This window comes from Pantoea sp. SGAir0180, assembly GCF_043546245.1.
Map to the genome: position 1 here is coordinate 2,530,449 of NZ_CP028071.1, position 56,523 is coordinate 2,586,971.

Here is a 56,523-nt window from a genome sequence, read left to right on the forward strand (position 1 = left end):
GCGCGCGACCGTTATGCGTGAAACCTGCCATGAAGTGCTGAACGAACTGGGCATGAAAGACGATCTGCTGGAAGTGGCGCTGGAACTGGAACACATTGCGCTGAACGACCCGTACTTCATCGAGCGCAAACTCTATCCAAACGTGGATTTCTACTCCGGTATCATCCTGAAAGCCATGGGCATCCCTTCGTCCATGTTTACCGTGATTTTCGCCATGGCGCGTACCGTTGGCTGGATCGCGCACTGGAAAGAAATGCACGACGAAGGCATGAAAATTGCCCGTCCGCGTCAGCTGTATACCGGTTACACCGAACGCGAGTTCAGCTCGAAGCTGGATAAATAAGCTGTCCGGCAACGGGCGGTAAGGCGAAAAGCGGTGGTGTCCTTACGGGCACCGCCGCTTTTTTTTACTGACGCCGCCGGTCAGCGTGAGCGAATCTTAGTGAGAGGATGAACGGCGGACGTTTGAGATGCCCGAAAGGCCTGCCATTCTTCTCGCGTCACTTCCCATAATTGCGAGTCATGTGTGCCTGAAACGTACTGTTTTTTCTCTGTGCGGATACAGCGCATCCCACTGTTGACCGAAATATTCACAGATCGCTGATTCAGTGCCGCTTTTGGCGTTCTCAGCAGCGGTTTTTTCAGATCGGTAAACCAGTAATCCGTCACGGCCAGGCAGGCTTCTGTCATATAGCCCTGCCCCTGCCACTCCGGTACCAACCAGAAGCCCCGGTTATTATCCGGCGTCTCCATCAGGCAAATAACGCCAATCAGTTGCTGTTCCGCCGCTTTAGGCCGCAATGTCCAGTACCAGCCCGTCCCGGCCGCGACCGCCGGTAAGGCGACATTGGCAATATAGTCTCGTGCCCCGCCCTCGGGATAAGGCCAGGGCACCGAATCGATCAGGTAGCGTACAATTTCCCAGCGCGGAAACGCGATCTGCATGGCATCGGCATCCTTCAGCGACAGGGGTTTTAAGCGCAGCCTTTCCGTCACAATCTCAGGTGTCATGATGATTCCTTATGCTGTGAAGAAAACCGGGTGACGATATCCTTCGTTGACGAGTGACATTGCCCGCGTGCAACGGCGGGACAGGCCAGCGTTTTTATCTCTGACAGCCAGGGCACCAGTAAAACGGTCGGGCGGACAGGACGCCCTTTTCGATTACTTCACCGCAGCGGCGACATGTCTTGCCCTGGCGGTGGAACACTTCAAACCGAAATGCCGCTTCGCTGTGGTATTTTTTCATGGTGCCGCGCATGCGATAGGCATGACGCGGCACGGACAACAGCGCTTCGCAGAAAGCCGTCAGTTGCGCCTCACTCAGCGACTGTGCGTTATGCCGGGGAAGCAACTGGGCCAGCCAGAGGATCTCAGCACGTAAATAGTTGCCCAGTCCGGCCAGAAAAGCCTGATCCAGTAACAGTCCGCTGAACCGGCGGCGACAGAAACGCGGCGAGCACAGCCGTTCCCTGACCGCCTCTACGGTCAACTCCGCATTCAGTACATCCGGCCCAATGCGGTTGAGAAACGGATGACGGGCAAGCGTTTCCGCATTCAGGAGTTCAATATCCGACGCGCTGTAAAGCAATATCGCCTGATTGGCCGTCGCGAGACGCACACGTAACTGCCGTTTTGTCTCGGGCTGCATGTCTGGCGGGACGATGCGCCAGACGCCGTACAGCTGATTGTGCGAATACAGCGTCAGGCCGTTACTGAAATGGGTCAGCAACGCTTTACCGCGCGTCTCTATCGACGCCACCTGTTCTCCCAGCAATGCGGGCTCATAGGTTTTTAATTCGGGAAACGCAAACCAGACGTCGGTCAGGGGCTGGCCGACGATGGCCACTTCAAGCTGATCCGCCACGCGGCGAATCTCCGGTCCTTCAGGCATCACTCGTCCTCTTAATGCGTTGCGCCACCCACTTCCTTCACATCCTGAGCGGTGGTCAGGGTCGTTTGTACGGCAATTTTCAGCGCCTCAATAACGGTTGCGGCGGGCATACTGGGTGCACCCGGGTGATGCACCGCCTGTTCAGGCAGGTAGGGAATATGAATGAAACCGCCCCGTGCCGGGCTGCCGTTGCTTTCAAGCCAGTGCAACAGGCCATACATTGCCCGGTTACAGGTAAAAGTTCCTGCGGTTTGCGACACCGATGCCGGAATGCCCGCTTCCCGCACCGCGGCCACAATGGCTTTGATCGGCAGGCGTGAAAAATATCCGGCCGGGCCATCCTGAACGATGGGTTCGTCCACGGGTTGCCTGCCCGCATTATCCGGAATGCGCGCATCATCCACATTAATACCAATTCGCTCTACCGTGATATCGCTGCGACCGCCTGCCTGCCCGACAGCGATAACGGCATCGGGCCTGATCGTTTCCAGCGCCTGATACAGCACGTCCAGCACCTCGCTGAATACGACGGGCAACTGGCGCGTCACGATGCGTGCGCCGGCAATAGTCTGGCCTTCAAGGGCACTGACCGCCTGCCAGGAGGGATTAATGGATTCGCCGCCAAAGGGCTCAAATGCCGTCATTAATACCGTTTTCATGCTGCCTCACAAAAACATCAGGAAGTAGAGTAAGAAAATGTTAACAATTAACAGTAGCACACCGGTTGGCACCTGAGCTTTGATGACCGCGTTGCGATCCGGTAACTCCAGCAAGGCAGCAGGCACAATGTTGAAGTTTGCTGCCATCGGCGTCATTAACGTACCGCAGTAGCCGGAAAACATCCCGATTGCCGCCATGACCGCCGGGTTACCGCCATGCTGTAACACCAGAATGGGAATGCCGATGCCCGCGGTAATAATCGGGAACGCCGCGAATGCATTCCCCATCACCATGGTGAGCAGTGCCATCCCTGCCGCGTAAACCGTGACCGCAATGAAGCGGTTATCCACGGCAAGATAATGTTCGGTGAGATGGGAGATCGCGCCACCGACGCCCGCGGCCGTAAACAGTAGCCCCAGGGTTGCCAGGATTTGCGGCAGGAGAAACGCCCAGCCGATGCAGTCCAGCAAACGTCGGGTTTCCTGCATCGACTGCACTGGGGTTTCACGCGTCATTTTCATGGCGATCAGCCAGCCCAGCAGACAGCCTGTGGCCATGGAGAACAGCGTAATCAGGGTGGAATGGTTGCCCGCGCCGAACACCCACGTTTGCAGACCGGGAAGGTTATTAAACGCTAACACACCGATCACTGTCACGACGGGGATCGCCAGGGCTGGCAGGAAAAGTTTGTTGCCCAGACGCTGGGCACTGGCCTGTTTTTCCGCCTCACTGCGCTGGTGATAGCGGCCCATTCTTACCCCACCACAACCGGCAAGGATCCCCATGATAACCACCGCTACGCCCACGCTAATTTGCAACATACGTGTGCCGCTTTCGGCAGAGCCCATCAGTTGGGTCATCAGGGCGGTTGTCCAGTCACCCACCAGAAAAATCAGGCCATACAGTCCCCAAAATAAGCCAGTGGTGAAACGGCGCGGATTTGCGCTGTCGCGCCAGGATAAAACCGCGACAACCAGCAGAATCAGGCCAGCCAGCCACATCAGATACTGTTGCTGAATCATGACGGCTCTCCTTTGGCTTTCATGGCCTTGCTGTTGATAACGCGCAGTTCTCGTGCCAGCTGGCGGTCCAGCCTGATCAGGCGGGCGGAATGAATCAGAAAGGCTGAGAGCGCCGTGGGAATGCCCCACAGGGCAATATGCAATGGCTCAGTCTGGATACCGGCGGACTCCTGCATAAAGTTATGCATAAAAATAATGGCGCCAAAGGCGACAAAGATATCCTCACCAAAGAACAGCCCGACGTTGTCGGTGGCAGCGGACATGGCACGCAGGCGATGACGGACCTCGGGCGGTAGTGCCCCGTAGCGGTTTTCGCTGGCCCCCTCGGCCATCGGCGCAAGTAGCGGGCGCACCATTTGCGGATGGCCGCCGAGACTGGTCAGCCCGAGGGCCGCAGTCACCTCACGCACAAACAGATAGACAATGAGCAACCGTCCCGCCGTCGCCGTTTTGATCCGGGCAATCCACGCCTGCGCACGCTGTTTCAGACCATGGCGTTCCAGTAAGCCAATAACCGCCAGCGGCAGCAGCAGGATCAACGGCAGGTTGCGGGTATTCAGAAATCCCTCACCCAGCTTTTGTAAAATATCGCCCAGCGGCATCAGGGCAGCGATCCCGGTGACGAAGCCTGAAACAATGACCACCAGCACCGGATTAAAACGCAAAACGAAGCCAACGACGATGGCAGCAATGCCCAGCAGCGGCCAGAGATTTACTACGCTGTCCATACTTTTCCCCTCGTGAAATAGTAAGCCTGAGACGTTCAGGCTGGTTATGCCGTTTTTTTATTGACTGGTGACGGTGATAGCATGGCTGGCAAAGCTGGCACGCAGACGTTGCGCAAACGTCAGTGCATGCGCCCCGTCACCATGCAGGCAGACGGTTTCTGCGTTCACCTGAACCGCCTCACCGGTCACACTGATGACCTGCCCCTGTCGCACCATCATCAGGGTTTGCTGAATCGCCTGGTCTTCCTCTTCAATCAATGCGCCGGGCTGGCCACGGGGCACCAGCGCGCCGCTGCTGAGATAGCCGCGATCGGCAAACACCTCCTCCCGGGTTTTCAGGCCGTGATGGGCCGCCGCGCGAATCAACTCACTGTTAGCCAGCCCCACCATGATCAGCCGGGCATCGACGGCTTTGACGGCTCGCGCAATCGCCTCGGCCAGCGTGGCATCCGCCGCCGCCTGGTTATACAACATACCGTGAGGTTTAACGTGAACAAGCGACTGCCCTTCGCTCTCAGCCAGACTTTTGAGCGCACCAACCTGATAGATGATTTGCGCATAGACAGTTTCCGGCGGCAGTTGCATCGCACTGCGGCCAAAGTTTTCACGATCGGGAAAGCTGGGATGCGCGCCAATCGCCACGCCAAATTCGCTGGCCCAGCGAATGGCCTGCAACATCATCTGCGCGTCGCCTGCGTGAAAGCCGCAGGCGATGTTGGCGGAACTCACCAGCTGCAACAGCGCACGATCGCTGCTGCTCCCCTCGCCCAGATCGGCGTTTAAATCAATTTTCATTTGCCAGTCCCCAGGCCATTTGCCCCAATACATGCTGCTGCTGTCGCGTTGCCGCCAGCGCCTCTTCGGGCGTACAGGGCATAAAATGAATCGGCTCGCCCAGACGAATCTGCGCCAGATGATAAAGATCGCATTCAATGACGCAGGCGATACGTGGATAGCCGCCGGTGGTCTGTGCATCCGCCAGCAGAACGATAGGCTGACCGTTTCCAGGCACCTGAATGACGCCGGGCACCAGACCATGCGATAACAACTCGCGCGGCACGTCGCGTTGCAAAGCAGGCCCCTGCAAACGGTAGCCCATGCGATTACTTTGAGGGTTCAGCTTCCAGGCTGCTCGCCAGAACGCCTGTTGTGACGCTTTGCTGAATTCGTGGTATTCCGGTCCGGGTAACGCACGAATACGGTTACCCCAGAGCAACTGGCGCACGCCTTTTTTGCTCGTGAAGTGCTGTTGCGGTTTGCCCAGCGGAATGACGTCGCCGTCCTGCAGCGTTCGCCCCTCAAAGCCGCCAAAACCGGCCTTGATGTCGGTGCTGCATGAGCCCAGGAACGGCGGAATCGCGAAACCACCGTGCACAGCCAGGTAGCTGCGCATGCCGTGAATCGGTTTCTTCAACACCAGGACCTGCCCTTTTTTTACCGGTAAACGCCAGCCTGTCCAGACAGGCTTGCCATCCAGTTCGGCCTGACAACCCGCTCCCGTTAGTGCAAACCATCCATCCCGACGGAATTCCGCTTTGAACTGTCCGAGGACAATTTCCAGCACGGCGCTGCCCGGCGGATTGCCTGCCAGCAGATTGGCTGTGATCATGGCGGGCTGATCCAGGACACCACTGACGCCTATGCCATACTGTCGCCAGTGATAGCGTCCGAAATCCTGAATGCTGGTTGCCAGACCCGCGCGAAGAATGTTTAACATATCCCTTCCTTTTGCGGCACAAACCGGACATTGTCACCCGGACGTAGTAAGGTTGGCGGCTGCTGGCTGGGTGTGAAAAGCGCGACCTGCGTCCTGCCAATCAACTGCCAGCCGCCTGGTGAGACCAGCGGATAAACACCGGTCTGGCTGCCGCCGATGCCGACCGATCCAGCCGGAACCGCAACGCGCGGTTCGGCGCGGCGCGGCATATGCAGGCGCGCATCCAGGCCGGCCAGGTAAGGAAAGCCGGGCTGAAAACCAATAAAGAAAACCGCGTAATCCGTGCTGCTGTGTAACGCGACGAGCTGCTTTTCCGTCATGCCGGCGTGGTCGGCCACCTGACGCAAATCCGGCCCCGCCTCGCCCCCATAGATGACCGGTATGGTCACAAGGCGCGACTCTGTGTCCTGCACCTCACTTTCCTGCCACCACTGTTCAAGTTGCGCCGTCGCCTGTCGGGCATCTCTGGGCGGCTCCCGTAACAGCAGCGTCAGGTTGTTCATGCCGGGAATCACTTCCCGGGTCGCGTCGTGTGACTGCAAACGCTGGCACAGATGCCAGATTCGCTGCTGACTGGCCAGCGAAACGGGCGGAGACAACTCCAGTACCACCGCGCGCTCGCCCAGCATATAGCATCGTGTTTTTTGCAACACGTACCTCCTGGTAAACAGCTTTGCGGCGCTCAGACAGGATTCTGGCGCGCAAAAGCCAAATGTGTTTTACAACCCAGGAAGGTAGTTATGCGAAAGTGACGGTAATGTGTCAACAGGTTTGGGTTCTGCGCAGATGGCAGAACCCAGGGGGATCAGGCGGGATTGGGAATATCAATAAACGTGACATCCAGGCCATGATGCTCCGCCAGCCATTCACCCAACGCCCGAATACCCGCGCGTTCGGTGGCATGGTGGCCTGCGGCGAAAAAGTGCAGGCCTTGTTCACGGGCGCTGTGAATGGTTTGCTCAGAGACCTCGCCCGTAATAAAGGCATCTACGCCAAAGGCGGCCGCATTATCAATAAATCCCTGACCGCCGCCACTGCACCAGGCAACACGACGGATCGCTGCTGGCGCATTATCACCACAATGAAGCGGCTCCCGTCCCAGCACCTCAGTAATACGCTGTGCCAACGCATGGCCGCTCACAGGCTGAGTCAGTTCGCCCCAGGGCACCAGCGGCATAATCTCGCCCATCACGTTAATACCCAGCAGCTTAGCCAACTGCGCGTTATTACCCAGCTCAGGGTGCGCATCCAGCGGCAGGTGCCAGCCGTAGAGGTTAATATCGTTTGCCAGTAGCGTGCGCAGACGCTGGCGTTTCATGCCTTTAATCACCGCCGGTTCACTTTTCCAGAAATAACCGTGATGTACCAGCACCGCATCGGCTTTGCGCGCCACCGCTTCATCCAGCAGCGCCTGGCAAGCGGTCACGCCGGTAACGATCGTTTTCACTTCAGGTCGGCCTTCGACCTGTAGCCCGTTTGGCGCATAATCGCTGAAGGTATGGGTTGCCAGCTGATCGTTAACGATTTTTTCTAACGCATAGTGATTCATTTCTGCTCCTTGCCACCTCAGGCCACATTTTTTGCGCGCTCGAAGGCGTCGAGTGTCTTTTTACGTGCGTCCTTATGTTCCACGATCGGTGTTGGATAATCGAGTGTCTTGTTGTTTTTCCGCGCCCATTCGTGCGGCTGATGAATCGCACTGTCCGGCACGTCTTTCAGTTCGGGAAGGTAGTGACGAATAAAATCACCCTGTTCATCGAAACGCTCACTTTGCGTAGTAGGGTTAAAAATGCGGAAATACGGCGCGGCATCGGTCCCCGTGGACGCCGCCCACTGCCAGCCGCCGTTATTGGCGGCCAGGTCGCCATCGATAAGCTGCTGCATGAAATAGCGCTCGCCTTGGCGCCAGTCGATTAACAGATCCTTTACCAGAAAACTGGCCGTGATCATGCGAAGCCGGTTATGCATCCAGCCGGTCTGCAACATCTGTCGCATGGCGGCATCGACGATGGGATAACCGGTTTTCCCGGCTTTCCAGGCGTCAAAATGCGCCTCGTTTCGTTGCCACGCGACATGACGCGTCCAGTGGACAAAAGGCTGATGCTTACACAGTCGGGGAAACGCAACGATGAGATGGCGATAGAACTCACGCCAGATGAGTTCATTGATCCAGACAGCCGCCGGGCTGCCTTCCAGCGCCCCGGGATGTTCATGCAACACCCGATGCAGACACTGGCGCGGTGAAAGCACGCCGATGGTCAGGTAAGCCGATAACCGGCTGGTGCTGTCGCGCGCAGGCAGGTCACGCTGCTTTGGGTAATCCAGCACGGCATGTTGCGCAAACGCACGTAGCCGCTTAATCGCCGCCTGTTCACCGGCCGGAAACAGCGCATCATCAACCTCAGCATGGTCGTAATCAAACGGCGAAATCGCTTTTGGTGTGTTCAGGGGCGCGCCAGCCCGGGCTTTAGGCGCCGGGACACACTCAGGCAACCCCTGCTGCAGGCGACGAATAAAGGCTTTGCTGAACGGGGTAAACACTTTGTACATCTCACCATCGCCGGTCTGGATACTGCCGGGCGACAAAAGTACGCTGTCATCAAACCCCTGACAGATCACGTCCGCTTCATCTAACCGCTTTTCCGCCTGCGCATCGCGCTGACGTTCGTTAAATTCGTACTGGTAGTTATAAAACAGTTGATCAACGTTTTGCTGTTCACAAAACGTGACGAGAAAATCCACGCTGGCAGCGAAATCATTACACTGATGAACATGCAGCGGGATGCCTTTTTCGGCCAGTGATGCCTGCAGGCTGCAGAGATTCTGGTGAATAAACGCGGCCTGGCGGGGGGCCATATCGTGTTGCTGCCACTGTCCCGGCGTGGCAATAAACAGTGCTATGACACGGGCATCTGACTTGCTGCAGGCGGCATGCAGCGCAAGGTTATCATTGATGCGCAGGTCATTACGGAACCAGACAAGATGGGTCGTCATCATGCTCCCGACTCATTGTCCGTAGCGCAGGCGCAGCGCTTCCGGGTAAGGATCGAAGTAGCGCTGCTGCGTCAGCCACGGATGAGGATATTCAGCCATGTAGTGCTTAAGAATCGTAATCGGCGCCAGTAACGGTTGCGTGCCCTGACGGTAACAATCAATCAGTGACGTCAGTTCTCTGCGTTGCGGCGAACTCAGTTGACTGCGGAAATAACCCTGAACATGCATCAACACATTGGTGTGGTTAGTGCGCGAGGCCGGTTGTGACATCAGATCCATAAGGCGGTTGCGGTACTCGAAGGCAAACGCCTCCAGCGACTCCCACTGGTTCATCGAGGCAACAAAGGGGCCCAGTTCACGGTATTTTTTTTGCGAATGCGCCAGCAGTAACAATTTATACTGGCTGTGGAAGGCAATCAGGCCATGACGGGTCAGCCCCTTTTTCCACATTTCATGAAACTCGTGCAGCGCGCAAATCCGGCCGATAAAGTTTTCACGTAATGTCGGATCGTTCAGACGCCCGTCTTCTTCGAGCGGTAACCAGGGCATTTCACGTTGCAGAAAACGGGTAAATATACCGGTTCCCGCTTTACGGTTATTATTGGTGGCGGGCTCGTAGATACGCACGCGCTCCATCCCGCAACTGGGTGATTTTGCACACAGTATGTAGCCGCACAGGTGATGCAGCGATTTCACGCGTTTTTCGGACCAGTCGCGCATCTTATCGGTGATGTCATCGCCGCCCTCTTTGCTGAAGCAAAGGTGCAGTTCATCGTCGTCGCTCTGCTTAACTAAGCGCAGCGCCGGGCGCGGCGTGGGCAGCCCAATCGCCATTTCAGGGCAAACGGGTTCGAAACGAACAAAAGGCGTCAGTTGCTCAGTGGCGAACGCGAGCCGCTTGTGGCCGCCATCAAATCTGACGCTCTCACCAAGCAGGCAAGCGCTGATCCCAACGGGAATTTTTTCGCTCATACTTGTACAACCTCCGAAAACTTGTAGAGGTTTAAGTGTAGCGTAAAACGACCGGGATGGTACAGATTCTGTGTAGCAAAAGTGAACGCCGCGAAGCCTTTCAGATGACCAGCCCGTGGTCTTTTTTAACGGTTTATTCTCCCACTGCCACGCTGACCAGCCAGCGCCGAATCACCTTTTCATCCTCAGGCGTGACACCCGAAAGCAGGCTGGCCTCAACCAACTGAACCGCTACTTTGCACTGCGCGAGAACGTCACGCCCGGCGTCAGCAATCTCAATCACCTGAATTCTGCCGTGCACCGCATGCGGACGACGACAAATCATTCCGGCCCGCTCCAGATTCGCCACAATGACGCTCATCGTCTGTGGCGTCAGCAGCGACAGACGCGCAAGGTCGGCACCCGATGCGCCGGGATAGGCCGCAAGCATGGTCAGCACCGAAAATTGCGGCAACGTGACGCCTTTATCCTTCAGCGCATTTTCCATTCTGATTTTATGAGCCGCATGGGCCTGCCGCAGCAGATAACCAATATGGCCTGACTCACCGCGTTTTCCTTCACCGGGTTCGGGGATGGCGGTGCTCTGCAGATCTGACTTGCGCATAATATAAGAGTTCGTATATTGTTATTCGAACTCTTATATTAGCAGATGAGGTATATCGTGACATCGCTTAATCACCGTCGCAGCGACTGGTCTTCGTTCGAACATACCGCACCCGATGTGGTGGCAGCCTTAGCGATGCTGGGCAAAGCCGTTGACGATTCCGGGCTGGAAAAATCGCTCACTGAGCTGATCAAACTGCTCGCTTCACAGCTGAATGCGTGCGCTTTTTGCCTCCAGTACCATCTCAATCTGGCGCGTAAGACCGATTTGAGCCCGGTAAAAATGGATCTGGTCGCCGTATGGCGCGAAGCCGGTATCTATTCGGAGCGGGAATGTGCGGCGCTGGCCTGGACAGAGGCCCTGACCTTAATGGTGCAGCAGCCGGTTTCTGATGCGGTTTATGCTGAGGTCAGCCGCGTCTTCGATAAACAGGAGATCGCGTTTCTTACCTCGGCTGTTGCCGCGATCAATGCCTGGAACCGTATCGCAGGCGCGCTGCAGTTTGCCCCGCCGGTGCCTAAACGCTAAGAAGCGCGTAAAGTGCGGTGCCCGTCGGGCCGCCATGTCGGGGCTACGGGCCAGATAACAAGGAAGGGCTGCCCGTGAACGGGTACTGGCGAACGGGGCGGCTTGCCCGGACACTGGGAAGGTTTCCTGCGTCACTGGCGCAAAGCTAAGGCGCAACTAAGCTGCGTGACGGAATGAACAGGGAAAAAAGAGGCGCTGTGTCGACCTTAACACCGGGCCACAGCACACTGCAGGTGAAAACAGATAAGCACGTCTGAAAACGCTGGCAATCCCCTCTGTAGGGATGTGTCCCCAGGCCTGTGCGGCGTAAAATCAAGCGCACAGCAGGGACTTACCAGAAAATACCCGCCGCTGCTTCAGACTGCGCCAGCCAGACCGGTTTGGCGCTGGTTTTGCACCACATCCGATGCAGGTAGCTGTAGAAGCGCGCCCGATCCTGGCGAAACAGCATAACTGGCAGAGCGAGCAGACCTGACAGGATGACCAGCGTTCGGCGCAAAATAATTTTGTGAAGTGGATAGGTGCGGTACATAGCAGCCTCCTGAGTAAAAAAACGTCATAAATGTGATCTGTGTCTAATATTACGCCGGGTTGGATGATTTTACTACTCATCTGACCACTAAATTTGCGTCTTTTTTGTTCTGCACGGGTAAGTTTACCTGGCCGTTATACCCAGGTTAATTATGAGTTACAGAGGTGATCCTTCAACGGATTTCATGGCAACACGGACGAACGCCAGAAAAGTTGATACAGTGTGTTTTCCCTTTTCAGGCAATGGCAGGATTGGTGTGACCACGGTTTTAATCATTGAAGATGAGAAAGAAATTCGCCGCTTCGTGCGCCTCGCGCTGGAAAGTGAAGGCCTGAAGGTTTTCGATGCTGAGACGCTGCAACGTGGGCTGATCGAAGCCGCCACGCGAAAGCCCGATTTAGTCATCCTTGATCTGGGTTTACCTGATGGCGACGGCAAGACGTTTATTGGTGAACTCCGCCAGTGGAGCACGCTGCCAGTTATTGTTCTCTCTGCCCGTACTGACGAGCAGGACAAAATTGACGCACTGGATGCTGGTGCCGATGATTACCTGACTAAACCTTTTGGGATTGGTGAACTGCTGGCGCGTGTTCGGGTCGCCCTGCGGCGTCATGCCGGGAAGCACCCGGATCCGAAGGTCAGCTTCGCCGACGTGGTCGTCGATATTGCCGCACGCCGCGTGCTGCGCGCGGGCGAAGAGGTTCACCTTACGCCCATCGAGTTTCGTTTGCTGACCACATTACTGAATAACGCGGGGAAAGTTCTGACGCAGCGTCAGCTGCTGAATCAGGTCTGGGGACCCAATGCTGTCGAACACAGCCATTATCTGCGCATTTATATGGGCCATCTGCGTCAAAAGCTTGAAGCCAATCCGACACAACCCGTTCACCTGCTGACGGAAACCGGTATCGGCTACCGGTTCATGCCATAAAAAAAGCGCCAGCGGCGCTTTTTTTATTTAACAGATTTATCAGGCGTTTTTCAGCACTTCACTGACAATCTCGACGGCTTCTTTCTCGATCTGCGCACGGTGCTCTGCGCCCAGGAAGCTTTCACAGTAGATCTTATACGCGTCTTCGGTGCCCGATGGACGCGCAGCGAACCAGCCGTTTTCCGTCATGACTTTCAGTCCACCGATAGACGCGCCGTTACCGGGAGCGGCCGTTAAGCGCGCGGTAATCGGATCGCCCGCCAGCGTATCTGCACTGACCATTTCAGGTGACAGCTTCGACAATGCGGCTTTCTGCGCTGATGTTGCTGGTGCCTGCAGACGGTTGTAGCTTGGCGCACCGAAGCGTGCAGCCAGTTCATCATAGTGTTGCTGCGGGTTCTTGCCCGTTACGGCCGTAATTTCTGCCGCCAGCAGACACAGGATGATCCCGTCTTTGTCGGTTGACCAGGGTGTGCCGTCGAAGCGCAGGAATGACGCGCCCGCACTTTCTTCGCCGCCAAAACCAAAGCTGCCATCAAACAGGCCATCCACGAACCATTTAAAGCCCACCGGAACTTCTACCAGCTTGCGGCCAATATCGTCCACGACCCGGTCAATCATCGCACTGGACACGAGGGTTTTACCCACGGCAACATCCTGACCCCACTGCGGACGGTGCTGGAACAAATAGTTGATCGCAACGGCCAGATAATGGTTTGGATTCATGAGCCCGGCAGGGGTAACAATGCCGTGACGGTCATAATCTGGATCGTTTCCGAAGGCCAGATCGAATTTGTCTTTGTAGGCCAGCAGCCCCGCCATGGCGCATTCGGACGAACAGTCCATGCGCACCACACCATCTTTATCCAGGTGCATAAAGCGGAAAGTCTGGTCGACAGCGTCATTCACCAGCGTCAGATCCAGCTTGTAGTGCTCAGCGATACGCTGCCAGTAAGCGATCCCGGAACCGCCAAGCGGATCGACACCAATCTTCAGGCCCGCTTTCTGAATCGCAGGAATGTCGATGATCTGTGACAGACCTTCCACGTAAGGCTGAATCAGATCTTTTTCATGGATGTGGCCGCTGGCCCAGGCCTGATCCAGTGACAGACGTTTAACGTCTTTAAGGCCGTCTTTCAACAGCTGATTCGCGCGGTCTTCCACCACTTTGGTAACGTTGGTATCTGCCGGCCCACCGTTTGGCGGATTGTATTTAATGCCGCCATCTTCCGGGGGATTGTGCGACGGCGTAATCACAATGCCATCCGCCAGTGGGCCGCCGGATTTGTTGTGTTCAAGGATAGCGTTCGAAATCGCAGGCGTTGGCGTATAACCGTTATCCTGCTGAACGATCACATCAACCCCGTTTGCGGTCAGCACGGACAGCACGGACAGCAGCGCGGGCTCAGACAGCGCGTGCGTATCTTTACCCACATAGCACGGGCCGGTAATACCGTTCTTTTTACGCTCTTCCGCAATCGCCTGCGCAATCGCCAGAATGTGCTTTTCGTTAAAGCTGTGACGTCCTGCGCTACCGCGATGGCCTGATGTGCCAAATTTCACCGCATGTTCTGGATTCGCCACATCGGGCTGCAGGACATAATATTGTGAAGTTAATTGTGCAACGTTAATCAAATCGCTCTGCTGGGCAGGCTGCCCGGCACGGGGGTGATTGGCCATTGGCGCTTCTCCCTGACGCTTCAGTTTAAATGGTGCCGCAAACTTTCTCAGCCAGTTCCGATGGGAACTGCATCGACAGCATAATGTGTTCGATCATGCTGCGTTTACGACCGGTATTGGTATTCGTAATGACCCAGTACGGCGTGCCGGGCACATGCTTCGGCTTGGTATGGGTGCCGCTTTGCAGCAGCGTGTGCTCATCGCCTGCAAAATAGATGCGCGTACGGCCCTGCATGGAGGTGGTCGCCTCAGCAAACGCGGCCGTATCCAGACGATAGAGCGTTGACAAGATTAGCATAAAGCGATTTACCGCCCGCTTCTGCTCTGCATATTCATCAGAAAGCAGCAACTCGCGCACCGCACGAACACGATCCTGAGGGCGTGACTCATTCCCTGCCGACTGTGCCGTTTTAGACGGCTGCGAGGCGGCAACAGGCTGTGTTTCGGTCGCGGTGGCTGTCTGACCCGCAGTAAACTTCAGCATACGGCGCAGAATATCGGATGCGCTTTCGCCAATATGTTGCGTGTGGCTGGCAATATAACGGTAGAGCTCTTCGTCAACTTCGATCGTTTTCATCTTATTCCGTACGGTTTTGACTCACGACAGAACCCGCGATTTTCTGAAAATCCAGAGGTAAACACCGGGGTTTCAGGCCGTGTGCAGGTTCTAACATGAAGATTATAAAGTTAAATTCAGACAGGCTGATAGCATTCAAACGGTTTAGGGGCAAAAGTCAGAATATGTCCTAATGCCACCGGAAGCAGCGCACCTGAAAAGGTGAAACCATGATAACCTAAGCGCAGGTCTCACACTTAAGAACTTTGCTATGATTTTGAATGCCCGTCTGCAAACTGAACAATCTTCTGCTGATTCCACACCCGTTCTGCTCATTCACGGTTTGTTTGGCAGTCTTGATAACCTCGGCGTTCTGGCGCGCGGTCTGAAAGATGACCATCCGCTTATCCAGGTTGATGTGCGTAATCATGGCTTATCTCCGCGCGCTGACGAGATGACCTATCAGGTTATGGCCCAGGATATGCTGGACACGCTTGATGCGCAGGGCATTGAGCGCCTTTCCGTCATTGGTCACTCCATGGGCGGTAAAATTGCCATGACGATGAGCGCCCTGGCCCCTGAGCGGATAGAACAGATGGTGATGATCGACATTGCGCCCGTCGACTATCAGACGCGCCGCCACGACGAAATTTTTGCCGCGATCCGAGCCGTCACCGACGCGGGCGTGACGCTGCGCAGTGAGGCGGCCGGGATTATGCGTCAGCATCTTAACGAAGAAGGTGTGATTCAGTTCATCCTGAAATCGTTCAGTAGCGGTGAATGGCGCTTTAACGTTCCAGCGCTCTGGGACAACTATGCGTATATCACGGGTTGGGAAACGGTGCCCGCGTGGCCGCACCCGGCGTTGTTCATTCGCGGTGGTGACTCCCCTTATCTGGACAATCAGTACCGTGACGCGATACTGCAACAGTTTCCCGCCGCGCAGGCGCACGTGATTGGCGGTGCAGGTCACTGGGTCCACGCCGAAAAACCTGATGCTGTTTTACGCAGCATTCGCCGCTTTTTTGCACGATAAATCCGCTTAACTGGCTGTAAAAGTTTAGGATTGGCGTCCATGGTTAGCCTGGAGTATGATGGCGCGCTAAATTTTTGCCGTGGGCGCGTATCCACGGTAAAAGCCAGTAATTTAATCTGCGCAGCGGCACGATCCGTTTGCGCCCATTCAGTTGTACTAAGCCATGGCAAAAGAAAACACTGACCGCACGACGCTCGATCTGTTCGCTAACGAGCGTCGCCCTGGTCGCCCTAAAACCAGTCCGCTTACGCGTGATGAACAACTGCGTATCAATAAACGCAATCAACTGAAACGTGACAAAGGGCGCGGGCTTCGCCGTGTCGAACTCAAAATGAACAGCCAGGCGGTAGAAGCGCTTAATACGCTGGCTGAACAGCGTAATCTCAGCCGCAGTGAATTAATTGAACAAATGCTGCTGGCGCAACTCAAACTGGACTAACGCACGCAAACCGCACACAGAAACAAATGTCGCGGCTTTACAAGTTCCGCCCTTTTGCGTGGTCTGCTATCATTTGCTGAATATGCTCAGGCATTCATTCTATCATCAGGATTTAAGAGGTTATTTTACCCATGGCAATCGTAGGCATCTTCTTTGGCAGCGATACCGGTAACACCGAAAACATTGCAAAAATGATCCAGAAACAACTGGGCAAAGACGTTGCAGAGGTTCACGACATCGCGAAAAGCACTAAAGAAGATCTGGAAGCCTTTGACATCCTGCTGCTGGGTATTCCGACCTGGTACTATGGTGAAGCACAGTGCGACTGGGATGACTTTTTCCCGACGCTGGAAGAGATCGACTTCAACGGTAAGCTGGTGGCGCTGTTCGGTTGTGGCGATCAGGAAGACTACGCCGAGTACTTCTGTGACGCGATGGGCACCATTCGTGACATCATCGAACCTAACGGTGCCATTATCGTGGGCCACTGGCCAACCGAGGGTTACCACTTCGAGGCCTCAAAAGGTCTGGCAGACGATAACCACTTCCTGGGCCTGGCGATTGATGAAGATCGCCAGCCAGAACTGACGAACGAACGCGTCGACAAGTGGGTTAAGCAGATCTTCGATGAACTGCAACTCAAAGAAATTATCGAAGCCTGATAGCCGTGAGCGCAGTGTGGGCGCTGGTCCACACTGCATCAATGGCTTTTCCTATAAAAATAATAGCTACATTTTTGTAACTTTCCGCATTTAGTCTGTAGAATACCCGCATCGATCATCTGCTTATTTCCCTGGAATTGAGATGACACAACGCGAAATGGTAGCCAGCCCGCCCTCCATGCTTTGTACCGCGAACATCGCCACGGTTTCATCGCAGGCAGCATCGGTTTTCATTTCAGCGCATCAGTTCTATAATGAGACGCAAATGAGAATGGCGGTCGATCGACATACAGGCTACATGCCACAAGAGTGACCAAAGTAACAGGACAATATCCGCATGACTGACAACAACACCGCATTAAAGAAGGCTGGCCTGAAAGTCACCCTGCCCAGACTCAAAATTCTGGAAGTGCTTCAGGAACCTGCATGCCATCACGTCAGCGCGGAAGATCTGTATAAACGCCTGATTGATATGGGCGAAGAGATTGGACTGGCCACGGTTTACCGTGTACTGAACCAGTTCGACGATGCCGGCATTGTGACCCGCCACAACTTTGAAGGCGGTAAATCGGTGTTTGAGCTGACGCAGCAGCACCATCACGATCACCTGATCTGTCTGGATTGCGGTAAAGTCATTGAATTTAGTGATGAGTCTATTGAAACGCGTCAGCGTGATATCGCGACCCGTCACGGTATTAAGCTCACCAACCACAGCCTGTACCTGTATGGTCACTGTGCCCTGGGCGATTGCCGCGAAGACGAAACACTGCACGACAAGTAACGTTTGTCAGACGGTAAAGAAAAAGCCGATGCCTGCATCGGCTTTTTTGTGCCTGTCAGTCACGCCACCAGCGTTTCCTGCAGGTAGCGCCAGCGGGGCACCGAGGTGGAGCAGTCCAGAATCGCAACGGAAATGCGGCTTTTATTTTCCCCATTCATCATCTGCACTTCCCGATACTGAATGGTGACCTCGTTAGCGTGCTCTGACAGGATCACATGTTCGCTGGTCGCGATGCGCATCCCTTCCCGTGCGCCCTGTAAGCGGCGAAAGAGTTCTTCAACCTCATTGAGGTTCAGCATCTTGCCCTGTGGCGTGACCATCTGGAAGTCAGGATGAAAATGAGAAAGCAGCAGATGAAAGCTGTCACCACTGTCACGGCTGTGGTTAAAAATATGTTCAATGAGTTGATGTAAGACGACAACGCTGTGTTTGGCTTCCTGTGCGAAAACTGTCATTTTTTTCCTTTTTAACCCGCAAACAAAGACTACAGAGGGTTAGCGTACCTGAAAAAAAATAATTCACACCGGGAAAGTTATTAAAAAAATTAAACTGAGAGCGATTCCACAGAAGTAAAATTAATCGAATTAAACGGGTTCAGGACAAATGTCGGCGCTAAAAAAAATCCACCCAATAAAAAAGGGCGATTGCTCGCCCTTTACCGATCATCTGATGACTATGCGGCGTAAATTATTCGCCGTTTTTCGCCCAGGTATCGCGCAGACCAACAGTACGGTTAAACACTAACTGCGACGGTGTTGAATACACACTGTCAGCGCAGAAATAGCCTTCACGTTCGAACTGATAAGGCGCACTGGCTTCTGCGTCACGCAGACCGGGTTCAACGAAGCCGTGTTTAATCGCCAGCGAATCCGGATTGATTGTCGTCAGAAAATCATCCGCCGCACCCGGATTCGGGACGCTGAACAGACGGTCATACAGACGGAATTCTGCCGGTAGTGCATGTTCAGCTGAGACCCAGTGGATAACCCCTTTGACTTTACGGCCATCAGCAGGATCTTTGCTCAGCGTATCGACGTCACAGGTGCAGTAGATGCAGGTGATATTGCCTTCTTCATCTTTCGCGGTCCGTTCCGCACGGATGACATAGGCATTACGCAGACGCACTTCTTTACCCAGCACCAGGCGCTTATATTGCTTATTCGCCTCTTCGCGGAAGTCGGCACGATCGATCCAGATCTCGCGGCTAAAGGGAACATCGCGTGTGCCCATTTCCGGTTTGTTAGGATGATTTGGCATGCTGAGCACTTCATTGTGCCCGGCAGGCAGGTTTTCCAGCACAATTTTCACCGGATCCAGCACCGCCATCGCCCGCGGCGCATTTTCGTTGAGATCGTCGCGGATACAGGATTCCAGCGAAGCCATTTCAACGATGTTGTCCTGCTTCGTGATACCAATGCGGCGGCAGAACTCACGAATGGAGGCCGCGGTGTAACCACGACGACGCAAACCCGACACGGTTAACATGCGCGGATCGTCCCAGCCTTCAACATGCTTCTCGCTGACCAACTGCGTCAGTTTGCGTTTTGACATCACCGCATACTCCAGATTCAGGCGCGAAAACTCATACTGACGCGGATGAACATGAATAGTAATGTTATCCAGCACCCAGTCATACAGGCGGCGGTTGTCCTGGAATTCCAGCGTGCAAAGGGAGTGCGTAATGCCTTCCAGCGCATCCGAAATGCAGTGGGTGAAATCGTACATCGGGTAGATGCACCACTTATTGCCGGTTTGATGATGCTCGGCAAACTTGATGCGGTACAGCACCGGATCGCGCATGACGATAAAGCTGGAAGCCATGTCGATTTTCGCGCGCAGACAGGCTTTGCCCTCTGCGAACTCGCCATTGCGCATTTTTTCAAACAGCGCGAGGTTCTCTTCCACACTGCGGTCGCGGTAAGGGCTGTTTTTACCCGGTGCCGTTAAGGTACCGCGGTATTCACGAATTTCGTCTGGCGTCAGTTCATCAACGTAGGCCAAGCCTTTGTTGATCAGTTCAACGGCATAGTGATAAAGCTGGTCGAAATAGTCAGATGAATAACGAACCTCGCCGCTCCAGGTAAAACCCAGCCACTGCACGTCACGCTTAATGGATTCGACGAACTCCATATCTTCTTTGACCGGATTGGTATCGTCAAAACGCAGATTGCACTCGCCCTGATAATCTTGTGCAATACCGAAATTCAGGCAGATTGATTTAGCATGGCCGATATGCAGATAACCATTTGGCTCTGGCGGAAAACGGGTATGCACACTGCTGTGCTTACCGCTCGCCAAATCCTCGTCAATAATCTGACGAATAAAGTTCGTTGGGCGGGCTTCAGCCTCACTCATCTCAAAATCCTCAACGCATAGAATGGGTGGTTTATACCACGTAATATCCGGGTATGATCCACAAAGCGTTGCAGAGAAACAACCGTTTGTTGGGCGATTAAAATAAAAAAGGCAGGAATCGCTTCCTGCCTTTTGTTGAGGATACAGGGAATTAGCCTTTTACTTCATACAGCGGGGTTTCACCGGCGATGACCTGGCCCTGCGTCAGCAGCGTTAAACCGGCGAAGTCTTCAATATTGCTCACCACCACCGGACTGATCATTGAGCGGGCATGGGCGTTAAGATAGTCCAGATCCATCTCCAGCACCGGCTGGCCTGCTGTGACCTGTGCACCCTCTTCCACTAAACGGGTAAAGCCCTGACCGTCCAGCGCCACGGTATCCAGCCCCATGTGCACGACGATCTCTACCCCGTTTTCACTTTCCAGACAGAAAGCATGGTTCGTGTTGAAAATTTTCACCACCGTACCGGCTACAGGCGCAACGACGCGCTTGTCGCTCGGCTTAATCGCCACGCCATCACCCACGGCTTTACTGGCGAAAGCCTCATCCGGCACCGCATCCAGTGCGATAACCTCACCGCTCACCGGGGCCACCAGCGTTGCGATAACGCGTTTTTCACTGTTCAGGACGGCCTGGGGTTTGGCCTCGTTAGCGGGGGCTGGCGCACTGCCACTGCTGGCTGCGCCAGCAACCGGGCCTTTCACCAGCACTTTTTTCATGGCCGTGGCGATACTTTCCGCCTGGGTACCCACGATAATCTGGACACTTTGCTTGTTGAGGCGAATCACACCCGACGCACCCAGCCGTTTTGCCACACCTTCGTTAACCTGGCCCGCATCTTTCACGTTCAGACGTAAACGGGTAATACAGGCATCAATGGCGGTAAGGTTGTCTGAACCGCCCACCGCGCCGATGTAGCGGCGTGCCAGTGATTCCGTGGCGCTTTCACCATTATCAGTGGTATCAACGTTCACGTCATAACCGTCCGCTTCATCCCCCGCTACCGCCAGTTCACGACCTGGGGTCATCAGGTTGAATTTTTTGATGGTAAAGCGGAAGACCAGATAATAAATCACGAAGAACACCAGGCCCTGCGGAATCAGCATGTACCATTGCGTCGCCAGGGGATTACGGGTAGAGAGCACCATATCCACTAATCCCGCACTGAAGCCAAAGCCGGCAATCCAGTGCATGCTGGCAGCGATAAAGACCGAGATGCCGGTCAGTACAGCATGGATGACATACAGTACCGGTGCCACGAACATAAAGGAGAATTCCAGCGGTTCGGTGATACCGGTAAAGAATGCTGCGAAAGCGGCCGCCAGCATGATACCGCCCACTTTTGCCCGGTTTTCAGGGCGAGCGCAATGGTAAATTGCCAGCGCCGCGCCCGGCAAACCGAACATCATAATTGGGAAGAAACCCGCCTGATAGCGGCCAGTGATGCCCGGGATAGCAGTGCCATTTGCCAGTGACTGCGCACCGCCGAGGAATTTAGGGATATCGTTAATGCCTGCTACGTCGAACCAGAAAACGGAGTTCAGCGCATGATGTAAGCCAACCGGAATAAGCAAACGGTTAAAGAAGGCGTAAACACCCGCACCAACCGATCCCAGTTTTTGTATATGCTCACCGAAGCTCACCAGACCATTAAAGATGACAGGCCAAATGTACATCAGGATAAATGCCACCAGAATCATCAGGAAGGACACCAGAATAGGCACCAGCCGACGCCCGCTAAAGAATGAGAACGCTTTGGGCAGTTCTACATGGCTAAAACGGTTATAGACTTCTGCGGACAGCACGCCTACCAGAATACCGACAAACTGGTTGCTGATTTTTCCAAACGCCGCCGGCACGTCCGCCACCGGGATTTTCTGGATCATGGCTACAGCAGCCGGTGAACACAGCGTAGTGACGACCAGGAAGCCCACAAAGCCGGTCAGTGCAGCCGCACCGTCTTTATCTTTTGACATGCCGTATGCAACGCCAATGGCGAACAGCACCGACATATTTTCGATGATCGCGCCACCGGATTTAATTAACAACGCGGCAAAGGCATTGCCTGCACCCCAGCTGTCAGGATCGATCCAGTACCCTATTCCCATTAAAATTGCTGCTGCGGGCAGCGTAGCGACCGGCACCATCAGGGCCCGCCCCACACGTTGTAAGTAACTTAACATTGACCTTTTCCCCCATTGAAACTGACTTATTGCATGGCTGCCGCTTAATGTTGTTATGTCAGCAGCCCGCTTCTGACGGCATTACACTCAGTGCTGAGGAGTGTAATAACAAATTAATTCGCTCTACAAATTAATAGCAGCCATTTGTGACAAAAATCACCAAAAATTGATTTTTAACGTCGACATGACTAGCTATGAACGCCCACTTATTTTATGATGCGAAATATCGAGACGCGCGTTTCCTTCCCGTTCGCCTGTCCTCACCGGCAACATGGCTTTGCTGCGCGTCGAATCCTTCACTCACATTTGAGGTGCAACATGAGACTGATTCCTTTATCTACTCCCACTCAGGTCGGCAAATGGGCAGCGCGCCATATAGTGAACCGTATTAATGCGTTTAATCCCAGCGCTGACAAGCCCTTTATTCTGGGACTGCCTACGGGCGGTACGCCTTTGGAAGCGTACAAGCACCTGATCGATATGCACAAAGCGGGCCAGGTTAGCTTCAGACATGTCATTACCTTCAACATGGATGAATATGTCGGGCTGCCGAAAGAGCATCCGGAAAGCTACTACAGCTTTATGCATCGTAATTTCTTTGACCACGTTGATATTCAACCTGAAAACATCAATTTGCTGAATGGTAATGCGCCCGATATTGACGCAGAATGTCGCCGTTATGAAGATAAAATTCGGTCTCTGGGCAAAATCCACCTGTTCATGGGCGGCGTCGGTAATGATGGCCATATCGCCTTTAACGAACCCGCGTCGTCATTATCTTCACGCACTCGTATCAAAACGCTGACTCACGACACACGTGTGGCAAATTCACGCTTTTTTAACGGTGATGTTGATCAGGTGCCGAAATATGCCCTGACCGTTGGCGTGGGCACGCTGCTGGACGCTGAAGAAGTGATGATTCTGGTTACTGGTCACGTTAAAGCACAGGCGTTGCAGGCTGCCGTGGAAGGAAACGTGAACCACATGTGGACAATCAGTTGCCTGCAACTCCATCCTAAATCCGTGGTGGTCTGCGACGAGCCCGCGACCATGGAGTTGAAAGTTAAAACGGTGAAGTACTTCCGTGAAATGGAAGCGGAAAATATGCAGGGCGTTTAATACCGTTATTACGTCACCTGCTGTCAGATGCACGAGCGGCAGGTAAGCCGGGAGAAGAAGATGTACGCATTAGTCAATGGCCGAATCTACAGCGGCTACGAAATTCTGGATCACCATGCCGTGGTGATCGCTGACGGACGCATTGAACGGGTTTGCCCTGTTACTGCCTTGCCGTCAGGCATTGAACAGCAGGACGTAAGCGGCGCCATTATCGCGCCCGGCTTTATCGACCTGCAGCTTAACGGCTGTGGCGGCGTCCAGTTTAATGACGATATAGACGCCATCAGCGTGGAAACGCTGGAAACCATGCATCGCGCCAATGTGAAATCGGGCTGCACCAGCTTTTTGCCTACGCTGATTACCAGCAGTGACGCGCTGATGGTGCGCGCGGTGGAAACAATGCGCGCCTTTTTGCAGAAGTATCCTCACGTTATGCTGGGCTTACATCTGGAAGGCCCCTGGCTGAGTGTGGCGAAAAAGGGCACACATAACCCTGCCCTGATCCGTGAGCCCGATGCGCAGATGGTGCAATTCCTTTGCGACAACGCAGACGTGATCAGCAAAGTTACGCTGGCACCCGAAGTGGTGGGCAGCGCGGTGATTCGCCAACTGAGCGAAGCGGGTATCGTGGTCTCAGCCGGGCATTCCAGTGCCACTTATGAAGAGGCAAAAGCGGGGTTTGCGGCGGGCATTACGTTCGCCACGCATCTCTATAATGCGATGCCTGCCTTTGCCGGACGTGAGCCCGGCCTCATCGGTGCGCTGTTTGATGCGCCTGATGTATACTGCGGCATTATTGCAGATGGTTTACATGTCCATTACGCTAACGTCCGCAATGCTAAACGCATCAAAGGTGACAAACTGGTGTTGGTCACCGACGCGACAGCACCGGCGGGCGCTGCTATCGATAAGTTTATTTTTGCTGGTAAAACAATCTATTATCGTAACGGGCTGTGCGTGGATGAGCAGGGCACGCTAAGCGGTTCAGCACTGACAATGATTGAAGCCGTACAAAACTGCGTTGAGCATGCGGGCATTGCGTTGGATGAAGCCCTGCGCATGGCATCACTTTATCCCGCACAGGCAATGGGCGTTGAAAAACAGTCAGGTACGATTCAGGCAGGGAAACTCGCCAACCTGACGGTTTTTACACGCGACTTTAAAATTATTAAGACGTTAGTCAATGGAGATAACGTCCTGAGCGAGTAAGCACTGAATGACCACTGGCGGCCAGACTCAAATTGGAAATGTCGATCTTGTCAAACAACTGAATAGCGCGGCCGTCTACCGGTTAATCGACCAGCAAGGGCCGATTTCACGTATTCAGATTGCGGATTTAAGCCAACTTGCCCCCGCCAGTGTCACCAAAATTACACGTCAGCTTATTGAGCGCGGTTTGATTAAAGAAGTGGACCAGCAGGCGTCCACCGGCGGTCGCCGCGCCATTTCTATCGTGACGGAAACCCGCCACTTTCACACCATCGGTGTGCGTCTTGGCCGCAATGATGCCACGCTAACCCTGTTCGATTTAAGCGGTAAATCCCTGGCTCAGCAGGATTATCCCCTGCCCCAGCGCACGCAGGAAGCACTCGAACAGGCGTTGTTCGATGCCATTGCGCATTTTATCCAGCAGAGTGAAGCGAAAATTCGCGAGCTAATCGCGATTTCCGTGATTTTGCCCGGCCTCGTTGATCCGCTTAATGGCGTTATCCGCTACATGCCGCATATTCATGTGAATCAGTGGCCGCTGGTTGCTAATCTAAAGCACCGGTTTAACGTCACCAGTTTTGTGGGCCATGATATTCGCAGCCTGGCGCTGGCTGAGCACTATTTTGGCGCAACGCGCGATTGTGCCGACTCGATATTAGTGCGCCTGCATCGGGGAACCGGCGCAGGCATTATCGCCAACGGGCAGATTTTTTTGGGCAGTAATGGCAATGTCGGTGAAATCGGTCATATTCAGGTCGATCCCCTGGGGGAACGCTGCCACTGTGGCAACTTTGGCTGTCTTGAAACCATTGCGGCAAACAGCGCCATTGAACATCGTGTAAGCGAGCTACTGAATAAAGGCTACCCGAGCATCCTGACTCAGGCGGCGTGCCAGATGCAGCATATCTGCCAGGCCGCCAATCAGGGCGATGCGTTAGCCTGCGAAGTTGTCGAGCATGTGGGGCGTTATCTGGGTAAGGCGATTGCGATTGCGATCAACCTGTTTAACCCGCAAAAAATCGTGCTGGCAGGCGAGATCACCGAAGCAGAACGTGTCTTGCTACCCGCGATTGAAAGTTGCATTAATACGCAGACACTGGCGGCCTTTCGTAAAAATCTGCCTGTGGTGCGTTCACAACTCGATCATCGCTCGGCGATCGGCGCCTTTGCGCTGGCGAAACGAGCGATGTTAAACGGCATCCTGCTGCAACATCTTTTGGAAGACTAAGCGCAGCCTGTTTTCTGACAGCGCGCATCGGAACACATTTATGACGATTAAAAATGTAATTTGTGACATTGATGGCGTGCTGATGCACGACAATACCGCGGTGCCCGGTGCAAAAGAGTTTTTGCAGCGCATTCTGGCTAAAGATATGCCATTAGTGGTGCTGACCAACTACCCTTCCCAGACGGCGCGGGACTTAGCCAATCGATTCTCCTCCGCGGGCATCGACATACCGGATTCGGTGTTTTACACCTCAGCCATGGCGACCGCTGACTTTCTGCGTCGTCAGGAAGGCAAAAAAGCCTATGTCATTGGTGAGGGTGCGCTGGTGCACGAACTCTACAAAGCGGGCTTTACCATCACTGACGTTAACCCGGACTTTGTCATCGTGGGCGAAACCCGGTCGTTTAACTGGGACATGATGCATAAGGCGGCTTTCTTTGTGGCAAACGGGGCGCGTTTCATTGCCACCAACCCCGACACGCACGCCAGGGGATTCGTGCCCGCCTGCGGTGCCTTGTGTGCCGGTATTGAAAAGATCTCCGGTCGCAGGCCGTTTTATGTCGGCAAACCCAGCCCGTATATCATGCGTGCCGCGCTGAATAAAATGCAGGCGCACTCAGAGGACACGGTGATCGTGGGTGACAACCTTCGCACCGATATTCTGGCCGGTTTTCAGGCCGGACTGGAAACCATTCTTGTCCTGTCTGGGGTGTCAACCCTGAGCGATATTGACGCGATGCCTTTCCGTCCTGACTGGATTTTCCCTTCCGTGGCCGATATCGATCTCTTCTAAACGTTCAGCTTATGACGCACTGCCGCCTCAGGCAGTGCATTCCCCTTCCTTGCCCCTCTCTGCTGGCTTGAGATCGTTCAAAAAACACCCCAAAATCACTTTTCATTGCCGATTCATCAATAAAAAGACACTTTCATTAGATAAAATTCAATATCCAGGGTTATTCAACAACCTTTTTATCAGTGAAACACGATTCCTCTTGCATTGTGCACCTGAAATAACGCATTTTCTTATACATCACGCAGCGAACGGCTGCCGGACAAACGTAAAATTACATCGCCGCAGGTGAGTTCAGGAGTCAGATATGTGTTCTATTTTTGGTGTGCTGGATCTGAAAAGCGATCCCGTTGAGTTACGTAAAAAAGCATTGGAAAGCTCACGCTTAATGCGTCACCGTGGGCCGGACTGGTCAGGTGTGTATGCTGACGACCACGCGATCCTTGCTCACGAACGTCTCTCAATTGTCGACGTCAACAACGGTGCACAGCCACTGTATAACGCCGATCACACTCACGTTCTGGCCGTCAACGGTGAAATCTACAACCATCAGGCCCTGCGCGCAGAGTTAAGCGATCGTTATAGTTTCCAGACCGGTTCGGACTGCGAAGTCATTCTGGCGCTGTATCAGGAAAAAGGCGTCGATTTCCTGGACGAGTTGCAGGGCATGTTTGCCTTTATCCTTTACGACACCGTGAAGCAAACGTATCTGATTGGTCGCGACCATATCGGTATCATTCCGCTGTATATGGGCAACGATGAGCACGGCAACCTGTTTGTGGCGTCTGAAATGAAGGCACTGGTGCCGGTTTGCCGCACCATTAAAGAATTCCCACCGGGAAGCTACCTTTCCAGTACTGACGGTGAAATTCGTCGTTACTGGCAGCGTGACTGGATGGAATACAAAAACGTTGAAAACAACGTGACTGACGCGGCTGGCCTGAAACATGCGCTGGAAGAGTCGGTAAAAAGTCATCTGATGTCAGACGTTCCTTATGGCGTGCTGCTGTCTGGCGGTCTGGATTCTTCTATTATCTCAGCCGTGACCAAGCGTTTTGCCGCTAAGCGCGTTGAAGATCAGGACAAAAGCGATGCCTGGTGGCCACAGCTGCACTCTTTCGCCGTCGGTCTGGAAGGCTCACCGGATCTGAAAGCAGCCAAACTGGTTGCCGAGCACCTGGGTACGGTTCACCATGAAATCCACTTCACGGTGCAGGAAGGTCTGGATGCTATTCGTGACGTGATCTACCACATTGAGACCTACGATGTGACCACCATTCGTGCCTCCACGCCGATGTACCTGATGTCGCGTAAGATCAAAGCGATGGGCATTAAAATGGTGCTGTCAGGCGAAGGCGCAGATGAAGTCTTCGGTGGCTACCTCTATTTCCATAAAGCGCCTGATGCCAAAGAATTCCATGAAGAGAACGTGCGTAAGCTGCTGGCTCTGCACATGTTTGACTGTGCTCGCGCCAACAAAGCGATGTCCGCCTGGGGCGTAGAAGCGCGCGTGCCGTTCCTGGATAAGAAATTCCTGGATGTCGCCATGCGTATCAACCCACAGGACAAGATGTGCGGCAGCAACGGTAAAATGGAAAAACACATTCTGCGCGAATGTTTCTCTTCCTATCTGCCTGAAAGCGTTGCCTGGCGTCAGAAAGAGCAGTTCTCTGACGGCGTAGGTTACAGCTGGATTGACACGCTGAAAGAAGTGGCGGCTAAGCAGATTAGCGATCAGCAACTGGCGACGGCGCATTTCCGCTTCCCGTATAACACGCCGGGTTCGAAAGAAGCGTATCTCTATCGCGAAATTTTCGAAGAACTGTTCCCACTGCCAAGTGCTGCCGAGTGCGTGCCAGGTGGGCCGTCTGTTGCCTGTTCGTCGGCAAAAGCGATTGAGTGGGATGAAGCCTTCAAAAACATGGACGATCCTTCAGGACGTGCCGTGGGCGTGCACCAGTCCGCTTACAAATAAGTGCTATAATGAGTGAACAGATGGGCCAGTAATGGCCCATTTTTTGTGGAGTTGCCGTTGTATTCACTGAAAAATTGCCGAATAAAGCACCACCCTGGTTATAAGCCAGACAAACAGGCGTTTGAAGGCAAAAAACGGCAAAAAACTTGTTGACGCTGTGTAGTCAACTCCGCATAATGCGCCCCGCAACGCCGATGAAGGTTGCGCGAAAAAAGATGGCTACGTAGCTCAGCTGGTTAGAGCACAGCACTCATAATGCTGGGGTCACAGGTTCGATTCCCGTCGTAGCCACCATCTTTTTTTTGCGGGAGTGGCGAAATTGGTAGACGCACCAGATTTAGGTTCTGGCGCCGCAAGGTGTGCGAGTTCAAGTCTCGCCTCCCGCACCATTTCACGAGTCGGCAGCATGGATGGGGTATCGCCAAGCGGTAAGGCACCGGTTTTTGATACCGGCATTCCCTGGTTCGAATCCAGGTACCCCAGCCAATTTCGATGTATCTCGCGGCTGCGAGTGGACGAATGGGATATCGCCAAGCGGTAAGGCACCGGTTTTTGATACCGGCATTCCCTGGTTCGAATCCAGGTATCCCAGCCATCATCGAAAGGTAATACAATTTGGCTACGTAGCTCAGCTGGTTAGAGCACAGCACTCATAATGCTGGGGTCACAGGTTCGATTCCCGTCGTAGCCACCATTTTCTTGGGGTGTCGCCAAGCGGTAAGGCACTGGTTTCTGATACCAGCATTCCGGGGTTCGAATCCCTGCACCCCAGCCATTTTAGACAATTTGATTTGACACCATTGGGGTGTCGCCAAGCGGTAAGGCACTGGTTTCTGATACCAGCATTCCGGGGTTCGAATCCCTGCACCCCAGCCAAATTAAGCAAAAAAGCCCGCAGTAGCGGGCTTTTTTGTTTCTGGCTTCCGGCTCATGACCACGCGTCACATCCGTGCGACGCGTGGCTGAGGCTTACAAGCCTAACGCATAGCGCAAGACCTGACGTTTCAGCACGCCGGAATGCTCAGCGGCGATCAATCCCAGATTGCGTACCAGCTTTAACGGGCCGACGCGGTTGCTAAACGTAAAATAGAACAGATCCATCCCGCTCTGCATCAGCAGATTATCGTGGCGGCGCTGGCGCTGATAACGTAACAGCACCCGTTCCGACGACCAGGTTTCAGCATTGTCACGTGCAGCAATTACTACATCCATTAACGCATCGATGTCACGATATCCCAGATTCACGCCCTGCCCTGCCAGAGGATTAATGGTGTGCGCCGCATCACCGACCAGCGCCAGCCCCGGCAGGACATAACGCGCGGCATGACGACGCACCAGGGGAAAGCCACCGGCTGCATGCACATGAAAACGGCCCAGTCGGGCCGGAAAGTGATGGGCGATCTCTTTCTCCAGCTGCGCGACAGGCATGGCCTGTAACTGTCGGATACGGGCGGCGGCGTCATACCATACCAGCGAGGCATGATGACCGAACAGCGGCAGGAAAGCACGTGGACCGTCGGGCGTAAAGTGCTGCCAGGTCGCATCGCCAGCCGGATGCTCGCAGGTGACGCTGATCAGTAAGCAGGACTGTGCGTAACTCCAGCCATGAATCCCAATACCCGCCATCTGTCGCACCTGTGAACTTGCGCCGTCTGCCCCCACCACTAACTTTGCGGTTACGGTCGTGCCATTGCTTAATGACAGCGTCCAGCCCGCATTACAGGGCTGAAGATCCTCCATCGTCGCCGGGCACAGCAAGGTGATCCCTCGCTGCGTCATCTCTTCCCACAGCGCACGTTGCAGCACCGTGTTCTCCACCATATAACCCAGTTCAGGCAAACCCAGCGACTCCGCATCGAAACTGACCTGCGCCGTCTGCCACTCCCAGGTTTCCAGTTTGCGGTAAGGCGCACAGCGCATCGCCTCTACGCGTTGCCAGACGTTCAGTTGTTTCAGGAGCGCCACCGACGAGGAGCCGACAGCGGAAATGCGCACGTCCGGCAGGCTGTCGGGATCGAAAGGTGGCGGGGTTGCCCGCTCAATCACCGCCACCCGGAAGCGGTGCTGCGCTAAACCACAGGCCAGCGCCGCTCCGACCATGCCGCCGCCGACAATCACCACATCAAACTGGTTATCCTGCATCACTTGTATCCCTCTCTTAGGCCGCCACTTTTCAGCGCGGTGGTATTCCTGCAAAGTGTACCGGAAAAATGAGGCACGATCAGAAAAGCCCTCAGGCTGGTCACATCCGCAGCAAAGCATTACAATACGCGCCCAGCACTTCACTGCACTGATTTAATGGCTAGCTCGATGACAAAAAAACTGCATATCAAAACCTGGGGATGTCAGATGAATGAGTACGATTCATCTAAGATGTCTGACCTGCTGAACAGCACGCACGGCTATACCCTGACAGAGGAAGCCGAAGAGGCGGATATTCTGCTGCTCAACACCTGCTCAATCCGCGAGAAAGCGCAGGAGAAGGTTTTCCACCAGTTGGGGCGCTGGAAAAAACTCAAAGAGCGCAACCCGGATTTGATCATCGGTGTTGGCGGCTGCGTCGCGTCGCAGGAAGGGGATCATATTCGCCAGCGTGCGCCTTGCGTGGACATTGTCTTTGGTCCGCAAACCCTGCATCGCCTGCCTGAAATGATTAATACCGTGCGCGGCAGCAAAAGTCCGGTTGTGGACATCAGCTTCCCGGAAATCGAAAAATTCGACCGCCTGCCTGAACCGCGGGCCGAAGGCCCCACCGCGTTTGTCTCCATCATGGAAGGCTGCAACAAATATTGTACGTTCTGCGTGGTGCCTTATACGCGCGGTGAAGAAGTCAGCCGTCCGTCAGACGATATTCTGCTGGAGATCGCGCAGTTGGCTGCGCAGGGCGTACGCGAAGTGAACCTGTTAGGACAGAACGTGAACGCCTATCGCGGCGAAACCTTTGACGGCGACGTGTGCACCTTTGCTGAACTGCTGCGTCTGGTGGCGGCGATTGACGGCATTGACCGTATTCGCTTCACCACCAGCCATCCGATTGAGTTCACCGATGACATCATTGATGTCTATCGCGATACGCCAGAGCTGGTGAGCTTCCTCCACCTGCCTGTGCAGAGCGGCGCCGACCGGATTCTGACGCTGATGAAGCGTGCGCACACTGCGCTGGAGTACAAGGCTATCATTCGCAAACTGCGCGCTGCACGCCCTGACATTGAGATCAGTTCTGACTTTATCGTGGGTTTCCCGGGTGAAACACAGCAGGACTTTGAGCAAACGATGAAGCTGATTGGTGATATCAACTTTGATATGAGCTACAGCTTTATCTACTCAGCGCGTCCGGGCACACCTGCGGCAGACTTGCCTGACGACGTCAGCGACGAAGAGAAAAAACAGCGTCTGTATATTCTGCAGGATCGCATCAACCAGCAGGCCATGGCGATCAGCCGCCGTATGCTGGGCAGCGTGCAGCGGATTCTGGTAGAAGGCATTTCACGTAAAAACGTGATGGAGCTGACCGGCCGGACCGAAAACAACCGAGTGGTGAATTTCGAAGGTCCGGTAGAGATGATTGGTAAGTTTGTCGACGTCGAAATTGTCGATGTGTATACCAACTCCTTGCGCGGCAAGCTGGTGCGGACTGAAGAGGAAATGGGCTTACGTGTGGTTGAAAGCCCGGCCTCCGTTATCGCCCGTACCCGCAAAGAAAATGATATCGGCGTTGGCGTCTTCCAGCCCTGATCTTCCGTTATGTGCGGCAGTTCACCGTCGGCTGCCGCACATTCTGCTGTTTTGCACTTGGTTTCTGCCGGTGCCGCCCAAATATCACCTCGTAAGCTTGCGCCCCGGCGTGACCGCATAAATAATTTCGTTATGATGCATCCGCTTAACACATCTGATGCACCCGCAATCCCTTTCAACTGGCCCTGAGTGACCCAAAGGATTCGTTTGAATATTGAAACCCGTGAAATCGCCCTTGAACCGGCTGATAACCGCCGTCTGATGAGCCTGTGCGGTCCATTTGATGACAATGTAAAACAGCTGGAGCGTCGTCTTGGCATTGAGATAAACCGCCGGGACAATCAGTTTAAACTGGTTGGTCGGGTGCTGTGCGTGAATGCCGCGGTCGAGATCCTGAAAACACTTTATGTCGATACCGCGCCCGTGCGCGGCGAAATTCCGGATATCGAACCCGAGCAGATTCATCTGGCGATCAAAGAAAGCCGGGTGCTGGAACAAACGGCAGAAAGCGTGCCCGACTACGGTAAAGCGGTCAATATCAAGACCAAGCGTGGCGTCATCAAGCCTCGCACCCCAAATCAGGCACAGTATATTGCCAATATCCTCGACCACGACATCACCTTTGGCGTGGGCCCGGCGGGTACCGGTAAAACCTACCTGGCCGTCGCTGCCGCGGTCGATGCGCTCGAACGCCAGGAGATTCGTCGCATCCTGCTCACGCGCCCCGCCGTCGAGGCCGGTGAAAAACTGGGCTTCCTGCCGGGCGATTTGAGCCAGAAAGTGGACCCCTACCTGCGTCCGCTTTACGACGCCCTGTTTGAGATGCTGGGCTTTGAAAAAGTCGAGAAGCTGATGGAACGCAACGTTATCGAAGTCGCGCCGCTGGCCTATATGCGCGGCCGTACGCTGAATGACGCGTTTATCATTCTTGATGAAAGCCAGAACACCACTATCGAGCAGATGAAGATGTTTCTGACCCGTATCGGCTTTAACTCGAAAGCGGTCATCACCGGCGACGTCACGCAGATCGACCTGCCCCGCCACACAAAATCGGGTTTACGTCACGCGATTGAGGTCCTGTCTGAGGTGGAAGAAATCAGCTTTAACTTCTTTCACAGTGAAGACGTTGTGCGTCATCCGGTCGTGGCACGCATCGTGACCGCTTATGAAGCCTGGGAAGAAGCCGATCAGAAACGTCGCGATCAGCAGGCTGAAGAGCGTAAGCGTGAAGCCCTTGCCGCCCAACATAGCGTTCAGGAGAAACCATGAGCGACGTGATTCTCGACCTGCAACTGGCCTGTGAACAAACAGAAAATCTCCCCACGGAAAGCCAGTTTCAGCGCTGGCTGGAAGCTGCGGTGACGCCGTTTCAGCCGGAAAGCGAAGTGACTATTCGTCTGGTGGATGAACAGGAAAGCCATGAGCTTAACCTGACCTACCGTGGTAAAGATAAACCCACCAATGTGTTGTCATTTCCTTTTGAAGCGCCACCCGGTATTGAATTGCCCCTGCTGGGCGATTTGATCATCTGTCGTCAGGTCGTGGAACAGGAAGCGCAGGAACAAGGGAAAAGCGTTGAAGCCCACTGGGCGCACATGGTGGTTCACGGTACGCTGCATCTGTTGGGTTATGATCACATTGAAGACAGCGAAGCCGAAGAGATGGAAGGTCTGGAGACCAAGATAATGCTTGCTCTTGGTTATCCTGATCCGTACATTTCGGAGAAAGAAAACGCCTGAGTTGTGGACTCAGGCCATCCTGCTGCCGGTAACCCGACCGGCAGCATCACTTACTGACCAGAGAGATCTTTAAAAACCGCCATGAGCGACGACCATTCTCAAAACAGCGATGCACCCAGTAGTAAAAAGGGATTTTTTTCCCTACTGCTCAACCAACTGTTTCACGGTGAACCCAAAAACCGTGACGAGCTCCTGAGCCTTATCCGTGATTCCAATCAAAAGGACCTGATTGATCAGGATACCCGCGACATGCTGGAAGGCGTGCTGGATATTGCAGAACAGCGCGTACGCGACATCATGATTCCGCGCTCTCAGATGATCACCCTGAAACGCAACCAGAACCTCGAAGAGTGCCTGGATGTGATCATTGACTCCGCACACTCCCGCTTTCCGGTGATCAGCGAAGACAAGGACCATGTTGAAGGCATCCTGATGGCGAAAGATCTGCTGCCGTTTATGAGCAGCGAATCAGAAGCCTTCAGCGTCGAAAAAGTGCTGCGTCCTGCGGTGGTTGTGCCTGAGAGCAAGCGCGTTGACCGTATGCTGAAAGAGTTTCGTTCCCAGCGCTATCATATGGCGATTGTGATCGATGAGTTTGGTGGCGTGTCCGGACTGGTCACGATTGAAGATATTCTCGAACTGATTGTTGGCGAAATTGAAGACGAATATGACGATGAGGAAGATCGGGATATCCGCCAGCTCAACCGCCAGACCTACACGGTGCGTGCGTTAACCCCCATTGAGGATTTCAATGAGGTGTTCGGCACCCAGTTCAGCGATGACGAAGTGGATACCATTGGTGGACTGGTAATGCAGGGCTTTGGTCATCTGCCGGCGCGCGGTGAAAGCATCGACATTGATGGTTACCAGTTCAAAGTTGCCATGGCCGACAGCCGCCGTATCATTCAGGTCCACGTAAAAATCCCGGAAAATTCGGCGCTACCTCAACTGGATGACGAATAACGCTATGGCATTAGCCTCCTTTTACCAGCAGCAGCGGGGCCGTCTGCTGCTGGCTTTACTGAGCGGCGCCTGTGGCACGCTCGCCTTTTCCCCTTATGATTTCTGGCCTGCCGCCCTGCTTTCGCTGTTCGGCCTGCAACTTCTGACGTTGAACCGCACCAGTCCTCAGGCCAGCGCCATTGGTTTCAGTTGGGGGTTTGGCCTGTTTGGCAGCGGTATTAACTGGGTTTATGTCAGCATTGCCACTTTTGGCGGCATGCCTGGCCCGGTGAACGTTTTTCTGGTGGTCCTGCTGGCGGCTTACCTCGCGATTTATCCGGCGCTGTTTACCGGCATCCTGAACCGGATTTGGCCACGTCCCACACTGTGGCGACTGGCGCTGGCCGCTCCCGCGTTATGGCAGGTGACGGAGTTTTTGCGCGGCTGGATTTTAACCGGCTTTCCGTGGTTGCAGTTTGGCTACAGTCAGATTGATGGCCCGCTAAAGGGGATTGCGCCGCTGGCTGGCGTGGAAAGTATTACCTTCCTGCTGATGGTCATTGCGGGTTTGCTGGTTTATGCGCAGCAGCGACGTCAGGTGAAAAGCCTGGTGGGCGCGCTCGCGTTACTGGCAATATGCTGGCCGTTGCGTTATCTGCACTGGTATCAACCTTTACCCCAGCAGGCGGTCGATGTCGCGCTGGTGCAGGGCGATATTCCCCAGTCGATGAAGTGGGACCCGCAGCAGTTGCTGAACACGCTGCGCATTTATAACGATTTAAGCCAGCCGCTGATGGGAAAAGCCCCCATTATTATCTGGCCGGAGTCGGCAATTACCGATCTGGAAAGTAACCAGCAACCGTTCCTGCGTTCGCTGGATGCCGAACTCCGCGCGCGCGGTAGCGCACTGGTGACCGGTATCGTGGATTCGCGCCTGGAGCAGAATCGTTATCATGATTACAACACGGTTATTGTGCTGGGCGGGCCGAAGCCCTACAACTACTTCAGCACTAACCGCTATCAGAAAAACCATCTGGTGCCGTTTGGTGAGTTTGTTCCCATGGCGGATTTGCTGCGCCCGCTTGCCCCCTTCTTCGATTTGCCGATGTCTGCCTTCAGCCGCGGTGCCTATTTGCAGCCTCAGCTCAATGTGGCGAATTATCACCTTACGACGGCGATTTGCTACGAGATCGTGTTGGGTGAGCAGGTGCGGGCGAACTTCCGTCCGGACACCGACTTTCTGCTGACCGTCTCTAATGATGCCTGGTTTGGTCACTCGATTGGTCCCTGGCAACACTTCCAGATGGCGCGTATGCGCGCACTTGAGCTGGGCAGACCGCTGCTGCGCGGCACCAATAATGGCGTAACCGCCGTGGTGAATGCCAATGGCGATGTGGAAAAGGTTCTGCCGCAATTCACGCGCGGCGTACTCGTGGATAAGGTAACGCCTACCCGCGGCGAAACGCCATACTCGAAAGCCGGGCTCTGGCCGGTATGGATAGCGACAGTGCTGGCCGGGTTACTGGCCTTCATCCGACGTCAGCGCTGACACGCTGTGGTGAAGCGCTGCTTCGCCACAGCCTTTCGCGGTGTCTTAATCCGCACGCTGTTTCCCTTCCCCCTTTTACTGCATTTGTTTCTGCTTCTGCTTCTGCTTCTGCTTCTGCTTCTGCTTCTGCTTCTGCTTCTTCAGTCAAACCGCCCGTTCACCCCACTGTCATTTTATTCTGGCACGATGATTGCTAAATGTTTCTGTATTCCTGCAACGCGGGGCTTGTTACCCACGATGGCATGGGCGTAATGCACCATTAACGCTCAATCTGCGCACCTTCCGCGTGCATGGACGCGCGATTGCCTTTTTTTGGTGCGAATGCCATCGCAAAAAAGAAACTTTTTTGTTTCATTAGGTTAACAATCCGCTATGTTAGTGAATATTCTTAAGCGCAGACGCGCGAGGGAATAATAAGAAAAGCAGTGCAAAATACACACAACATCACACTCAGTACAGGGTTGATCCTGTGCAATTTCCACACGAAGGAGTTGGAACATGCAATTACGCAAAGTGGCATTATCTCTTTTGCTGTTGAGCGCAGCAGCGGGAGCGGCCCAGGCGGAAGATCTCAGCGGTACCCTGAAAAAAATTAATGACAGTGGCGTCATTGTTATCGGGCATCGCGAATCGTCAGTTCCCTTTTCATATTACGATAACCAACAGAAAGTCGTTGGCTATTCACAGGCTTATTCAAACGCGATTGCTGATGCCATTAAAGCGAAGCTGAATAAACCTGATCTGCAGATCAAAATGATCCCGATTACTTCACAGAACCGTATTCCGCTGCTGCAAAACGGCACCTATGACTACGAATGTGGCTCAACGACCAACAACCTTGAGCGCCAGAAACAGGCGGCCTTTTCCGACACCATTTTTGTTATCGGTACCCGCTTGCTGGTTAAAAAAGGCAGCCCAATTAAGGATTTTGACGATCTGAAAGGCAAGACTGTCGTGGTGACCTCAGGTACGACGTCAGAAGTGCTGCTGCATAAACTGAACGACGAGAAAAAGATGGATATGCGCATCATCAGCGCCAAAGACCATGGTGATTCGTTCCGTACGCTGGAAACCGGTCGTGCCGTGGCCTTTATGATGGATGACGCCCTACTGGCTGGCGAACGCGCTAAAGCGAAAAAACCGGATGACTGGGTCATTATCGGTACGCCACAGTCTAAAGAAGCTTATGGCTGTATGCTGCGCAAAGACGATCCGCAGTTCAAAAAGCTGGTTGATGACACCATTGCAAAAGCCCAGACCTCCGGCCAGGCAGAAAAATGGTTCGACACCTGGTTTAAACAGCCTATTCCTCCTAAAAACCTGAACATGAACTTTGAATTGTCTGATGACATGAAAGCCCTGTTCAAAACGCCGAATGATAAGGCGCTGAATTAACAACGATAACAAGGGCGGCGCTGTCGCCCTCTCGATTGCTGAAACCGCGGCGTGGACAGACCGCCTGATCGGGTCGTTCCCCTGACTCAGGCGCATTAAGCCGTTCATCAATCTTCAGGGTAGCTCTGCTACCCTTTTTTACCGGAGTTCGTTATGGGTATCGATTGGAACTGGGGCATTTTTCTCGAACAGGCCCCGTTCGGAAATACCACCTATCTCGGCTGGTTGTGGTCCGGTTTTCAGGTGACAATTGCTGTCTCCTGCTGTGCCTGGATTATCGCTTTCTGCGTAGGTTCATTCTTTGGCATTCTGCGTACCGTGCCTAATCGGCTGCTGGCAACGATTGGCACCTGCTATGTGGAATTGTTTCGTAACATCCCCCTGATCGTGCAGTTCTTCTTCTGGTATCTGGTGGCGCCAGAGCTGGTTGGTCAGAAGCTTGGCATGTGGTTTAAGTCGGAGCTGGATCCCAACCTGCAGTTCTTTATCTCGTCGGTGATCTGTCTGGGCCTGTTTACCGCCGCACGCGTCTGCGAGCAGGTGCGCGCGGCGATTCAGTCTTTGCCGCGGGGACAAAAGAATGCCGGGCTGGCAATGGGCCTGACGCTGCCGCAAACCTATCGCTATGTGTTGCTTCCTAATGCTTACCGCGTGATTGTGCCGCCAATGACGTCAGAAATGCTTAACCTGGTTAAAAACTCGGCGATTGCGTCGACGATCGGCCTGGTGGACATGGCTGCGCAGGCGGGCAAGCTGCTGGACTATTCCGCACACGCCTATGAATCGTTTACGGCCATTACGCTGGCCTACATTGCCATCAACCTGGTGATTATGTTTTTAATGAGCCTGGTTGAGCGCAAAGTGCGTCTGCCCGGCAATATGGGAGGCAAGTGATGTACGCGTTTGACTGGAGTTCCATTCCTCCCAGCCTGCCTTACCTGCTTAATGGTCTGGTCATTACCTTTAAAATCACCCTTACGGCGGTGGTCTTTGGCATCCTGTGGGGCACGCTGCTGGCGGTGATGCGTTTGTCGACCTTCAGGCCCATCAGCTGGTTTGCCAAACTGTACGTTAACCTGTTCCGTTCGGTACCGCTGGTTATGGTCCTGCTGTGGTTTTATCTGGTGGTGCCGAGTTTCCTGCAGCAGGTGCTGGGTATTTCCCCTAAAACCGACATTCGTTTGATTTCGGCAATGGTCGCCTTTTCGCTGTTCGAAGCGGCGTATTATTCGGAAATCATTCGCGCCGGCATCATCAGTATTGCGCGTGGGCAATCCAGCGCGGCGCTGGCGCTGGGCATGACGCAGTGGCAGTCCATGCGCCTGGTGATTCTGCCTCAGGCGTTTCGTGCCATGGTTCCGCTGTTACTGACCCAGGGCATCGTCCTGTTCCAGGATACCTCGTTAGTGTATGTGCTGAGCCTGGCGGACTTCTTCCGCACCGCCTCCACCATCGGTGAGCGTGACGGTACCCAGGTTGAGATGGTGTTGTTTGCCGGTCTGGTCTACTTCGTGATCAGCCTGAGCGCGTCACTGTTGGTCAGCTATCTAAAAAGAAAAAGGACGGTTTAAATGATTAGCCTGAAAAACGTTTCTAAGTGGTATGGTCAATTTCAGGTGCTGACCGACTGCTCTACCGAAGTCAAGACCGGTGAAGTGGTTGTGGTATGCGGGCCGTCAGGCTCGGGCAAATCGACCCTGATCAAAACCGTGAATGGCCTGGAACCTGTGCAACAGGGCAGCATTACGGTAAACGGTACTGAAGTGAACAATAAAAAAACCAATCTGGCCAAACTGCGCAGTAAGGTCGGCATGGTGTTTCAGCACTTCGAACTGTTCCCTCACCTGAGCATTATTGATAACCTGGTGCTGGCGCAGGTCAAAGTCTTAAAGCGCGACAAAACCGCCGCCCGCGAGAAAGGCCTCAAATTGCTGACTCGCGTGGGCCTGTCAGCGCATGCGGATAAGTTTCCCGGCCAGCTCTCGGGCGGTCAGCAGCAGCGTGTCGCGATTGCGCGGGCACTCTGTATGGATCCGATTGCCATGCTGTTTGATGAGCCGACCTCCGCACTCGATCCCGAAATGATCAATGAAGTGCTGGACGTTATGGTCGAACTGGCCCAGGAAGGCATGACCATGATGGTCGTGACACATGAAATGGGCTTCGCCCGTAAGGTGGCCAATCGGGTGATCTTTATGGACGAAGGAAAAATTATCGAAGACACCCATAAAGATGACTTCTTTAATAATCCACAGTCTGAGCGGGCAAAGGATTTCCTGGCAAAAATTCTGCACTAAACGTCAGGCGGGCACAAAGCCCGCCTGCTTCTTCTACGGCTCAAAAGGCTGACGATAAAACTGATCGTGATTGCATTCGGGGCAACGTGACAGCGTTTCCGGCGTATAAATGGCGCGAGTGAAGTGGCATTTTTCGCAGACCAGATTGCCCAGGCCCACCACCTCACCACTTTGGTACACACCGTGATGTTGCAAATCCTGAAAAACCTCACGCCACTCTAACTGGCTTTTATCCGTAATATCTGCCAGCTCCTTCCAGATGCTTTCCCGAATCACGCGCATAAAAACGGAGTCGGCGACCGGCTCTTCCGCCTCTGCATAGTTACGGCCAAACTCTGCCAGATCGCGACGCACCGACGTCAGCGCCCGATCGATTTCGTCCGGCGTCAGATCGGAGTGCGCTTGTAAATGACGGCGCCGATCGTCAACTAACGTATCCAGATCGCGATCGCCGTGGCGAAGACGTTCGGTTAATACCGCCAGTGAGGCGTGATATTCCTGGGCCACTTTATTCATTTTATTCTCCTTTTTGCGCTCAGTACCTGTACTAAGTTTAGCTACTTTGTCACATTTGCCCGGCTCGCTGGGTAAGGAAGCGTAAAAGAGTGAAAGCAGGGATGCGTTGACGATAAATCGCCCCCGTAAAAGTGGGAAGTGTTGTTGATGTGCGGCCTTATGGGTATGCTATGCGGATCGTAAAGTCAGCAAAGTGTCATCTATTAAGGACCACAGGCAGCCATGCAAGAGCAATACCGCCCGGAAGAGATTGAATCCCGCGTTCAGCAGCAGTGGGATGAAAACGAAACGTTTAAAGTGACTGAGCAGGAAGGCAAAGAGAAGTACTACTGCCTGTCTATGCTGCCCTATCCTTCTGGCCGCCTGCACATGGGCCACGTTCGTAACTACACCATCGGCGACGTCATTGCGCGTTATCAGCGCATGCTCGGCAAAAACGTGCTGCAGCCAATTGGCTGGGACGCCTTCGGTCTGCCTGCGGAAGGCGCGGCGGTCAAAAACAATACCGCGCCGGCGCCCTGGACTTATAACAACATCGCGTACATGAAAAACCAGCTTAAGCTGCTGGGATTTGGCTATGACTGGAGCCGCGAGCTGGCGACCTGTCAACCGGAGTATTACCGCTGGGAACAGTGGTTCTTCACCAAACTGTATGAAAAAGGCCTGGTGTACAAAAAAACCTCGGCGGTGAACTGGTGCCCGAACGATCAGACCGTACTGGCCAACGAGCAGGTTATCGATGGCTGCTGCTGGCGCTGTGACACCAAAGTCGAGCGCAAAGAGATCCCACAGTGGTTCATTAAAATCACTGATTACGCCGAAGAGCTGTTAAACGATCTGGATACGCTGGAAGAGTGGCCTGAGCAGGTCAAAACCATGCAGCGTAACTGGATCGGCCGTTCTGAAGGGGTGGAAATCACCTTTGACGTGGCAGACAGCAGCGAAAAAGTGACGGTTTATACCACGCGTCCGGACACCTTCTACGGCGCGACCTATGTCGCTGTCGCCGCCGGTCATCCGCTGGCGGCACAGGCGGCGGCCAGCAACCCTGCTCTGGCTGATTTTATCGCAGAATGCCGCAACACCAAGGTAGCCGAAGCCGATATGGCCACCATGGAAAAGAAAGGCATGGCGACAGGCCTGTCTGTCGTGCATCCGTTAACGGGTGAACGCCTGCCTGTCTGGGTCGCGAACTTCGTCCTGATGGAATACGGTACGGGTGCGGTCATGGCCGTGCCGGCGCATGACCAGCGCGACTGGGAATTTGCGACCAAATACGATCTGCCGATCAAACCGGTTATCCTCAATCTGGACGGCAGCGAGCCTGACGTCAGCGCCGCCGCGATGACCGACAAAGGTACGCTGTTTAACTCTGCCGAGTGCAGCGGCCTGGATCACAGTGCCGGTTTTAACGCCATTGCAGATGCGCTGGCGGCAAAAGGCGTTGGCGAGCGTAAAGTCAACTATCGCCTGCGCGACTGGGGCGTTTCTCGTCAGCGTTACTGGGGCGCGCCGATTCCGATGGTAACCCTGGAAGATGGCACCGTCATGCCGACACCAGAAGACCAGTTACCGGTGATTCTGCCGGAAGATGTGGTTATGGACGGCATTACCAGTCCGATTAAAGCCGATCCGGACTGGGCAAAAACCACCGTGAACGGTCAGCCTGCGCTGCGCGAAACTGATACCTTTGACACCTTTATGGAATCGTCGTGGTACTACGCGCGTTATACCTGTGCCGACTACAAGGACGGTATGCTGGATCCGGCTGCAGCAAACTACTGGCTGCCGGTAGATCAATATGTCGGCGGTATCGAACACGCCATCATGCACCTGATGTATTTCCGCTTCTTCCATAAACTGCTGCGTGATGCAGGCCTGGTGAATTCGAATGAGCCAGCCAAACGTCTGCTGTGCCAGGGCATGGTGTTAGCGGATGCGTTCTATTATCTGGGCGTTAACGGCGAACGTAACTGGGTTTCGCCGGTTGACGTGACCGTCGAGCGCGATGAGAAAGGCCGCATTGTTAAAGCCTTAGATACTCAGGGCCGCGAGGTGATTTACGCGGGCATGAGCAAAATGTCCAAGTCGAAAAACAACGGCATCGATCCCCAGCTGATGGTTGAGCGCTATGGCGCCGATACCGTCCGTCTGTTCATGATGTTTGCCTCGCCTGCGGATATGACGCTGGAGTGGCAGGAATCCGGTGTGGAAGGGGCAAATCGCTTCCTGAAACGTGTCTGGAAACTGGTCTACGATCATTCACAGAAAGGTGCAACGGTTGCCCTGGACGTCGCCAGCCTGAATGACGATCAGAAAGCGTTGCGCCGCGACCTGCACAAAACCATTGCCAAAGTGTCGGATGATATTGGTCGTCGCCAGACCTTTAACACCGCGATTGCGGCGGTCATGGAGCTGATGAACAAGCTGGCGCGTGCGCCGCAGGACAGCGAGCAGGATCGTGCGTTGATGCAGGAGGCCTTACTGGCCGTGACGCGTTTGCTGTATCCGTTCACCCCGCATGCCAGCTACGTGCTGTGGCAGACGCTGGGCGGCGAAGGCACTATCGACAATGCGGAATGGCCAGTGGCAGATGACGCCGCAATGGTCGAAGATTCTCTGCTGATCGTGGTGCAGGTCAACGGTAAAGTGCGGGGTAAAATTACTGTGGCAGCCGAGGCTACACAGGAGCAGGTTCAGGCGCGCGCTGCTGAGGAGCCCCTGGTGGCGAAATACCTTGATGGTGTGAGCATTCGTAAAGTCATTTATGTACCGGGCAAACTGCTTAACCTGGTTGTGGGTTAAGTTCAGGAGGAACTGTGCGACATCCGATTATCAGGTTGTTTGTCATGCTGGCGGCGTTGATCACCGCTGGCTGTGGTTTTCACCCGCGCGGCACCACTCAGGTGCCGACGGAACTGCGAACGCTGGTCTTAGAAACGGGCGATCCTTACGGGCCGCTGACGCGCGTGGTGCGTCAGCAGTTGCGAATCAACAACGTTAACATCGTTGAAGCGACGCAGAAAAACAGCATGGTCGTACCGACCCTGCGTCTGGGCGGGGAATCTCAGGGTCGAAGCACCGCATCCGTCTTCATCAGCGGCACCACCGCTGAATATCAGATGGCGATGGTGGTTACGGCTCAGGTCTTGATTCCCAACAAAGGGATCTACCCTATCAGCACGACCGTTTATCGCTCGTTCTTTGATAACCCGAACGCGGCCCTGGCGAAAGATGCGGAACAGGACATGATCACCCAGGAGATGCGTCAACGTGCAGCCGAACAACTGGTTCGTAAGCTGTTGGCGGTACATGCGGCCCAGATGGACAGCCCGCAGACATCCTCTTCGTCAACGGTGGCAAAACCGGTTCACTCTGCTGCGGGAACGGCCTCTTCCGCGGCACCCCTGACGCAATGATCAGGATTTATCCGGAACAACTCAGCGCGCAGCTCCGTGAGGGGCTGCGCGCCTGTTATTTATTAACCGGCAATGAACCTCTGTTGTTGCAGGAAAGTGCGGATGCCATTCGCGCCAGCGCCGTGGCGCAGGGCTTTGAAGAACATATGAGTTTTACCCTGGATGCACAAACAGACTGGGACAGCCTGTTTGTCAGTTGCCAGTCAATGAGCCTGTTTACTCAGCGACAGACGCTTACATTGCAGTTTCCTGAAAATGGCCCCAATGCCGCCATCGCCGAACATCTGATCACGCTCGCCTCGCTGCTTCATGAGGATATTTTGCTGATTTGCCGGATGGCGAAACTCAGCAAAGCGCAGGAAAACAGCGCCTGGTTTAAAGCGCTGTCAGCCCATGCAGTGCTGGTCCCCTGCCAGACGCCGGAGCAGGCGCAACTGCCGCGCTGGGTCACCAGCCGGGCCAAAGCGATGAAGCTCGCGATCGACGATGCGGCGGTCCAGCTACTCTGTTACTGCTACGAAGGTAACCTGCTGGCGCTGGCGCAGGCACTTGAACGTCTGTCTCTTCAGTGGCCTGATGGCAAGCTCACGCTACCGCGCGTTGAAGCCGCAGTCAGTGATGCCGCGCACTTTACGCCTTATCACTGGGTCGACGCGCTACTGGCAGGCAAGAGCCGTCGCGCACTGCATATCCTGCAACAGTTGGAAAGTGAAGACAGCGAAGTGACGATATTGCTGCGGACGCTGCAGCGCGATCTGATGACTCTGCTGCACCTGCGACGTCATCAGACACAGCAACCTCTGCGTACACTGATGGATCAACAGCGCATCTGGCAAAATCGCCGTCCTCTCTTTACTGAGGCGTTGCAGCGCCTTGATGCAGCGCGCTTACAACAGGCAATCCATCTGTTGACGCAAATCGAAATTACGCTGAAACAGGATTATGGACAATCGGTCTGGCCACAGTTGCAAACGCTGTCAATGCTGATTGCCAACCGTGCTTTTCCCGCGAGTTTTGCCCATGTCTGATTTACACGCCCTGTTTGGCGGCACCTTCGACCCGATCCATTTCGGCCATTTACGCCCGGCAGAAGCGCTGGCGCAGCAAACTGGCCTGGCCCGGGTTACCCTGTTGCCCAACAATGTGCCGCCGCACCGGCCGCAGCCGGAAGCCAGTCCGCAACAGCGCCTGGCGATGCTGCGGTGCGCTATTCGCGATCTGCCGCTTTTTGATATCGATACGCGCGAACTGCAACGGGACACGCCCTCATGGACTGTCGATACGTTAGAAGCCATACGGGCTGAACGTGGCGATCAGCCGTTAGGGTTTATTATCGGTCAGGACTCATTACTGACGCTTGCAAAATGGCATCGCTGGCAGGATTTACTGAGCCTGTGTCATCTGCTGGTGTGCCAGCGACCAGGCTATCCGACTGAGATGGCGACGCCGGACATGCAGGACTGGCTGGACAGACACGTGATCCACGATCCTCAGGAACTGCAGCAGCGTCCGGCCGGCGGCATCTGGCTGGCAGAAACCCCGCTCTATGCCATTTCAGCTACCGAAATTCGCAAGCGTCGTCATCAACATCTCGCCTGTGACGATTTACTGCCCGCCTCGGTAATCGACTATATCGACCGCGCCGGCTTATATCGCGACTGATATGGGCGTGATATACTACGCCGCTAAATTTTTCGGCTGTATCCCGGGCGTCAGCCAGCCCGCTCTCACCAGTTTTTAAAGGGGAACCTTTTGCAAGGTAAAGCACTCCAAGAGTTCGTTGTTGATAAGATTGATGATTTGAAAGGTCAGAACATCGTCACCCTCGACGTTCAGGGTAAATCAAGCATTACTGATTTCATGATCATCTGCACCGGCACCTCGACGCGCCACGTTACCTCAATCGCTGAACACGTTGAGCAGGAATCCCGCGCCGCCGGCCTGATGCCGCTGGGCGTTGAAGGCAAGACGGCCGCTGACTGGGTTGTGGTCGACCTCGGTGAAGTCATCGTGCATGTGATGCAGGAAGAGAGCCGTCAGTTATATGAACTGGAAAAGCTCTGGGGTTAAGCGGTGAAATTGCAGCTTGTTGCCGTCGGCACCAAAATGCCTGACTGGGTGCAGACCGGTTTTATGGAATACCTGCGTCGTTTTCCCAAAGACATGCCGTTTGAACTGACGGAAGTTCCGGCGGGCAAACGGGGTAAAAATGCCGACATCAAACGCATCCTGGAAAAGGAAGGTGAAGCGATGCTGGCCGCCACAGGTAAAGGCAACCGGATTGTCACGCTGGATATTCCCGGACAGCCCTGGGAAACCCCACAGTTGGCCCAACAGCTGGAACGCTGGAAACAGGATGGCCGCGATGTCAGCCTGCTGATTGGCGGCCCGGAAGGGTTAGCGCCAGCCTGCAAAGCGGCGGCGGAACAGAGCTGGTCGCTTTCGGCCTTAACGTTGCCTCATCCGCTGGTGCGCGTGCTGGTTGCCGAAAGCCTCTATCGCGCATGGAGCATTACGACAAATCATCCTTATCATCGTGAATAACCGATAAGCTCACTCCAGACATTACAAGTAGCGGATGAAATTACAAAGCAACGCCTTTCGCGATTACAGCGCCGAACAAAAAGTCTTTGTCCGCAGGGCTTATATTGCTTTTGTCGGCGTCTTACTGCTCTCCTCCGTGCTGGTGGTTAATCTCTATCACCTGCAGATTTTACGTTTCGACGATTACAGTACCCGCTCCAACGAAAACCGAATCAAACTGGTGCCGGTCGCGCCCAGCCGCGGCATCATCTATGACCGCACGGGTACGCCGCTGGCCCTGAACCGGACCATTTATCAGGCGGAACTGGTGCCGGAAAAGGTCGATGACCTGAAACAAACCCTGCAAAATTTGCGTCCGGTCCTCGAACTCACCGATGAGGATATCGAGGCGTTTGAAAAAGAGCGTAAACGTTCGCGCCGCTTCACGTCGATTCCGGTTAAAACCGGGTTGAATGAGGTGCAGGTGGCGCGCTTTGCGGTGAATCAGTATCGCTTTCCTGGCGTAGAAGTGAAAGGCTACCAGCGCCGCTATTATCCCTATGGCCAGACACTGACTCATGTTGTGGGCTATGTGTCGAAAATTAACGACCGCGACGTGGCCCGTCTGGATAAAGAGGGAAAATGGCCCAACTATGCGGCAACGCATGATATCGGCAAACTCGGTATCGAAGCCTATTACGAAGACCTGCTGCATGGCAAAACCGGCTATGAAGAGGTCGAAGTTAACAACCGTGGCCGGGTCATACGGCAGTTGCACGAGCAGTCGCCCCAGGCCGGTCGTGATATTTATCTGACTATCGATCTCAAACTGCAGCAGTATATCGAGACGCTGCTGGCCGGTAGTCGTGCAGCGGTCGTGGTCAGCGATCCGCGCACCGGTGAGATTCTGGCGATGGTGTCGACCCCCAGCTACGATCCCAACCTGTTCGTTGACGGCATTTCCAGCAAAGACTATCGCGGCTTGCTGAACGATGAAAATCGCCCACTCTATAACCGTGCGATTCAGGCCGCTTATCCGCCTGCTTCTACCGTTAAACCCTATGTTGCCGTCTCCGCCCTGAGTGCGGGGGTGATTAACCGTAATACCAGCCTGTTCGATCCTGGCTGGTGGCAACTCCCCGGCTCCGAGAAACGCTACCGTGACTGGAAAAAATGGGGACATGGTCGCCTGAATGTCACCAAATCGCTGGAAGAGTCCGCTGATACCTTCTTTTATCAGGTTGCCTATGACATGGGCATCGATCGTCTGTCGGAGTGGATGACGAAATTTGGCTATGGCATGCGCACCGGCGTTGACCTGCCTCAGGAAAGCGCTGGCAACATGCCGACGCGTGACTGGAAAATGCGTCGCTTTAAAAAGCCCTGGTATCAAGGCGATACCATTCCAGTCGGCATCGGTCAGGGTTACTGGACAGCGACACCGTTGCAGATGAACAAAGCGATGATGATTCTTATCAACGACGGCATCATCAAAGTGCCGCATTTGCTGCGCGCGACCCGTGAAGGCCGTACGCTGGTGCCTTATCGTCAGCCGCCTTCCCAGCCGATTGGCGATATCCACTCTGGCTACTGGGAAATTGCCAAAGACGGCATGTACGGCGTCGCCAACCGGCCAAACGGCACGGCCCACAAAAGCTTTGCCGATGCGCCTTACAAAATTGCCGCGAAGTCCGGTACCGCACAGGTCTTCGGTCTGAAAGAGAACGAAACGTATAATGCGCATAAAATCGCTGAACGCTTACGTGACCATAAGCTGATGACCGCTTTCGCGCCTTACGATAAACCACGCGTTGCCGTCACCATGATTCTGGAAAACGGCGGGGCCGGTCCGGCAGTGGGCACGGTCATGCGCCAGATTCTGGATCACATTATGTTAGGCGATAACAATACTGTCCTGCCGGATGCTGCGCCTACACCACCTGGCTATGAAGGTGAATAATCATGTCGATGAATGACAGCCCGCAGAAGCGGACGATCTGGATGCGCATGCACATTGATCCGCTGTTTATGCTGATCATCCTTGCGCTACTGACCTACAGCGCCATTGTTATCTGGAGTGCCAGCGGCCAGGATCCCGGCATGATGGAACGTAAACTGGGCCAGATCGCCATGGGATTAGTGGTTATGCTGGTGCTGGCGCAGGTCCCGCCGCGAGTGTATGAAGGCTGGGCACCTTATCTGTATATTATCTGCGTCATTCTGCTGATCGCGGTGGATGCTTTTGGGCAAATCAGTAAAGGCGCACAGCGCTGGCTGGATTTGGGGTTTGTCCGCTTTCAGCCTTCCGAGATCGCCAAAATTGCGGTGCCGTTAATGGTGGCGCGTTTTATTAACCGCGATGTCTGTCCACCTACCCTGAAGAATACCGCAATTGCGCTGGTGCTGATTTTTCTTCCCACACTGCTGGTGGCCGCACAGCCTGACCTCGGCACCTCGATTCTCATCGCCGCGTCCGGGCTGTTTGTGCTGTTTCTGTCGGGCATGAGCTGGAAACTGATTGGCATTGCCGTCCTGCTGGTCGCAGCCTTTATTCCTATCCTGTGGTTCTTCCTGATGCATGATTATCAGCGAGACCGCGTGATGATGCTGCTTGATCCGGAAAGCGACCCATTGGGCGCGGGCTATCACATCATTCAGTCAAAAATCGCCATTGGCTCCGGCGGCTTGCGCGGTAAAGGCTGGCTGCACGGTACACAGTCACAGCTGGAATTCTTGCCGGAACGTCATACGGACTTTATTTTTGCCGTGCTGGCCGAAGAGCTGGGTCTGGTTGGCGTGTTGTTACTGCTGGTGCTCTACCTGCTGTTAATCATGCGCGGCCTGATCGTCGCCGCCCGGGCACAGACCACCTTTGGGCGCGTCATGGCGGGCGGATTAATGTTGATTTTATTCGTCTATGTTTTCGTTAACATTGGCATGGTTAGTGGTATCTTACCGGTGGTTGGCGTTCCGCTGCCGCTGGTCAGCTATGGCGGCTCGGCGCTTATTGTGCTTATGGCGGGATTTGGCATCGTAATGTCGATCCACACACACCGAAAAATGTTATCTAAAAGTGTTTAAGAGGTCGCAGATGCGTAAGGACTGGCTTGGCGTTGTATTGGCTTCAATGGTGTTGGCTGCATGTTCTACTCAGGAACCGCAACAGCAGAGTGCTCCACCCCAGCCCGCCTACAATGGCCCGGTGGTGGAAATTCCTGGCGTTGAGCCGCGTTATGAGCCGGTCAACCCGTCGACCAGTCAGGACTACAGCGTCAATGGCAAGACTTATCACATCATCAAAAATCCGGCTAACTACAGTGAAGTCGGTTTGGCCGCCTGGTATGGTGACGAAGCCCAGGGCAGCCGTACCGCCATCGGCGAGCCTTTTGATCCGGATGCCCTGACCGCCGCGCATCCGACACTGCCGCTGCCAAGTTATGTGCGCGTCACGAATCTGGCCAACGGACGTCAGATTGTCGTGCGCGTTAACGATCGTGGCCCTTACACGCCAGGACGCATTATCGATCTGTCACGTGCGGCCGGCGATCGTCTGAACATCTCCAATAACACCCGCGTCCGCGTGGATTACATCAGCGTCGCGCCAGATGGCACGCTCTCGGGTCCGGGTACTATCGGCACTGTTGTGGCAAAACAGAGTTACGCCCTGCCCGCACGTCCCGATCTGAACGGCCCCGTCATGAGTTCGCCCTCCGTCATGAACGGCGGCGGTCAGACGCAAACGGCACCGGCAATGGAAACGGCACCTGCCGCACAGGACGTGTCGCCCATCAGTAATGCGACGCTGAAAACGGACAATGCCATGGGCGCGCCCGTTCAGAGCAGTGGTTTTCTGGGGGCCCCTCAGCCCTTACCGAGCGGTGTTCTGGAAGGCAGTGAGCCAGAGGCGGCCCCCGCCACTGCCGCTGCCGCACCGGTGGTTGCCAGCGCCGCCGCGCCTCACGCCGCTTCAGCCAGCCAGAGCAGCAGCGCTTCGCTGTCCGGCTATGTCGTCCAGGTCAGCGCTATCAATGATGCAGCACGTGCGCGCCAGTTGCTCAGCAGTCTGCGCCAGCGCTTCGGCGTACCCGGCGCAGTGGAAAACGCGGGGAACAACGTTTATCGCGTACAGCTCGGCGGTTACAAAACCCGTGCCGAAGCTGTGGCGCTACAGCAGCGCCTGAGCCGTGAGGGTCAGAGCGCGGCTTTTGTGACCACCGCAGGTCGTTAAACAACAGCTTTACTCATGACTGGTAACGTCTGTTAACAACCCAGTTATCAAGCCGGGTGCCTGTTAATCAGGCATTTGTTATGATGAATGACTTTTTTTAACCCTAAACCCATGGATGTTGTCGTCCCACACATGAACACGCTGAAACCTTCTCGTTTGTTAAAACGCCTGACAGTGGGATCACTGATCGCTTTCTCTCTCAGCCATGCCGCCATTGCTGATGATGTCAATCTTAAGACCATGATTCCGGGCGTTCCGGATATTGATGCGGAAGCCTACGTTCTAATCGACTACAACTCAGGCAAAGTGCTGGCTGAAAAGAACGCCGATGCACGCCGCGATCCTGCCAGTCTGACGAAGATGATGACCAGCTACGTGATCGGTCAGGCAGTGAAAGCCGGGAAAATTCATCAGGACGACATGGTGACTGTTGGTCAGGATGCCTGGGCAACGGGCAATCCGGTCTTTAAAGGATCATCACTGATGTTCCTGAAACCCGGCGATCGCGTACCAGTTTCTCAGTTAACGCGCGGTATCGTCCTGCAGTCTGGTAATGATGCCTGCGTCGCGATGGCGGACTATGTTGCCGGCAGCCAGGATGCTTTCGTAGGGCTGATGAACAACTACGTGAAAGCGCTGGGTCTGCAGAACACGCACTTCCAGACCGTCCATGGCCTGGACGCCGAAGGCCAATACAGCTCCGCCCGTGATATGGCGTTGATTGGTCAGGCGCTTATCCGTGATGTGCCGGAAGAGTATGCGGTTTACAAAGAAAAAGAGTTTACCTTCAACAACATTCGCCAGATGAACCGTAATGGTCTTCTGTGGGATACCAGTCTGTCGGTCGACGGGATCAAAACCGGCCACACCGCAGCGGCGGGCTATAACCTGGTTGCCTCTGCGACAGAAGGTCAGATGCGCCTGATTTCCGCCGTAATGGGTGGACATACCTTTAAGGGCCGTGAAACCGAAAGCAAAAAGCTGCTGACCTGGGGCTTCCGCTTCTTTGAAACGGTTGCACCGTTGAAAGCCGGCAAAGAGTTTGCCTCTGAGCCCGTGTGGTTTGGTAACAGCGATCGCGTACAGCTGGGCGTGGAAAAAGATGCGTATCTGACCATTCCTCGTGGCCGTATGAAAGACCTGAAAGCCAGCTATGTGCTGAGCAATACTGAACTGCATGCGCCGTTGAAGAAAAATCAGGTTGTGGGCAGCATCAACTTCCAGTTAGATGGCAAAACCATCGATCAACGCCCTCTGGTGGTGCTGAACGAAGTCTCTGAAGGCGGCTTCTTTAGCCGTATCGTTGACTACATCAAACTGATGTTCCATCACTGGTTTGGTTAAAGGTGCATGGCGGCGGTTGAAAAACCGCCACCTCGCCCCCATTACAGGTTAATATGATGCTCCCGCTTCGGCGGGAGCCTGTTTTTTAAGTACCGGAGTGATTATGAAAACCAAACTGAATGAACTGCTCGAATTCCCAACCCCGTTTACCTATAAAGTGATGGGGCTGGCACAACCGGAGCTGGTTGATTTGGTGCTTGAAGTGGTGCAGCGCCATGCTCCCGGCGATTACAGCCCTGAGGTGAAACCGAGCAGCAAGGGTAACTATCACTCGGTCAACGTCACCATTAATGCGACACATATCGAACAGGTTGAAACCCTGTATGAAGAACTGGGCAAAATTGAAATCGTGCGCATGGTGTTGTAACACTGTCAGTCATACTGCCAACGGGCCATGTCGGTGCTACCGGCTGGCCCGTTTTTGTTTGCAGACCGCGCCGGTGCGGCGGAAAACGTCTCAGCCTTCCTTTTACGCTCATCATTTCACTTCCGCGCGGCCGGCGTTATACTCAGCCTCTGCCCTCTTAACGGATATTCGTTTTGTCAGCTGAAACGCTCCTTATTCGCCAGCCTGGTTTATGTGACTGGCAGTTAACCTCAGACGCGATGCATCGCTACACCGACCAGCGCGACGCTGAAAGCCGTGATGAAGTCTGGCTGGTTGAACACCCGCCGGTCTTTACCCAGGGCCAGGCAGGCAAAGCCGAGCACCTGTTGATGCCCGGCTCGATTCCGGTGGTACAGAGCGATCGCGGCGGCCAGGTGACCTATCACGGTCCGGGTCAGCAGATCATGTATGTGCTGATCGATGTTAAACGTCGCAAAACCGGCGTGCGTCAGCTTGTCACCGCGTTAGAAGAAACGGTGATCGCCGTACTGGACAGCTTTGGTGTGGCGGCTCGGGCGCGCGCCGATGCACCCGGCGTTTATGTCGGAGAAGAAAAAATCTGCTCGCTGGGCCTGCGCATTCGCAAAGGGTGCTCGTTTCATGGGCTGGCTCTCAATGTCGATATGGATCTCAGCCCGTTTTTGCGTATCAACCCCTGCGGTTACGCGGGCATGCACATGACGCAGTTAAAACATTTTTGCCCGGAGGTCACGCTGGCGGATGTCCGCCCACGGCTTGCCGAGACCTTCGCCCGCCAGTTAGGTTATCAGCAGGTGGAATGGCATGAGGCGGAACCGGCCTTACCTTGACGGTGCGTGCGTATTTACAAATATGTAACTTATCACGCACGTCTGTGGCTGCTTCCTGGCCGCTGAGATGATATAATTTTTGCACTTTTTTCAAATAAAGTTGAAAGCCGCCTTCTCGGGTTGAGTGAGACAGCTTTCAAATCGCAATCCGACCGGAACCTGCTGATTTATGAGTAAACCAATTCAGATGGAACGCGGCGTCAAATACCGTGACGCAGACAAAATGGCGCTGATCCCGGTGAAAACCGTGGCCGTTGACCGGCAAGAAATCTTACGCAAGCCGGAGTGGATGAAAATCAAACTGCCTGCGGACTCCAGTCGTATTCAGGGCATTAAAGCGGCGATGCGTAAAAACGGTCTGCACTCTGTTTGTGAAGAAGCCTCCTGCCCTAACCTTGCCGAATGCTTTAACCACGGTACCGCCACCTTTATGATTCTGGGTGCAATTTGTACCCGCCGTTGCCCGTTCTGCGATGTGGCACACGGTCGCCCCAACGCGCCCGACGCGAATGAACCCGGTAAGCTGGCACAGACCATTGCCGACATGGCATTGCGCTATGTGGTAATCACCTCCGTGGACCGCGACGATCTGCGCGACGGCGGTGCTCAGCATTTTGCGGACTGTATTACCGCCATCCGCGAAAAAAGCCCTAATATCAAGATCGAAACGCTGGTACCCGACTTCCGTGGTCGCATGGATCGTGCGCTCGAGATTCTGACCGCCGCCCCACCGGATGTGTTTAACCACAACCTTGAGAACGTGCCGCGTGTATACCGTCAGGTGCGTCCGGGTGCCAACTATGAATGGTCGCTGAAGCTGCTGGAGCGTTTTAAAGAGGCGCATCCTGATGTACCGACGAAATCCGGTTTAATGGTTGGTCTGGGTGAAACCAATGCTGAAATCATTGAGGTCATGCGCGATCTGCGTCGTCACGGTGTGACAATGCTTACTCTGGGACAGTACTTGCAGCCCAGCCGCCACCATTTACCTGTTCAGCGTTATGTCAGCCCGGCGGAGTTCGATGAAATGAAAGAAGAAGCGCTGGCGATGGGCTTTACCCACGCGGCCTGTGGACCCTTTGTGCGTTCTTCTTATCACGCGGATATGCAGGCAAAAGGGCTGGAAGTGAAATAAGTGTTTGCCGTTGTGTCAGGTGCAGAAAAAACAAAAACCAGATTGTCCGCAATCTGGTTTTTTTCTGCAGTCAGAAATAAAAAGTAACACTTCTGTCATTCTGACGCGGTCTTACTCTTTATGAGAAACGCGTTCTGCAGGGGTTTCTTCCGCTGAGGTACGTGCTGCACTGGAATCTTCGTCTTTCATAGCCTTTTTAAAGCCTTTGATTGCGGAGCCCAGATCGCCACCCAGAGAGCGTAACTTGTTGGTGCCAAAAAGCAGTACGATAAGCGCACCGATAATCAGCAGCTTGGCAATACTGATACCTTCCATATTTAACCTTATAATCTGACGAATAACGGTAATGACTATTTAGGCGCAGTTTAGGGGCAACCTCAAGCGGAATCTGTAACAGAGTAAGAAAACATCCGACGCATTTTATGCGCTACGTCCTGCCCGTTCCCCTGCGCCTCGGGGATCAACGCGCCGGATCCAGCTCTGGCCGGGCAAAGCGACGGTTCTCCAGCACCGGCAGCATAGCCCTCGCCGCCGCAATGCGCTGTGGGTCCAGATCGGCAACGATCAAAGCAGGCGACTCCGCGGCGCGACTTATGGGTACGCCCAGCGGATCGATCACCATACTGTTGCCAATATTACGTGCGCCGCACTCGCCCACCGCCAATACATAACAGGTATTTTCCAGCGCTCGCGTTCGGGTGAGTAAATCCCAGTGCATCTCTTTTAGCGGTCCTCTGACCCATGCTGATGGCACGACCAGCACGTCAGCACCATCCAGCACCAGACGTCGTGCCATTTCCGGAAACCGCACGTCATAGCAGGTCATCAGCCCAACGTTCATGCCCGCCACGGGCACCAACGGCGGCACGTCCTGACCGGCCTCAACCCGCGCCGATTCCTGCATTGAAAAGGCGTCGTACAGATGCAGCTTGCGGTATTCCGCCAGAATCTTGCCGTCGCGAATGGCCACCAGAACGTTAAAGACTTTATGGCTGTCGCCCGGCACATGCATCCCGAACACAGTCGTCAGCGCCTGCCCCTGGCTGGCGGTCAGTAACTGGGTCAGAAACGGGCCGTTCAGCGGTTGGGCCGCTTCCCGTATCCAGTCAGGGTTGGTCATATCTGTGGCCAGCACGGCCTCCGGTAGCACCAGCAGATCGGCGCTGGCTTCCCGGGCTTGTGCCATCATGTTTATACAGGCTTGCGCATTCTCCTGCCATTCCCGTTTAACGACAAACTGACCCAGCGCGACTTTCATTCGTCATCCTCCCTGCCGACAGCAGCCCTGCTGTGGCGCTTATAATGGCTGTAAGGCTTTCACATGGTAGCGCGGTGATTCAACATACCCTTCGCGGCCATAAAACTGGTTGGCTTTAAGGCGTGACGCATGACAATGTACTTCCATGCGATCACAGCCATGTTGCGCCGCCAGCGCTTCAGCCTGCTTAAGCAGCGTCTGTCCCACCCCTTTGCTGCGCTCACCATCGGCAATACAAAAATAGCTGATACGGGCAAAATCACCGGCCAGGGCCAGTTGTGGGATGAAGTGCATAGAGAGAAAACCCAGCACCTGATTACCGTGTTCGGCCACCAGCAGCGTTTCACTGGGATCGGTTATCAACTGGGCAAGGCGCTGTTCAATAAACGACTCTGTGCCGCCATAACCTAATTCACTTAACAGCGCGCTCAACACGAAACTGTCCCTGGCCTGGGCGGGGCGAATATTCATCCTGTCACCTCTTCCTCTGCGATGTAGAAAGGTAGTTATAACCCGATCAGCCCGAAAATGCTGCCTCGGGAGGTTGTTATAATTATGTTACAAGAGCTATCTGTGACTGGTAGCGCAATTTATGCGCTGAAATACCGTCCTGACGGCGGATAAGCGGCTGACTGGATTAAGAAAGGCA

Annotated in this window: 57 protein-coding genes and 7 tRNA genes (1 of these 64 cut by a window edge); 41 read left to right on the forward strand and 23 right to left on the reverse strand. The window is 54.4% G+C overall.

Going from position 1 to position 56,523, the window contains the following annotated elements; genetic code table 11:
* A protein-coding gene (locus C1N58_RS11805) for a citrate synthase (protein ID WP_006118451.1) crosses the window boundary here: on the forward strand, positions 1-343 show its 3' end. The gene continues 941 nt to the left of window position 1, outside the view; the window shows 343 of its 1,284 coding nt (coding positions 942-1,284); its start codon lies off the left edge, out of view; the stop codon is at positions 341-343.
* Positions 344-423: 80 nt separating this feature from the next.
* Here the strand turns inward: C1N58_RS11805 and C1N58_RS11810 are convergent, their stop codons facing one another.
* The 12 genes from C1N58_RS11810 to C1N58_RS11865 all read right to left on the reverse strand — a co-directional run bounded on the left by C1N58_RS11810 (position 424) and on the right by C1N58_RS11865 (position 10,591).
* Positions 424-1,011: a GNAT family N-acetyltransferase gene (locus C1N58_RS11810; RefSeq protein ID WP_394564202.1), complete on the reverse strand. Its 588-nt coding sequence runs from the start codon at positions 1,009-1,011 to the stop codon at positions 424-426.
* A gap of 94 nt (positions 1,012-1,105) precedes the next feature.
* Positions 1,106-1,894, reverse strand: coding sequence for an endonuclease VIII (nei, locus tag C1N58_RS11815; RefSeq protein WP_039337980.1), 789 nt, complete (start codon positions 1,892-1,894; stop codon positions 1,106-1,108).
* 11 nt (positions 1,895-1,905) lie between these two features.
* Complete coding sequence (gene pcp, locus C1N58_RS11820) at positions 1,906-2,553, reverse strand: pyroglutamyl-peptidase I (RefSeq protein ID WP_394549799.1); 648 nt, start codon at positions 2,551-2,553, stop codon at positions 1,906-1,908.
* Between the two features lie 6 nt (positions 2,554-2,559).
* Positions 2,560-3,576, reverse strand: a complete 1,017-nt coding sequence (locus C1N58_RS11825; RefSeq protein ID WP_394549800.1) for a DUF979 domain-containing protein — start codon at positions 3,574-3,576, stop codon at positions 2,560-2,562.
* Complete coding sequence (locus C1N58_RS11830; RefSeq protein WP_394549801.1) at positions 3,573-4,304, reverse strand: DUF969 domain-containing protein; 732 nt, start codon at positions 4,302-4,304, stop codon at positions 3,573-3,575. Before C1N58_RS11830 ends, C1N58_RS11825 begins: the two co-directional genes overlap by 4 nt.
* A 57-nt stretch (positions 4,305-4,361) precedes the next feature.
* Complete coding sequence (pxpA, locus tag C1N58_RS11835) at positions 4,362-5,099, reverse strand: 5-oxoprolinase subunit PxpA (protein ID WP_054634312.1); 738 nt, start codon at positions 5,097-5,099, stop codon at positions 4,362-4,364.
* A complete protein-coding gene (gene pxpC, locus C1N58_RS11840) occupies positions 5,089-6,021 on the reverse strand; it encodes a 5-oxoprolinase subunit PxpC (protein WP_394564203.1) in 933 nt (310 codons plus the stop codon). The genes pxpA and pxpC overlap by 11 nt, the downstream gene beginning before the upstream one ends.
* Entirely contained in the window at positions 6,015-6,671 is a 657-nt protein-coding gene (gene pxpB, locus C1N58_RS11845; RefSeq protein ID WP_394550866.1) for a 5-oxoprolinase subunit PxpB, read from the reverse strand. Before pxpB ends, pxpC begins: the two co-directional genes overlap by 7 nt.
* Before the next feature lie 155 nt (positions 6,672-6,826).
* A complete protein-coding gene (locus C1N58_RS11850) occupies positions 6,827-7,570 on the reverse strand; it encodes a type 2 GTP cyclohydrolase I (protein ID WP_033739329.1) in 744 nt (247 codons plus the stop codon).
* A gap of 17 nt (positions 7,571-7,587) precedes the next feature.
* Positions 7,588-9,015: a deoxyribodipyrimidine photo-lyase gene (phrB, locus tag C1N58_RS11855; RefSeq protein WP_394564886.1), complete on the reverse strand. Its 1,428-nt coding sequence runs from the start codon at positions 9,013-9,015 to the stop codon at positions 7,588-7,590.
* Positions 9,016-9,027: 12 nt separating this feature from the next.
* On the reverse strand, positions 9,028-9,987 hold the full coding sequence (locus C1N58_RS11860) for a YbgA family protein (RefSeq protein WP_006118440.1): 960 nt from the start codon (positions 9,985-9,987) through the stop codon (positions 9,028-9,030).
* 133 nt (positions 9,988-10,120) lie between these two features.
* Positions 10,121-10,591, reverse strand: a complete 471-nt coding sequence (locus C1N58_RS11865; protein ID WP_394549803.1) for a MarR family winged helix-turn-helix transcriptional regulator — start codon at positions 10,589-10,591, stop codon at positions 10,121-10,123.
* A gap of 57 nt (positions 10,592-10,648) precedes the next feature.
* Here C1N58_RS11865 and C1N58_RS11870 point away from each other — a divergent pair, with 57 nt between their 5' ends.
* Positions 10,649-11,119, forward strand: a complete 471-nt coding sequence (locus tag C1N58_RS11870; RefSeq protein ID WP_394564204.1) for a carboxymuconolactone decarboxylase family protein — start codon at positions 10,649-10,651, stop codon at positions 11,117-11,119.
* Positions 11,120-11,450: 331 nt separating this feature from the next.
* On the opposite strand, the gene C1N58_RS11875 is transcribed toward C1N58_RS11870, so the two are convergent.
* Positions 11,451-11,651 (reverse strand): YbfA family protein, encoded by a 201-nt coding sequence (locus tag C1N58_RS11875; protein ID WP_054634317.1) that lies wholly within the window; start codon positions 11,649-11,651, stop codon positions 11,451-11,453.
* A gap of 256 nt (positions 11,652-11,907) precedes the next feature.
* Here C1N58_RS11875 and kdpE point away from each other — a divergent pair, with 256 nt between their 5' ends.
* On the forward strand, positions 11,908-12,582 hold the full coding sequence (gene kdpE / locus C1N58_RS11880) for a two-component system response regulator KdpE (protein ID WP_006118436.1): 675 nt from the start codon (positions 11,908-11,910) through the stop codon (positions 12,580-12,582).
* Between the two features lie 39 nt (positions 12,583-12,621).
* On the opposite strand, the gene pgm is transcribed toward kdpE, so the two are convergent.
* Both pgm and seqA read right to left on the reverse strand, forming a co-directional pair.
* Entirely contained in the window at positions 12,622-14,262 is a 1,641-nt protein-coding gene (gene pgm / locus C1N58_RS11885) for a phosphoglucomutase (alpha-D-glucose-1,6-bisphosphate-dependent) (protein ID WP_033739321.1), read from the reverse strand.
* Positions 14,263-14,287: 25 nt separating this feature from the next.
* On the reverse strand, positions 14,288-14,839 hold the full coding sequence (seqA, locus tag C1N58_RS11890) for a replication initiation negative regulator SeqA (protein ID WP_006118434.1): 552 nt from the start codon (positions 14,837-14,839) through the stop codon (positions 14,288-14,290).
* Between the two features lie 250 nt (positions 14,840-15,089).
* On the opposite strand from seqA, the gene ybfF reads away from it, so the two are divergent.
* From ybfF to fur, 4 genes are all read left to right on the forward strand, one after another.
* Positions 15,090-15,854 (forward strand): esterase, encoded by a 765-nt coding sequence (gene ybfF, locus C1N58_RS11895; protein WP_054634318.1) that lies wholly within the window; start codon positions 15,090-15,092, stop codon positions 15,852-15,854.
* Between the two features lie 163 nt (positions 15,855-16,017).
* The gene (ybfE, locus tag C1N58_RS11900) at positions 16,018-16,293 is read left to right on the forward strand and encodes a LexA regulated protein (RefSeq protein ID WP_006118432.1); all 276 of its coding nucleotides are present in this window, start codon (positions 16,018-16,020) and stop codon (positions 16,291-16,293) included.
* A 131-nt stretch (positions 16,294-16,424) separates the two neighbouring features.
* Positions 16,425-16,955 carry a flavodoxin FldA gene (gene fldA / locus C1N58_RS11905; protein WP_006118431.1) on the forward strand — a complete coding sequence of 177 codons (531 nt, stop codon included), beginning with the start codon at positions 16,425-16,427 and terminating at the stop codon, positions 16,953-16,955.
* A 337-nt stretch (positions 16,956-17,292) separates the two neighbouring features.
* Complete coding sequence (fur, locus tag C1N58_RS11910; RefSeq protein ID WP_033739317.1) at positions 17,293-17,736, forward strand: ferric iron uptake transcriptional regulator; 444 nt, start codon at positions 17,293-17,295, stop codon at positions 17,734-17,736.
* A gap of 59 nt (positions 17,737-17,795) precedes the next feature.
* On the opposite strand, the gene C1N58_RS11915 is transcribed toward fur, so the two are convergent.
* The 3 genes from C1N58_RS11915 to nagE all read right to left on the reverse strand — a co-directional run bounded on the left by C1N58_RS11915 (position 17,796) and on the right by nagE (position 22,276).
* Positions 17,796-18,191, reverse strand: coding sequence for a hypothetical protein (locus C1N58_RS11915; protein ID WP_033739315.1), 396 nt, complete (start codon positions 18,189-18,191; stop codon positions 17,796-17,798).
* A 232-nt stretch (positions 18,192-18,423) separates the two neighbouring features.
* Positions 18,424-20,091, reverse strand: coding sequence for a glutamine--tRNA ligase (glnS, locus tag C1N58_RS11920; RefSeq protein WP_394564205.1), 1,668 nt, complete (start codon positions 20,089-20,091; stop codon positions 18,424-18,426).
* 151 nt (positions 20,092-20,242) lie between these two features.
* Complete coding sequence (nagE, locus tag C1N58_RS11925) at positions 20,243-22,276, reverse strand: N-acetylglucosamine-specific PTS transporter subunit IIBC (protein ID WP_058701104.1); 2,034 nt, start codon at positions 22,274-22,276, stop codon at positions 20,243-20,245.
* 318 nt (positions 22,277-22,594) lie between these two features.
* Between nagE and nagB the strand changes: the two genes are divergently transcribed.
* The 12 genes from nagB to C1N58_RS11985 all read left to right on the forward strand — a co-directional run bounded on the left by nagB (position 22,595) and on the right by C1N58_RS11985 (position 29,473).
* Positions 22,595-23,395, forward strand: a complete 801-nt coding sequence (gene nagB / locus C1N58_RS11930) for a glucosamine-6-phosphate deaminase (RefSeq protein WP_039337946.1) — start codon at positions 22,595-22,597, stop codon at positions 23,393-23,395.
* 60 nt (positions 23,396-23,455) lie between these two features.
* The gene (nagA, locus tag C1N58_RS11935; RefSeq protein ID WP_033739310.1) at positions 23,456-24,604 is read left to right on the forward strand and encodes an N-acetylglucosamine-6-phosphate deacetylase; all 1,149 of its coding nucleotides are present in this window, start codon (positions 23,456-23,458) and stop codon (positions 24,602-24,604) included.
* Between the two features lie 7 nt (positions 24,605-24,611).
* Entirely contained in the window at positions 24,612-25,832 is a 1,221-nt protein-coding gene (locus tag C1N58_RS11940; protein ID WP_033739308.1) for a DNA-binding transcriptional regulator NagC, read from the forward strand.
* A gap of 40 nt (positions 25,833-25,872) precedes the next feature.
* Complete coding sequence (locus tag C1N58_RS11945; RefSeq protein WP_033739305.1) at positions 25,873-26,625, forward strand: HAD-IIA family hydrolase; 753 nt, start codon at positions 25,873-25,875, stop codon at positions 26,623-26,625.
* A 304-nt stretch (positions 26,626-26,929) separates the two neighbouring features.
* Positions 26,930-28,597, forward strand: a complete 1,668-nt coding sequence (gene asnB / locus C1N58_RS11950) for an asparagine synthase B (protein ID WP_006118422.1) — start codon at positions 26,930-26,932, stop codon at positions 28,595-28,597.
* Positions 28,598-28,814: 217 nt separating this feature from the next.
* Positions 28,815-28,891 (forward strand) — tRNA-Met (locus tag C1N58_RS11955).
* A 10-nt stretch (positions 28,892-28,901) separates the two neighbouring features.
* Positions 28,902-28,986 (forward strand) — tRNA-Leu (locus C1N58_RS11960).
* A 22-nt stretch (positions 28,987-29,008) separates the two neighbouring features.
* Positions 29,009-29,083 (forward strand) — tRNA-Gln (locus tag C1N58_RS11965).
* A 34-nt stretch (positions 29,084-29,117) separates the two neighbouring features.
* A tRNA-Gln gene (locus C1N58_RS11970) sits at positions 29,118-29,192 on the forward strand.
* 22 nt (positions 29,193-29,214) lie between these two features.
* Positions 29,215-29,291: transfer RNA gene (locus tag C1N58_RS11975), tRNA-Met, on the forward strand.
* A 6-nt stretch (positions 29,292-29,297) separates the two neighbouring features.
* A tRNA-Gln gene (locus C1N58_RS11980) sits at positions 29,298-29,372 on the forward strand.
* Positions 29,373-29,398: 26 nt separating this feature from the next.
* Positions 29,399-29,473 (forward strand) — tRNA-Gln (locus C1N58_RS11985).
* 93 nt (positions 29,474-29,566) lie between these two features.
* Here C1N58_RS11985 and ubiF read toward each other — a convergent pair.
* Positions 29,567-30,739, reverse strand: a complete 1,173-nt coding sequence (ubiF, locus tag C1N58_RS11990; protein WP_033739303.1) for a 3-demethoxyubiquinol 3-hydroxylase — start codon at positions 30,737-30,739, stop codon at positions 29,567-29,569.
* A 168-nt stretch (positions 30,740-30,907) separates the two neighbouring features.
* Between ubiF and miaB the strand changes: the two genes are divergently transcribed.
* The 9 genes from miaB to C1N58_RS12035 all read left to right on the forward strand — a co-directional run bounded on the left by miaB (position 30,908) and on the right by C1N58_RS12035 (position 40,254).
* Positions 30,908-32,332, forward strand: a complete 1,425-nt coding sequence (miaB, locus tag C1N58_RS11995) for a tRNA (N6-isopentenyl adenosine(37)-C2)-methylthiotransferase MiaB (RefSeq protein WP_033739300.1) — start codon at positions 30,908-30,910, stop codon at positions 32,330-32,332.
* Positions 32,333-32,539: 207 nt separating this feature from the next.
* Positions 32,540-33,601 carry a PhoH family protein gene (locus C1N58_RS12000; RefSeq protein WP_033739297.1) on the forward strand — a complete coding sequence of 354 codons (1,062 nt, stop codon included), beginning with the start codon at positions 32,540-32,542 and terminating at the stop codon, positions 33,599-33,601.
* Positions 33,598-34,071, forward strand: a complete 474-nt coding sequence (gene ybeY / locus C1N58_RS12005; RefSeq protein ID WP_394564206.1) for an rRNA maturation RNase YbeY — start codon at positions 33,598-33,600, stop codon at positions 34,069-34,071. The genes C1N58_RS12000 and ybeY overlap by 4 nt, the downstream gene beginning before the upstream one ends.
* An 81-nt stretch (positions 34,072-34,152) precedes the next feature.
* Positions 34,153-35,034 carry a CNNM family magnesium/cobalt transport protein CorC gene (corC, locus tag C1N58_RS12010; RefSeq protein WP_033739293.1) on the forward strand — a complete coding sequence of 294 codons (882 nt, stop codon included), beginning with the start codon at positions 34,153-34,155 and terminating at the stop codon, positions 35,032-35,034.
* Positions 35,035-35,038: 4 nt separating this feature from the next.
* Positions 35,039-36,562 carry an apolipoprotein N-acyltransferase gene (lnt, locus tag C1N58_RS12015; RefSeq protein WP_394564207.1) on the forward strand — a complete coding sequence of 508 codons (1,524 nt, stop codon included), beginning with the start codon at positions 35,039-35,041 and terminating at the stop codon, positions 36,560-36,562.
* Positions 36,563-37,060: 498 nt separating this feature from the next.
* Entirely contained in the window at positions 37,061-37,957 is an 897-nt protein-coding gene (locus C1N58_RS12020; RefSeq protein ID WP_033739290.1) for an amino acid ABC transporter substrate-binding protein, read from the forward strand.
* A gap of 153 nt (positions 37,958-38,110) precedes the next feature.
* On the forward strand, positions 38,111-38,851 hold the full coding sequence (locus tag C1N58_RS12025) for an amino acid ABC transporter permease (protein ID WP_006118418.1): 741 nt from the start codon (positions 38,111-38,113) through the stop codon (positions 38,849-38,851).
* Positions 38,851-39,528: a glutamate/aspartate ABC transporter permease GltK gene (gene gltK, locus C1N58_RS12030; protein ID WP_006118417.1), complete on the forward strand. Its 678-nt coding sequence runs from the start codon at positions 38,851-38,853 to the stop codon at positions 39,526-39,528. The genes C1N58_RS12025 and gltK overlap by 1 nt, the downstream gene beginning before the upstream one ends.
* Positions 39,529-40,254 carry an amino acid ABC transporter ATP-binding protein gene (locus C1N58_RS12035; protein WP_039342886.1) on the forward strand — a complete coding sequence of 242 codons (726 nt, stop codon included), beginning with the start codon at positions 39,529-39,531 and terminating at the stop codon, positions 40,252-40,254.
* 33 nt (positions 40,255-40,287) lie between these two features.
* Here the strand turns inward: C1N58_RS12035 and C1N58_RS12040 are convergent, their stop codons facing one another.
* Positions 40,288-40,770, reverse strand: coding sequence for a zinc ribbon-containing protein (locus C1N58_RS12040; RefSeq protein WP_006118415.1), 483 nt, complete (start codon positions 40,768-40,770; stop codon positions 40,288-40,290).
* Between the two features lie 222 nt (positions 40,771-40,992).
* Here C1N58_RS12040 and leuS point away from each other — a divergent pair, with 222 nt between their 5' ends.
* The 13 genes from leuS to lipA all read left to right on the forward strand — a co-directional run bounded on the left by leuS (position 40,993) and on the right by lipA (position 54,616).
* On the forward strand, positions 40,993-43,575 hold the full coding sequence (gene leuS, locus C1N58_RS12045; RefSeq protein WP_394549807.1) for a leucine--tRNA ligase: 2,583 nt from the start codon (positions 40,993-40,995) through the stop codon (positions 43,573-43,575).
* A gap of 14 nt (positions 43,576-43,589) precedes the next feature.
* Positions 43,590-44,189: an LPS assembly lipoprotein LptE gene (gene lptE, locus C1N58_RS12050; RefSeq protein WP_394564208.1), complete on the forward strand. Its 600-nt coding sequence runs from the start codon at positions 43,590-43,592 to the stop codon at positions 44,187-44,189.
* Positions 44,186-45,217 (forward strand): DNA polymerase III subunit delta, encoded by a 1,032-nt coding sequence (gene holA, locus C1N58_RS12055; protein WP_394549808.1) that lies wholly within the window; start codon positions 44,186-44,188, stop codon positions 45,215-45,217. Before lptE ends, holA begins: the two co-directional genes overlap by 4 nt.
* A complete protein-coding gene (nadD, locus tag C1N58_RS12060) occupies positions 45,210-45,851 on the forward strand; it encodes a nicotinate-nucleotide adenylyltransferase (RefSeq protein ID WP_394549809.1) in 642 nt (213 codons plus the stop codon). Before holA ends, nadD begins: the two co-directional genes overlap by 8 nt.
* Positions 45,852-45,941: 90 nt before the next feature.
* Entirely contained in the window at positions 45,942-46,259 is a 318-nt protein-coding gene (rsfS, locus tag C1N58_RS12065; protein ID WP_006118410.1) for a ribosome silencing factor, read from the forward strand.
* Between the two features lie 3 nt (positions 46,260-46,262).
* The gene (gene rlmH / locus C1N58_RS12070) at positions 46,263-46,733 is read left to right on the forward strand and encodes a 23S rRNA (pseudouridine(1915)-N(3))-methyltransferase RlmH (protein WP_006118409.1); all 471 of its coding nucleotides are present in this window, start codon (positions 46,263-46,265) and stop codon (positions 46,731-46,733) included.
* Between the two features lie 34 nt (positions 46,734-46,767).
* Positions 46,768-48,672, forward strand: a complete 1,905-nt coding sequence (mrdA, locus tag C1N58_RS12075) for a peptidoglycan DD-transpeptidase MrdA (RefSeq protein ID WP_394549810.1) — start codon at positions 46,768-46,770, stop codon at positions 48,670-48,672.
* Positions 48,673-48,680: 8 nt separating this feature from the next.
* Positions 48,681-49,793, forward strand: coding sequence for a peptidoglycan glycosyltransferase MrdB (gene mrdB, locus C1N58_RS12080; RefSeq protein WP_006118407.1), 1,113 nt, complete (start codon positions 48,681-48,683; stop codon positions 49,791-49,793).
* A gap of 10 nt (positions 49,794-49,803) precedes the next feature.
* Positions 49,804-50,940, forward strand: a complete 1,137-nt coding sequence (rlpA, locus tag C1N58_RS12085) for an endolytic peptidoglycan transglycosylase RlpA (protein ID WP_394564209.1) — start codon at positions 49,804-49,806, stop codon at positions 50,938-50,940.
* A gap of 132 nt (positions 50,941-51,072) precedes the next feature.
* Positions 51,073-52,284 carry a D-alanyl-D-alanine carboxypeptidase DacA gene (gene dacA / locus C1N58_RS12090; protein WP_006118405.1) on the forward strand — a complete coding sequence of 404 codons (1,212 nt, stop codon included), beginning with the start codon at positions 51,073-51,075 and terminating at the stop codon, positions 52,282-52,284.
* A 103-nt stretch (positions 52,285-52,387) separates the two neighbouring features.
* Positions 52,388-52,651 carry a DUF493 family protein YbeD gene (gene ybeD / locus C1N58_RS12095; RefSeq protein WP_006118404.1) on the forward strand — a complete coding sequence of 88 codons (264 nt, stop codon included), beginning with the start codon at positions 52,388-52,390 and terminating at the stop codon, positions 52,649-52,651.
* A 173-nt stretch (positions 52,652-52,824) separates the two neighbouring features.
* Entirely contained in the window at positions 52,825-53,481 is a 657-nt protein-coding gene (lipB, locus tag C1N58_RS12100; RefSeq protein ID WP_006118403.1) for a lipoyl(octanoyl) transferase LipB, read from the forward strand.
* A 169-nt stretch (positions 53,482-53,650) separates the two neighbouring features.
* A complete protein-coding gene (gene lipA, locus C1N58_RS12105) occupies positions 53,651-54,616 on the forward strand; it encodes a lipoyl synthase (RefSeq protein WP_394549812.1) in 966 nt (321 codons plus the stop codon).
* Positions 54,617-54,727: 111 nt separating this feature from the next.
* On the opposite strand, the gene tatE is transcribed toward lipA, so the two are convergent.
* From tatE to C1N58_RS12120, 3 genes are all read right to left on the reverse strand, one after another.
* A complete protein-coding gene (gene tatE / locus C1N58_RS12110) occupies positions 54,728-54,931 on the reverse strand; it encodes a twin-arginine translocase subunit TatE (RefSeq protein WP_006118401.1) in 204 nt (67 codons plus the stop codon).
* Between the two features lie 145 nt (positions 54,932-55,076).
* On the reverse strand, positions 55,077-55,874 hold the full coding sequence (locus C1N58_RS12115; protein WP_110267783.1) for a deaminated glutathione amidase: 798 nt from the start codon (positions 55,872-55,874) through the stop codon (positions 55,077-55,079).
* Between the two features lie 39 nt (positions 55,875-55,913).
* Positions 55,914-56,345 carry a GNAT family N-acetyltransferase gene (locus tag C1N58_RS12120; protein ID WP_033737452.1) on the reverse strand — a complete coding sequence of 144 codons (432 nt, stop codon included), beginning with the start codon at positions 56,343-56,345 and terminating at the stop codon, positions 55,914-55,916.
* Positions 56,346-56,523 lie beyond the last annotated feature (178 nt).

What these genes read in the sequence shown, in the direction of transcription:
- C1N58_RS11810 (WP_394564202.1), bottom strand. Translation starts at nt 1,011, where the DNA reads ATGACACCTGAGATTGTGACGGAAAGGCTGCGCTTAAAACCCCTGTCG.
- nei (WP_039337980.1), bottom strand. Translation starts at nt 1,894, where the DNA reads ATGCCTGAAGGACCGGAGATTCGCCGCGTGGCGGATCAGCTTGAAGTG.
- pcp (WP_394549799.1), bottom strand. Translation starts at nt 2,553, where the DNA reads ATGAAAACGGTATTAATGACGGCATTTGAGCCCTTTGGCGGCGAATCC.
- C1N58_RS11825 (WP_394549800.1), bottom strand. Translation starts at nt 3,576, where the DNA reads ATGATTCAGCAACAGTATCTGATGTGGCTGGCTGGCCTGATTCTGCTG.
- C1N58_RS11830 (WP_394549801.1), bottom strand. Translation starts at nt 4,304, where the DNA reads ATGGACAGCGTAGTAAATCTCTGGCCGCTGCTGGGCATTGCTGCCATC.
- pxpA (WP_054634312.1), bottom strand. Translation starts at nt 5,099, where the DNA reads ATGAAAATTGATTTAAACGCCGATCTGGGCGAGGGGAGCAGCAGCGAT.
- pxpC (WP_394564203.1), bottom strand. Translation starts at nt 6,021, where the DNA reads ATGTTAAACATTCTTCGCGCGGGTCTGGCAACCAGCATTCAGGATTTC.
- C1N58_RS11850 (WP_033739329.1), bottom strand. Translation starts at nt 7,570, where the DNA reads ATGAATCACTATGCGTTAGAAAAAATCGTTAACGATCAGCTGGCAACC.
- phrB (WP_394564886.1), bottom strand. Translation starts at nt 9,015, where the DNA reads ATGACGACCCATCTTGTCTGGTTCCGTAATGACCTGCGCATCAATGAT.
- C1N58_RS11860 (WP_006118440.1), bottom strand. Translation starts at nt 9,987, where the DNA reads ATGAGCGAAAAAATTCCCGTTGGGATCAGCGCTTGCCTGCTTGGTGAG.
- C1N58_RS11865 (WP_394549803.1), bottom strand. Translation starts at nt 10,591, where the DNA reads ATGCGCAAGTCAGATCTGCAGAGCACCGCCATCCCCGAACCCGGTGAA.
- C1N58_RS11875 (WP_054634317.1), bottom strand. Translation starts at nt 11,651, where the DNA reads ATGTACCGCACCTATCCACTTCACAAAATTATTTTGCGCCGAACGCTG.
- pgm (WP_033739321.1), bottom strand. Translation starts at nt 14,262, where the DNA reads ATGGCCAATCACCCCCGTGCCGGGCAGCCTGCCCAGCAGAGCGATTTG.
- seqA (WP_006118434.1), bottom strand. Translation starts at nt 14,839, where the DNA reads ATGAAAACGATCGAAGTTGACGAAGAGCTCTACCGTTATATTGCCAGC.
- ybfF (WP_054634318.1), top strand. Translation starts at nt 15,090, where the DNA reads ATGATTTTGAATGCCCGTCTGCAAACTGAACAATCTTCTGCTGATTCC.
- ybfE (WP_006118432.1), top strand. Translation starts at nt 16,018, where the DNA reads ATGGCAAAAGAAAACACTGACCGCACGACGCTCGATCTGTTCGCTAAC.
- fldA (WP_006118431.1), top strand. Translation starts at nt 16,425, where the DNA reads ATGGCAATCGTAGGCATCTTCTTTGGCAGCGATACCGGTAACACCGAA.
- fur (WP_033739317.1), top strand. Translation starts at nt 17,293, where the DNA reads ATGACTGACAACAACACCGCATTAAAGAAGGCTGGCCTGAAAGTCACC.
- C1N58_RS11915 (WP_033739315.1), bottom strand. Translation starts at nt 18,191, where the DNA reads ATGACAGTTTTCGCACAGGAAGCCAAACACAGCGTTGTCGTCTTACAT.
- glnS (WP_394564205.1), bottom strand. Translation starts at nt 20,091, where the DNA reads ATGAGTGAGGCTGAAGCCCGCCCAACGAACTTTATTCGTCAGATTATT.
- nagE (WP_058701104.1), bottom strand. Translation starts at nt 22,276, where the DNA reads ATGTTAAGTTACTTACAACGTGTGGGGCGGGCCCTGATGGTGCCGGTC.
- nagB (WP_039337946.1), top strand. Translation starts at nt 22,595, where the DNA reads ATGAGACTGATTCCTTTATCTACTCCCACTCAGGTCGGCAAATGGGCA.
- nagA (WP_033739310.1), top strand. Translation starts at nt 23,456, where the DNA reads ATGTACGCATTAGTCAATGGCCGAATCTACAGCGGCTACGAAATTCTG.
- C1N58_RS11940 (WP_033739308.1), top strand. Translation starts at nt 24,612, where the DNA reads ATGACCACTGGCGGCCAGACTCAAATTGGAAATGTCGATCTTGTCAAA.
- C1N58_RS11945 (WP_033739305.1), top strand. Translation starts at nt 25,873, where the DNA reads ATGACGATTAAAAATGTAATTTGTGACATTGATGGCGTGCTGATGCAC.
- asnB (WP_006118422.1), top strand. Translation starts at nt 26,930, where the DNA reads ATGTGTTCTATTTTTGGTGTGCTGGATCTGAAAAGCGATCCCGTTGAG.
- ubiF (WP_033739303.1), bottom strand. Translation starts at nt 30,739, where the DNA reads ATGCAGGATAACCAGTTTGATGTGGTGATTGTCGGCGGCGGCATGGTC.
- miaB (WP_033739300.1), top strand. Translation starts at nt 30,908, where the DNA reads ATGACAAAAAAACTGCATATCAAAACCTGGGGATGTCAGATGAATGAG.
- ybeY (WP_394564206.1), top strand. Translation starts at nt 33,598, where the DNA reads ATGAGCGACGTGATTCTCGACCTGCAACTGGCCTGTGAACAAACAGAA.
- corC (WP_033739293.1), top strand. Translation starts at nt 34,153, where the DNA reads ATGAGCGACGACCATTCTCAAAACAGCGATGCACCCAGTAGTAAAAAG.
- lnt (WP_394564207.1), top strand. Translation starts at nt 35,039, where the DNA reads ATGGCATTAGCCTCCTTTTACCAGCAGCAGCGGGGCCGTCTGCTGCTG.
- C1N58_RS12020 (WP_033739290.1), top strand. Translation starts at nt 37,061, where the DNA reads ATGCAATTACGCAAAGTGGCATTATCTCTTTTGCTGTTGAGCGCAGCA.
- C1N58_RS12025 (WP_006118418.1), top strand. Translation starts at nt 38,111, where the DNA reads ATGGGTATCGATTGGAACTGGGGCATTTTTCTCGAACAGGCCCCGTTC.
- gltK (WP_006118417.1), top strand. Translation starts at nt 38,851, where the DNA reads ATGTACGCGTTTGACTGGAGTTCCATTCCTCCCAGCCTGCCTTACCTG.
- C1N58_RS12035 (WP_039342886.1), top strand. Translation starts at nt 39,529, where the DNA reads ATGATTAGCCTGAAAAACGTTTCTAAGTGGTATGGTCAATTTCAGGTG.
- C1N58_RS12040 (WP_006118415.1), bottom strand. Translation starts at nt 40,770, where the DNA reads ATGAATAAAGTGGCCCAGGAATATCACGCCTCACTGGCGGTATTAACC.
- leuS (WP_394549807.1), top strand. Translation starts at nt 40,993, where the DNA reads ATGCAAGAGCAATACCGCCCGGAAGAGATTGAATCCCGCGTTCAGCAG.
- holA (WP_394549808.1), top strand. Translation starts at nt 44,186, where the DNA reads ATGATCAGGATTTATCCGGAACAACTCAGCGCGCAGCTCCGTGAGGGG.
- nadD (WP_394549809.1), top strand. Translation starts at nt 45,210, where the DNA reads ATGTCTGATTTACACGCCCTGTTTGGCGGCACCTTCGACCCGATCCAT.
- mrdA (WP_394549810.1), top strand. Translation starts at nt 46,768, where the DNA reads ATGAAATTACAAAGCAACGCCTTTCGCGATTACAGCGCCGAACAAAAA.
- mrdB (WP_006118407.1), top strand. Translation starts at nt 48,681, where the DNA reads ATGAATGACAGCCCGCAGAAGCGGACGATCTGGATGCGCATGCACATT.
- rlpA (WP_394564209.1), top strand. Translation starts at nt 49,804, where the DNA reads ATGCGTAAGGACTGGCTTGGCGTTGTATTGGCTTCAATGGTGTTGGCT.
- dacA (WP_006118405.1), top strand. Translation starts at nt 51,073, where the DNA reads ATGAACACGCTGAAACCTTCTCGTTTGTTAAAACGCCTGACAGTGGGA.
- ybeD (WP_006118404.1), top strand. Translation starts at nt 52,388, where the DNA reads ATGAAAACCAAACTGAATGAACTGCTCGAATTCCCAACCCCGTTTACC.
- lipA (WP_394549812.1), top strand. Translation starts at nt 53,651, where the DNA reads ATGAGTAAACCAATTCAGATGGAACGCGGCGTCAAATACCGTGACGCA.
- tatE (WP_006118401.1), bottom strand. Translation starts at nt 54,931, where the DNA reads ATGGAAGGTATCAGTATTGCCAAGCTGCTGATTATCGGTGCGCTTATC.
- C1N58_RS12115 (WP_110267783.1), bottom strand. Translation starts at nt 55,874, where the DNA reads ATGAAAGTCGCGCTGGGTCAGTTTGTCGTTAAACGGGAATGGCAGGAG.
- C1N58_RS12120 (WP_033737452.1), bottom strand. Translation starts at nt 56,345, where the DNA reads ATGAATATTCGCCCCGCCCAGGCCAGGGACAGTTTCGTGTTGAGCGCG.